The sequence below is a fragment of the Hufsiella arboris genome (genome assembly GCF_009834875.1).
Lineage (GTDB): Bacteria > Bacteroidota > Bacteroidia > Sphingobacteriales > Sphingobacteriaceae > Hufsiella_A > Hufsiella_A arboris.
In genome coordinates this window covers 173,015-230,685 of sequence record NZ_WVHT01000002.1, presented here as the reverse complement: position 1 = coordinate 230,685, position 57,671 = coordinate 173,015, and the positions used below count along the sequence as shown (strand labels likewise).

Below are 57,671 nucleotides of genomic sequence, written 5' to 3'. Positions count from 1 at the left end.
AACTAAGTATCACGGCCAGCCACAGCCGCACCTACCTTGCCAGAGCTAAAGCCCGCCTGCGTACACTTTATCATCAACAAACCAACTATTCAGCGGTATGGACGAAATAACAGATCATTTGAAAGAAGAGCTGGCTTCGCTTGATTTTGGATACAGGCCAGGTGCCTGGGAAGACTTCAAGAAAAGGGAGAAAAAACGCCGTCTTTTAATTTTATGGCGCAGAGTAAGTATAGCAGCTGCCATTCTGCTGGTAGGCATTGGAACCTACGTGCAAATAAATAACTCTCAGCAAACAGTCGAAAAACTAAGTCATAAAACCGAAGAACGACAAAACAAGCTTGTTATCGGTGAAGCGGAAGATATAACTCCACGTGTCATAGCAAGCATCACCCCGTTTAATTCATCAAAACACCTATCCTCATTGTCCGGAAACAGGCAATTGCTGCCGATGGCAGGCAGTGCCGGAATTGCTTTACCGCAGGTTAGACAAACATCATTCGTTATTGCCCGTCCTTTTACCACTTCCAATGCACCCGCTGATGCTACCAATATTGAAAAAACGCCGTTTTCAAGGCCGGTTGAAGAACCCCGAAACGCCACCGGCAAAAGTTCAAAACCCCGTGCCTGGTCCTTTGGGCTGGCTGTCGGCCAAGGGATCGACAGCCGTTCAAAAATGGACCTGAATATCGGCACCCAGTTAAGCTACAAGGTCAGCAAGAAGTTATCTCTCAGTACAGGACTTTATTACTCGGAACTGGGAGGAGCAAAAAAAATCACACCGGACTACGCCGCTTTGCGATCCGGCCGAATGTTGAGCAGCACCACGGCTACAATGAGGGGAATAGACATCCCGCTGGAAATTCAATATCATCTGACATCTAAAGTATATGCCCGTCTGGGTGTTTCGGCTTTCGCCGTAACCTCCCAGGAGCAGTCCCTTGAGTATACGAGCCAATCGACGGGCGTCAGCACATTCGTAGATGCGAGCGGAAATACCCAAACACAGGCAGTAACAACCAGTTCAGTCAGCTCCGAATCCGTTGCAAAGAACCAGCTTGAAGACTATCGTAATTTTGGTTTATACAACATTGCAATAGGTTTTGACCAAAAACTCACATCGAAAAACACCATTTCTATCGAGCCGTTCGTTAAAATACCATTCAGTAAATTTTCTGAACACCAGGTAAACCTGACACAAGGAGGACTTCGCCTGAAAGTCAGTTTTTGAGAACCAAAACCGTTAAAAAACACTCAACGCACCATTTTACCTAAGGCCGCCGCCCTCAGCTTCCTCACCCTTTCGGTTGAAACACCCAGCCCTAATGCAATCTCGGCGCAGGTAAGACATTACCCCCCGGTTAACCCGTAGCTTAACTCTACGACCGAACGTTCTCTCGGGGTCAGCCGCCTTAGCAAATTCTTCACCAGCTGAATTCTCGCGTCGTTCTCTATAAATTCAAAACTCACCATCCAACTCCATCAGACCGGCAAGCTCTTCCTCTGTACGAGTACGTTCCAGCTGCATTTCAAGCGCTGCGGACATCTTTCTCGCTTTGCTCAGCAGGCCTTGTCGGTGCATCAGTAAACGGATCGTCCGCTGATACCGGCAGAGCGCACTTAAAATCGCCTGGCGTATCCACCAAACCGCAAACGAAATAAACTTAAATCCACGCGTATTGTCAAACCTGCGCGCCGCCCGGATCAACCCCTCATTCCCTTCCTTGATCGGATCCATCAGCGACATACCCAGATTCTGGTAACGTTTGGCAACCAAAACCACAAATCGCAGGTTTCCCTGCCCCATCCGGTTTAACGCCGCCTCTCCCCGTCGAAAAAGAACACATTATTTCGCTATTTCATTTATCGAGGATGCTAAACCCACTGCTTCAAGAAGGTTCTGCATTTACAAACGGTATTATCGAATAGACTAGTTCAATAGAATTCGATCAAAAATCTATCCTTTTTTCCGTAATGACTAAAGACGATAGCCGCGACTTTTTTGTGAATTAAATCTATTTTATCTGACAGACTATTGTATGCTGAGGATTATTTCACAAGCTTTGAGATACAATGAGGTCCTTCTTCTTTCAACAGATGTGAATTAGACTAAACATATGGAAAACAACACGACCGCGCCATTTACCAGCTACCAAAAATTCGTCATACTTATTTTAGCGGTCACACAGTTTACCGTTATACTAGACTTTATGGTGATGTCTCCCTTGGGGGATATGCTCATGAAGTCGCTGAACCTAAAACCTTCCGCATTTGGATTTGCAGTTTCTGCCTATGCTTTTAGTGCCGGTATCTCGGGTCTGATCACCGCGGGCTTTGCTGATAAATTCGATCGCAAGAAACTTTTGCTGTTCTTTTATGTCGGATTTATAGCAGGTACATTTTTCTGCGGACTGGCTCACTCCTATTACGTTTTGCTAGCCGCCCGTATCATCACAGGGCTTTTTGGCGGCGTAATTGGCTCTATTTCGCTTGCTATTATCACTGATCTTTTTAGCTTGCAGCAAAGAGGCCGTGTAATGGGTTTTATACAAATGGGATTCGGCGCAAGCCAGGTTTTGGGTATACCTATCGGTTTGTACATCGCTAACGCCTGGGGCTGGGAGGCCCCGTTTCTGATGGTAGCATCTCTGGCCTGTATCGTTGCAATAGTTATATCCCTGAAGTTGAAACCAATTATACAACACCTGGCACTTCAACATAATGAATCGGTATTCATGCACTTAAAACAAACGGTTATTAAGCCAGATTACCGTGTGGGATTTCTAGCTACTGCGTTTCTTTCAATCGGCGGTTTTATGATGATGCCCTTCGGCAGCGCTTTTGCAATCAACAATTTACACGTTACTACCAGTCAATTACCTGTTTTATTTATGATCTCAGGGATCAGTTCACTAATCATCATGCCCCTGGTCGGCAGGTTAAGCGACAAGACCGATAAGTTTAAGATATTCGCCGCAGCTACGGTATGGTTAATGATTATTTGCCTTTTATATACTAACCTTTCCGTAACACCATTATGGCTTGTCATAGTGTTTAACATATTGATGATGATGGGAATTTTAAGCAGAATGATACCCTCGTCGGCTTTAACAAGTGCTGTACCCGACATGCAGGACCGCGGTGCATTTATGAGTATAAATTCCTCATTGCAGCAAATTGCAGGTGGCATCGCCGCCGCTATTGCAGGTGCGATCGTCGTTCAGCCAACTAAGTTCAGCCCACTGATCCATTACAATTGGGTTGGTTATGTAGTAGTAGGTGTTTGCGCATTGAGCATCTGGCTGATTTACCGTGTAAACAGAATTGTGAAAAGGAAAACTGCGATGGTTGCAGCGGCTAAAAACGAGCCGGCATTAAATACTGAAGGGATCTAATTTAATAATAGCTGACGTTCAAATTTTAAGGCTACCAACAAAACAACCTTCAAATTTTCCTTGTAAGGCAGTAATTCTGGCAAGTCTTCACCTCAATCACCGGGAATCCTTTTTCGGTCTTCAAGTCACGCAATAAAAAAGCAGGTTGCAGATATCCGTGAAGAATAATAAATTGTTATTATTAACCACTTATTTCAATGCTGTCACCAAAAGCCAGTAGGAATACTTCACGCGTTATTCCCTTCGCTTTAATGTGGCTGATATTCAGCATTATCTATATCCTGCTGGAAAAAGGCTTATTAGGCGATATGACGCATTACCCATCCACGGGCAACAGTTACATTTTTACAAGGAATATTATCATCATCCCGCTATGCGCATTAATAACCGGTATCCTGATCGGCATATTAGAGACTGTCTATTTCAGCAAATGGCTCATCAAAAACAGCTTCGCTGAAAAGATTCTATATAAATCTTTTATTTACCTGCTCATAATTCTATTATTTCTTGTCGCTACATTCATCGGAACTTCGAATGATATGCCTGCAGCGATCATCCGTCAGGATTTCTGGTCACGCGCATATGCCTTCTTTACTAATTATTCGCTGTTAAGTGTTATTCTATATATCGCGGCAATAATTTTGGTTATACAATTTTATACTGAGGTAAGTGAAAGCATCGGTCATGGCGCATTAAGTAATTTCTTTTTGGGTAAATATCACAGCCCGGCGGAAGAGGAGAGAATATTTATGTTCCTTGATATGAAATCATCTACAACGATCGCTGAAAATATAGGTCATGTCAGGTACTTTGAAATGTTAAAAGAATATTTTTCTGATCTGTCCGGACCGGTTATCGACTATGCAGGTGAGATTTATCAATATGCGGGAGATGAAATGATAGTCACATGGAAACTAAAGACTGGTATTAAAAACAACAATTGCATACGTTGCTTTTTTTGCTATGAAAGAGTCTTTAGCGTCACAAGCTGGGAAGTACGAAAAAAGATTTGGATTAGTACCGTCATTTAAAGCTGGATTTCATTGTGGAAAGGTTACTACCGGTGAAATTGGAGTACTCAAAAAAGAAATCATTTTTACAGGTGACGTCCTGAATACGACAGCCCGTATACAGGCACTATGCAACCAATTTAATTCCGAAATTATCATATCCGGCGATCTTCTAAAAACGCTTGGGCCCAATTCGTACAAGACAAAATCGCTCGGAGAAAGTCAGTTAAAAGGCAGAGAGGAAAAAATAGAGCTATTTTCGGTGAGCTAATAACGCTAGATACTATCTTCCCAAGTTTTAATTTAGAAACTCAATTACGGCAGGCGAAGGATATCTTATTAAAGTGTAAACTTAAACCGGAAACCTTGTCTGCCCTTGCAAACACAACCATCTGCATGAAAATTGACTCCAGGCTCAATTTTCGTCCGCAGTTAATCAAAAAAAGTTGCGAGCCTAACCATCATTTTTTTGTAGTTTTAATTGTCTTCAATTCTGAATTTTTCGCTCAGTATTCTCAGTACATTCAAAATCAGATTGCAATGGCAGCAAGATCAACCCATGTTTTTTTTCAAAACCGGACGCGCACAAATGTAGCACTCGAACTCGTGCAGCAAGATCTCGATCATGGGGTTTGGTCTATCCGACCTGGTGATCTGGTTGGATTTTCCGATGAATGGGAGTCAGAATCAAACGGTTTTCTGACCGGGACTGAAGGAACCGTCTCATTTATAATACCCGCTGCTGAATTCGGTACGCATACACCGCAGATGAAAGTAGTCATGCATTGGGATAACCCCTTTGTCGGCTCTAACTCGTACAGCTGTTCTGTCGAGCCTGCAGGCGACACCGAGGGCAACGGTTTTTCAGTTGGTTTTTTTGGAAACAAGAGAATGGAAAACGATGCCGAAGTGACCTTCGTACTGCTTTCAGGAAAATGTTCCATCAACCCGGATAATGGGGAAATCGCATGTACCCAGGCCGGCGGATTATCTTCGCCACCCGATGGCGGCCTTTATACCGGTATCTGGCAGCTGAAAGAAGGTGCTCCCTGGCAAGCCCGCCATGGGATGACTTCGACGCAATATCAGCAAATCTTCATTCAGATGCTGAATACAGGTTTCCGGTTAGTTCATGTTTCGGGCTATGATATTAACGGCATCGACCGGTATGCAGCAATCTGGGAACAGCGCGAAGGCCCCCCTTTCGAAGCCCGGCACGGATTAAGCGCTGCTGAATACCAACAAGCATTTGACCAGCTAATCAGTGAAGGCTACAAGCTGGTTAAAGTAAGCGGCTACCAGCTTAATAACTCAGATCACTATGCGGCGATCTGGGAACAGGTTGACAGTAATCCCTGGCAGGCAAGACACGCATTAACAGCTGACCAATACCAGAAGGTATTCGATGAATTGCTTAACCAAGGTTTCAGGCTCATTCACATCTCAGGTTATGCAGTCGGCGGGCAGGATTTCTATGCAGGAATATGGGAGCAGATACCGGGAGCCGAATGGCAGGCCCGCCACCGGCTGACAGCCGACCAATACCAGCAAACTTTCGATCAAATGCTGGCCGATGGATTCGGCCTGCGCCAGGTCTGCGGCTATAAGGTCGGAGATGTGGATTTTTATGCTGCCATCTGGGATAAACCCCTGGATATCCCATGGCAGGCACGCCACCGGCTTGACAGTACGAAGTACCAGCAAACTTTTAATGAACTGTTGCGCCAAGGGTTTCGGCTGGTTGACGTAAGTGGTTATCCGGAGAGGTGAATAACTGGTTATAAAGACTATCTGCAAAATGTATAAAAACAAACACACGCGAAATTCACCGTCTTCTGTGTTCTACGATCGCCAAATCATTTATACCTTTCGTTTCAAATTATCATCTATGAATTACTTAACAAAACTAGTCCAGATACACATACGTAATACCGTCGCCTCCGCGATCGAGATGTTCATCCTCTAATCGTGTTACCTGAGGATATTTTTTTAGATAGTCACGAATAAGCTTCCTTAAAATTCCGTCACCTTTCCCATGAATCACCTTCATACTCGGGAAGCCCATCATTAACGACTTATCCAGGTATTTTTCAATTTCATAAAGAGCTTCTTCTCCCCGCATCCCCCGGACATCCAGCTCCGGTTTAAACTGGGCAATCGAATCAGATATCTGCGATGAATAAGATGATTTCCTGATTTCCTTGGGAACCTCTCTTGACTCGATCTTTTGGACTCTTTTTCGTTTAACAACTGAGCGAAGCTCACCAATGGCCAAAATCACATTATCCTTAGTTATATCCATAACGATACCTACGGCGCCCGATTCAAGCACTTTAACCCAATCACCCTGATGAAGCTCTGATTCTACAGCTTTCTGCCTGGAAACTTCTTTTACCTCATTTTTTTTAAGTTCGTGCTGAAGGTTATTTCGTAATTCCTGCGTTTTTTCTTTGTCGGCTTTTGTATTTTTTATTTCCGCGATCGTATTTTCGATGAGCTTGTTGGCATCCCTGATAATATTTTGCGCCTGCAGCTTCGCATCTTTTAAAATCGTTTTCTTATTCTCTTCCAGGTAAGCTTTCAATTTTTCGTTCTCTTCGAGTAACGACTTATAACGGCGTTCTTTTTTGTCAACCTCTATTTTTGATTCAAGAAGTGCCTTTTTATCGCGCTCAAGATCAACCAGCAACGTGTCGACTTTCTTTTGCTGGACACCAATTTTATTTTTGGCAGCCTGAAGAACCTGCTGTGGCAGCCCGATTTTTTGTGCAATTTCGAAAGCATAAGAGCTTCCGGGTTTACCCATCTCCAAAATATACATCGGCTTCATTTCAACATTATTAAAAAGCATCGATGCATTTTCCAGGCCTTCGTTGGCGTTGGCAAAAACCTTCAAGTTGGAATAGTGAGTAGTTATCACTCCTCTTATTTTCTTTCTGTTCAGCGATTCGAGGACAGCCTCAGCAATGGGGCCGCCAAATTGCGGGTCGGTTCCTGTTCCGAACTCATCAATCAACACCAGTGTTTTCGCATCTGAATGTTCAACGAAATATTTCATTTTTGACAAATGCGCGCTGTAGGTACTTAAGTCGCTTTCTATCGATTGATCATCACCGATATCTGCGAATACCTGTCGGAAGATACCGACACTCGAATGCGAATCAGCCGGAATGAGCAAGCCTGCCTGAACCATTAGTTGCAGCAGTCCAACCGTTTTCATACAAACGGACTTTCCGCCCGCGTTGGGTCCTGACACTACGATTACCCGGTCAGTCTCATCAATTTTAACATTTAAGGGAACGACTGTTTGATTCTCTTTTTTAAAATTCAGCAGCAGCAGCGGATGTTTTGCGTTAACAAGATTGATAGTTGCTTCTTTTTTAAGTTCGGGCATTTCTGCCTCCAGGTCTATCGCCAGTAGCGCTTTTGCACGAACAAAGTCAAACTTAGTCAGCAAACCATGATAGGATACCAGCAGCGGCACAAACGGGCGAAGCAAATCAGTCAGTACGGTAAGTATCCTGATTATTTCACGGCGTTTCTCAAACTCCAGGTCGCGCACCTGGTTATTTAAGGCAAACACATCTTCCGGTTCCATATAAACCGTTTGCCCGGAGGCCGACTCGTCATGTATAAATCCTTTTATTTTGCGCTTATTTTCAGCAAGCAGCGGTATGCACAAACGTCCGTCTCTGATCGTAAGATTACCATCGGCCGTCCAGTTATTATCGCGGGCATTTTTAAAAATCTGATCGATCTTTTTTCTTGATTCACTTTCGGCTTTCGCTATTGAAAATGTGAGATCCTGCAGTTCGCGCGACGCATTCGGTTTGATCTTCCCTTTTTGATCGATAACATTTTCTATATGCTTTACAATTCCTTTCTCTACAGGAAGATGCTCAAAAAGCGCCTCGAGGTTTGGATAAAGTCCTCCGCGTTCGTTGAAATAATTGATGACAGCAAAAACTGTGTTTAATGACAGAAGAATGTGAAAAAATTCTTCTTCATTCAAGAATGCACCTTCTACCCGCGCCTTTTCGGCAAGTACCTTAATATTGTAGAGGTCGCGGATTGGCAGCGGTGAATCGTTTTTTAATATCTCCTTAAATTCGTGTGCCTGGCGGAGATATTTATAAATCTGGTCGAATTTGTTCATAGGCTGTATTTTCTGAACAAGTCCGGCGCCCATATCACTCAGGCAGTATGTTTGTAATAGTTCTTTAATTTCTGTGAAACCCAGTTTATCAGCTGCATTGGTAGGGTAAATCATTCTCGTTCTTCCGAATCTATTTGGGTTTAATAACGGGTATTTTCTTTTTGTTTTTCTTAAGTTCAGCTTTCGACTCCTTTGATTGCAAACTATCCAGGTCAGCCTTAACTTTTTTGTAAATGTCGTTAAGCACCAAAGGCTTTTTTACCGTATAATATTTCAGATTGACAACCCATCTAGCCGAATCAATGTGGTAAGTTGCGAAAACCTGCTGGTAGAATTGCCGGCCAACTTTCCTGACACTGTCTGATGGAAGCGTGGATAAGTAACCATCGACCAAGTGCATATCTCGTAAAACATCAGTCATCTGATCTTTACTTAATATACCATTGGGTAAATCGTCTGATTTACAGCCTGCAACAAAAATCAACAATAGTAACACAGTTAATAAGCGCTTCATTTAGTAATTTAGCCTCGTTTTCAGGCCTGTAAAAATACACATAATGAGCATAGCAGCCAACTTATCCGAATTACATGACGAACTCGACCGCATACAGGTTGAACTTGTCGCGGTATCAAAAACAAAATCAAACGAAGAAATAATGGAGGCCTACGAAACTGGTCAACGAGTGTTTGGTGAAAACCACGTGCAGGAGCTTGTTGACAAATACGAAGCACTTCCAAAAGATATAAAATGGCATCTCATCGGACATCTGCAATCCAACAAGGTTAAATATATCGCGCCATTTATTACGCTTATCCAATCGGTTGACAGCCTGAAACTCTTACAGGAAATAAATAAACAAGCACTTAAGAATAACCGGGTAATTGATTGCTTATTGCAGGTTTACATAGCAGACGAAGACACAAAATTTGGTTTAGGATTTGACGAGGTCATTGATATGTTGCGATCGCCGGAATTTGCTGAGCTTAAAAACGTTCGGGTCACTGGCGTAATGGGTATTGCAACCAACACGGACAATCCGAAACAAATCAGAGAAGAATTCTACGAGCTGGCGACATTTTTCAAGGGAATTAAACAGAGCTTTTTCCGAAAGGAGAAATCATTTAAGGAAATCTCTATGGGGATGTCTACCGACTATAAAATTGCCATTGAACAGGGAAGCACGATGGTGCGTATCGGAAGCACCGTTTTCGGTAAACGCGTTATCCCGCATTTTAAAATAAATAAGAACTAGCCTGATCCTTATATGAACATAATTATCCGAAAAGCGGCTAAGAACGACTGCTCAAGAATACTTGAGCTTGTTAAAGAGCTGGCGTTATATGAACGGGCTCCTGAAGAAGTTACCGTTACTTTACCGGAATTTGAAGATGCCGGATTTGGTGAAACCCCAGTGTGGACGGCTTTTGTTGCAGAAGTAAACGACCATGTTGAGGGCTTTGCCTTGTATTATACACGCTTTTCAACCTGGAAAGGCTGCAGGTTATACCTTGAAGATTTTTATGTCACCGAGCAAATGCGCGGTATGGGCTTAGGTAAGCTTCTGTTCGAGAAGATAATTTCAGAGGCCAGGGAACAGGGCTTTAGCGGCATGGTTTGGCAGGTTTTAGATTGGAACGAACCTGCACTGAACTTCTATAAAAAATACCGGTCGGCGATAGATAGCGGCTGGCTGAACGCCTCACTAAGTAAAGATCAGTTAAACGAATTCATTGGATGATACAAGTATATAAATTTGGCGGAGCGTCAGTTCAGAATTCAGCCGGCATAAAAAACGTATGCCAGATTATTTCCCAACGTAATCCTATGAATTTGTTGGTGGTTGTATCCGCTATCGGAAACACAACAAACCTGCTTGAAAAACTTACTTCAAATTATATGAAGGGTTTGGAAACAGGTTCAATTCTTAACGAAATCAGGCAAACGCATTATTCAATTTTGCATGAATTGTTTGATAATAATGATCCGGTTTTCGACGACGTGGAAAATACATTTGTTGAAATAGACTGGATGCTGGAAGATGAACCGCATGAAAACTACGACTTCGTTTACGACCAGATTGTATCAGTTGGTGAGTTGCTGTCGACAAAGATTATCTCAGCCTGGTTAACGAAATGCGGTGTAAAAAACAAATGGATCGATGCGAGAAGTTTAATTTATACAGATAATTCATATCGTGAGGCTCAGGTAGACTGGAATAAAACATCTCTTGAAATAAAAAAACAATTGCCCGGACTGATTGGGCAAGCCATAGGAATTACGCAGGGGTTTATTGGCAGCACTTCCGAAAACTTTACAACCACCTTGGGGCGCGAGGGCTCTGATTATTCAGCCGCGATCATCTCGTCATGCATCGGCGCTGAATCGCTGACCGTCTGGAAAGATGTGCCGGGTATTTTCAATGCTGATCCCAAGCTATTTCCGCAGGCTGTAAAATTTGATTCGCTAAGCTATCGCGAAGCTTTGGAGATGACTTATTATGGAGCGAACATTATTCACCCTAAAACGATAAAGCCTTTACAAAACGCAGGAATTCCCTTACACGTAAAGCCCTATGACTACCCGGATCAACCTGGAACGGTTATATCCCCTGGCACAAGCAGTGTCAATGTTCCCGCGATTATTATAAAAAAACGCCAGGTATTAATATCAATTTCAACCAGGGATCATTCGTTTATAACCGAAACTCATTTGAGCGACATCTTCGACAGCTTCGCCGGTTGTAAGATTAAGATCAACGCGATGCAAAATTCCGCAATTTCTTTTTCGGCATGTTTTGATTTGGTGGAGCATGCTTTTGAAAAACTCAAGGAGCGGCTCAGCATCAATTACCTCTTTCGTTATAATGAAGATGTACAACTTATCACTATCAGGCACTTTAAACAGGATCTGATCGACGAATTGAGTGCAGGGAAAACAATTATGCTCGAACAGTTAAGTCGTATTACAGCGCAGCTCGTAGTTAAATAACACTTGAACGGGGCAATTTTAAATAAAGAAGTTCAGGACTTCATCCGCGAAAAGCAGGACGAAAACCCATCCCTGATTGCACTTGCCAAGAGCCCCTTCCCCGATGTTACATCCCGGGAGCTTGCTGAACAGATCGACAGCCGAAAACGCTGCGAACGAAAACTTCCCCTTTGGTTCAACACACCAGAAATCTATTATCCGCCAAAACTTGGCCTTGAACAGGCGTCGTCCGAGCAAACAGCTCTCTTTAAAGCAAGTCTTGTAACCGGCAAAACGATGATAGATTTAACCGGCGGCTTCGGCGTTGATGATTATTATTTCTCGAAAAAATTTGAAAAGGTAATTCATTGCGAACGAAACGAAGAGCTTTCCGCTATTGCCAAACATAATGCTGTAGCACTTAAAGCCGATAACCTTGAATTTATTAATTCAGCTAACAGTCTCGAGCGTTTTTCGCAAATTAATGGACGTTTTGATGTTGTTTATATCGATCCGTCCCGGCGCGTTAAATCACAAAAAGTTTTTAAGCTGGCTGACTGTGAGCCGGATGTGCCATCAAATTTTGACTTGCTTTTAGATAAGTCGGAGAAAATTATCATAAAAACATCTCCTTTACTTGACATCCAAGCCGGACTCAAAGAGCTTAGGCATGTTTCACAAGTTTATGTTATCAGCATCAAAAACGATTGCAAAGAGCTGCTTTGGATTATTGACAAAACATTCAATAAAGAAGCAGAAATTATTGCTGTTGCTTTGGCAGATACACCCAATTCTTTTAGTTTTCATATCTCGAAGGAAAAGGCAGCTATTCTAAGCGGTTATACTAAACCTGGCGATTATTTATACGATCCGGATGTAGCGTTGTTAAAAGCAGGTGCTTTCAAATCTATTGCTATACATTATCAGCTTCAAAAGCTGGATCAGCACACTCATATTTACACCTCGAACAAACTGGATGAAACATTTATTGGACGAATCTTCAAAGTTGAGGAAGTGATTGATTATAAAAATTTCACAAAGTCTGTTACAAGGGCAAACGTCATTGCAAGAAACTTCCCGGCGAGTGTCGATGAATTAAAGAAAAAATTCCGTATAACCGATGGCGGCTCGGAATACCTCTACTTTACTACCGCGCAATCAAGGCATGTAATTATAAGAGCAAGCCGTATAAAATAAAAAAGCCCGTGTAATAAACACAGGCTTTTTGTTGCGGTTAAGTAGAGAAGATTAAACTTTTCTTACGTTAACAGCCTGAGGTCCTTTGCGGCCTTCTTCGATTTCAAACTCAACAGAATCATTATCGCGTACGCCGTTTACACCGCCTTGAATATCTTTGAAGTGAACAAAAATATCTTTGCCGTCTTCACCAATAATGAATCCAAAACCTTTTTGAGAATTAAACCATTTTACTTTTCCAGTTTTCATAAAAATTATAATATTAAGTACCTAAATAACCTGTTAGAGTGTAACTGAAAAAATGGTTTTAATTCAGAATTAACTATAAACAGTCTTTTAAACTATTTTCAAATATATATTTTTTCTTGTAAAAGAAAACGATATTATTTATTTGGCTGAGGAGTTAAACGAAGATATGGTTTAACTTCTCTGAATCCTTTCGGGAATTTAGCCGGTATATCTTCCGTTTTTATCGCCGGAACAACCACGACGTCCTCTCCTTCTTTCCAATCTGCGGGTGTCGCAACACTGTAATTCGCTGTAAGTTGAAGTGAATCAATCACGCGAAGTATTTCCTGGAAATTGCGTCCTGTAGATGCAGGATAAGTAATGGTCAATTTAATTGTCTTGTCGGGCGCGATGATAAACAACGATCTTACCGTAGCTGTAAGCGAAGCATTCGGATGGATCATATCGTATGCCTCGGCGATTTTACGGTCTTCGTCTGCAATTATCGGGAAATTAACTTCAACGTTTTGAGTTTCATTAATATCCTTGATCCATCCATGATGTTTGTCAATCGGATCTACGCTCAGGGCAAGAACTTTGACATTTCTTTTTTCAAATTCATCTTTTAACGATGCTGTTCGCCCTAATTCTGTTGTACAAACCGGTGTATAGTCGGCCGGATGGGAAAAAAGAACTACCCAGCTATCGCCGGCATAATCGTAGAAATCAATTTCTCCCTCAGACGTGAGCGCTTTAAAATTTGGTGCAATATCGCCTAATCGTAAGCTCATAGTTGTAAATTATTTTATTTCTCTACTAAGTTAGTAGATTTTATTTCACAACATAAAATTTTATTATAATCTCCCGGTCACAATAGAAACGCGATGCAGAGTTAAAATAAGGTTGAAGAATTGTTAAAAAATTCTGGAGTTGGGATTGCTGAACCTAAAGACTGATTGAGTTTCCTGATGGTATAATCGGCTAATACCGGTGTGTCTTTTTCGTCATGCTGATGCAGAAAGAAAAAGAGCGATTGCAGTCCCGAGTCGATCCATTTTTTTATCCGGTCAACCCATTCATCTATCCGTTCATAATCTGTTGGGTGCAAGCCATTGCCAACAAAGCGAATAAACGCTTCGTTAGCAGGCATTTCCATATGAACACAATCTCTTCTGCCTGCGGCGTCGGTGATTACGCTTCCTCTTTTAAGATCATGTAACATTGAAAAAAGTTCGGTTCTGGCGGTTTGATCGCTGAACCAGTCCTTATGCCTCACTTCCGTAAATACTTGAAAGTCATTAGGTAAGCCTTCCAAATAATCGCGCAGTGTATCAAAGTTTTTGGGCCCGAAGTTGTCACTTAGCTGCAGAAAACATGGGCCGAGATATTGAGCGAACTCGCTGATGCTCTCGAGATATTTTTCCGTTTCCGCTTCAGCATTTTTTAATCTCCGGATATGGCTGATACTTTGCGTAAACTTAGGGCAGAACTTAAAATCCCTTCCTTCTGCTTCCGCCTTGTTCTTCCAGGTGCGTATCTGCTCAGGCTTGGGCATACCATAAAAAACAGCGTTCAACTCAATGCTGTTGAAGTGTTTTACGTACTCATCCAGGAACTTTGCTTCCTTTGTTTTAGGGGGATAGATCATACCGACCCATTCCTTCCTGCCCCATTTTGCGCAGCCAACATACAATTGGGGTTTAGTTACCTTACTACCCGAAAGAACTTTATTGGTTAAAGCGCTGTCGGGAGGAAGTGACAAGTCAGTCTGAGCTAGTTCTTCAACCGGGATACGTCCGAAGTCCATAATTCATTAAACATTTTGTAAACCATACTGGGCGATAACATCAGCAGGAACACCTTCCCATTTGTTCGGCGCATTGCCAACATAACCGATGTCTTCCACGCCCATTTTACTTGAAAAAAAGCCAGAAGCCGTTAATGATCTCATGCGACTGAAAAAGGCGACGCCCTGTTGCATTTCAGGTTTTGCCTTGTTAGGATAGGCGATCTCATCTACAATTGTAAGCTGTTGTTTTTCCGCACAATCTTTGAAAGGTTTTTCAAACCTGTTCAACGCCTGAAGATCAAGCCATTTTAAGCCGCCACGAAGTGGTAACTGATGTTCAAGAATATCTTTGCTGATAAACTCGATAAAATCGGGAACTCCAGCGTCGGAAGCACTTCCCGACTTCGCATCTTTGGGAATAATGATATCACAAAGAACGGTAATTGTAGCCATTTCGTGATCGTTAAAAAACCGTTCTGCTTTAAGTTTTTTATCCCGCTCCACTTCATAGTCCTGCCGCCCGGCTTCATCAGCGGTTCCCGTAGTTTTATCTGTTTGCGGTTTTTTATCCGTTTTACATGATTCAACCAAAACACCGGTTGAAATGGTTGCTATACCAAGAGCTTTTAGCGATTCGCGTCTGTTCATTTTAAATTTTTTAAAACGTTACACATTTTGTCTTTTTCGTTGGCCGAGGATATATTCAGCTGTTCGCATAGATAAGGCCAAGATTGTCCAGGTGGCGTTTTTATCACCCTGCTGCACAAATGGAGCGGCGTCAACTACGAAAAGATTTTTGCAGTCATGCGCCTGGCACCATTTATTCAGCGCCGATTTTTTGGGATCATCTCCCATTCTTACGGTACCGACCTCGTGAATGATTTTTCCCGGTGCTTCCAGTCCATAATTCGTATCTGCGCCTTTAACACCAGATGTGACGATAGCACCCATTTCATGCAAAATAGACTGGAACGTTTCCTGCATATGCTTAGCTTGCTTAATTTCTGCATCGGCCCATTTATAATGAAAGCGTAAAACCGGAATACCGTATTTGTCAACTACGTTCGGATCAATCTCACAGTAATTATCTTCGCGGGCAATTGCGGTTCCACGACCAGCCATATAAACCTGTGTACCATAAAAGCGACGGTAATCATCTTTTAACGATGCTCCATAACCACCCGCTTCCTTAGTTTTGCCATCGCGGCCAGGTACCATTCCGTTAAGCGTGGGCACATCCCAGCCGAAACCGTATAAAGGCATGCCTAAACCGCCTCCATATTCAATGTGATAACCTCTCGGGAAATCAAGATTTTTATTGTCAAGCCACCAGGGTGAATAGATATGCACACTTCCTACGCCATCTTCATTATACCGTTTTCTATCAAGCAACTGCGGTAAAAACCCGCTTGCTGATGATCCGGTTGAATCGTGAAGATATTTGCCAACCACACCACTGCTGTTAGCCAGCCCATCAGGATGATTTGTTGACTTAGAATTAAGAAGAAGACGTGCTGATTCGCAGGCGCTGGCTCCAAGAATAACAGTTTTTGCACGAACCTGGTATTCCTGCATATCCCTCTTACTTACATAAGACACGCCGGTCGCAAGTCCATTACTTCCAGTAAGAACCTCGCGAACCATCGCGTTATCAATTACCTTAAGATTACCGGTTTTAATCGCGGGAATAACCAAACACGACGAAGAAGAAAAATCTCCATAAATTTTGCAGCTACGTCCGCACTGGCCGCAATAGAAACATGGACTCCTATCCTTATTACCAGGTAAAGCTTCCGTTAAAACCGATCCGCGGCCGGGAATAACCTTTACTCCAGCTTTAGTTGCAGCCTTCTTTATAAATAACTCGTTGAGACGAGGCTTGGGCGGCGCCATAAAAATACCGTCTGGCTCATTTGGCAAATTTTCAACTGAGCCATACACCCCAATTAAACGGTCAACTTTATCGTAGTAAGGTTTAACATCTTCATAAGTAATCGGCCAGTCGTCGGTTAAACCATCGAGCTGGTTACTTTTAAAATCAAGAGGCCCCATACGAAGCGAGATACGACCCCAGTGATTTGTACGGCCGCCAAGCATCCTTGACCGGAACCATTCAAACTCCGTTTTATCTTTTGTAGTATAGGGTTCACCTTCTATGTCCCATCCACCGTAGGCTGCGTCAAAATCTCCGAAGGGACGGGTTGTTGATGCTCCGCGCCTCGGTGATTCCCAGCCCCACTTTAATTGTAGTGAATCTTTCGCCGGATCAAAAAAGGGGCCTGCTTCAAGCATGAGAACTTTTACGCCTGCATTTGCCAGGACATAGCCAGCCATACCTCCGCCAGCGCCCGATCCGACAATGATAACGTCATATTCTTCCGATGATTTTTTTATCTGAAAATCGCTCATTGGTAAATTGATCTATAATTAATTAGTAAAGCTAATTATAGCAATTTAAATCGAGCGACGAGAAATATTAACGAAAATTTTGCAGTCAGGTAACGTTTTTCTAGAACATATCCTTTTTAAAATCGGGCTCATCACCTACTGGCAATGTACCAAAAATTCTGTCCCATAAGTTGGAACTTACACCAAATGCCTTGTCGGGACATTTATAATGATGTAAATGATGATTTCGCCATAACAGCTTTAAAAATTTTGGCGGAGCGTACGCATGTATTGCGTAGTGCATGCTCACGTATATCAGGTAGCCTGTTACAAAACCGGGGAAGAAAATAAAGGCATAGGCCATAGTTTCTGAAGTCAGGTAAGAAATGGCGGAAAAAATACTTAACGCAATCGCGGCAATTACCAAACTTGGAACCGGCGGCATAAACAGCCTGGTTTTGTCCCTTGGAAATTCATGGTGGTTTTCATGAAATAAATAAACAAGTCGTTTACCCAATACGCTTTTTGCTTCAAAATGAAAGAGAAAGCGATGTATCAGATACTCGACAAGGGTCCAGCTTAACATGGCAACCAGGAAAAGCGCCGCAATAAATGACGCCGAAAAATGGTATGACACATAACTTTTAAAAAGTAAATAACTGCAGAGAGGAATATAGATCGCGTAGATGATCCAGGGACGTGTTTTCGTTAATCTTTCTAAGAATCTGCTTTTAAATAGGCGGGCTTGTCCTTTGTTATTAATCTTCACTCGTTCCATTAGCAATGATTTTAATAAAGATACCTTTAAAATACCTGTTTTGGACTAAAGAGATTAAGTTACAGCCAATAGATTTTTATGGATAAAGTAGGACAAAAATAAAAGAGGGAACCAAAACTGATTCCCTCTTTATATAAAATTTATAAGAATGCTTATTTCACAGCATCGATAATTGCTTTAAAAGCTGCTGGCTCATTCATCGCTAAATCGGCAAGAACCTTACGGTTTAAACCAATATTTTTGGAAGCAAGCTTACCCATTAATTGAGAGTAAGAGATTCCATGATGACGGGCGCCTGCGTTAATACGCTGGATCCACAAAGCTCTGAATTCTCTCTTTTTGGTTTTACGGTCACGGTAAGCATATTGCAAACCTTTTTCTACCGTGTTTTTAGCAATGGTGTAAACCTTGCTTCTTGATCCCCAATAGCCTTTTGCTAAACCTAAGATCTTTTTTCTTCTTCTTCTTGACGCTACTGCGTTAACCGAACGTGGCATGTTGTTTTGTTTTTTGGCGGACGGTGTCGTGTGTTACAACGAACTTACTACCGATTGCCTGGTTAAAAATTAATTACTTTCCGATACAAAGCATACGTTTAACGTTACCCATATCAGCGTCAGCTACTAAGCTTGCCTGACCTAAGTTACGTTTACGTTTAGTCGACATCTTGGTTAAGATGTGGCTCATGTATGCGTTGTTTCTCTTGATTTTACCTGTTCCAGTAAGCTTAAAACGCTTTTTGGCACTGGAATTGGTTTTCATTTTTGGCATAACAGATATATTTACGTATTAGTATTTATTTCTTTCCTGTAGTTTTTGGGGCAACGGTTAAAAACATCCGTTTTCCTTCCAATTTTGGCAATTGCTCAACTTTACCCACTTCTTCAAGCGCCTGAGCAAATTTTAATAACAAAATCTCTCCGTGCTCTTTATAGACGATGGCCCGGCCTTTAAAATGCACGTAAGCTCTTACCTTTTCACCGTTTTCGAGAAAACTGATCGCGTGTTTCAGTTTAAACTGAAAATCGTGATCGTTTGTATTTGGCCCGAAACGAATTTCTTTAATAACCGTTTGTTTGGCGTTTGCTTTTATCTCCTTCAGCTTCTTTTTCTGCTCGTAGATAAACTTGTTATAATCAACAATTTTGCAAACTGGCGGAACGGCATTTGGTGAAATCTCTACCAAATCAAGTTCTTGTTCTTCTGCCAATGCCAATGCATCGCGTAATGAATAAATTCCTTGTTCAACATTATCACCAACGAGCCTTATTTCCGGCGCTTTGATAAATTGATTAATGTTGTGTTCTGCCTCTTTCTTTTTAAACGGAGGTCGAGGTCCTCGATTAAAACCCGGTCTTGTTAATGCCAAATTTGTTTTTCTTAAACTGTTATTTCTTTAATTAACTGATTTTTAAAATCTTCCACTGTCACACTTCCTACATCACCCTGGCCATGCCTCCTGACAGAAACAAGTCCTTCAGACATTTCCTTTTCGCCAATAATAAGCATGTAGGGCGTTTTCTTAACCTCAGCATCGCGGATTTTCCGGCCGATCTTTTCATCTCTAAGGTCAATCAAGCCGCGAATATCGGAATTATTAAGCGATTCTAAAACTTTTTTTGCATAATCTTCAAATTTCTCAGAGATCGGCAAAATGATAAATTGCTCGGGAGTTAGCCACAACGGGAAGTTTCCGGCACAATGCTCAATGAGTACGGCGACGAATCTTTCCAGTGATCCGAAAGGTGCCCGGTGAATCATTACCGGCCTGTGTTTCATATTGTCGCTTCCGGTGTATTCCAGTTCAAAACGTTCAGGTAAATTATAATCAACCTGGATAGTTCCCAACTGCCATTTACGGCCCAAAGCGTCTTTAACCATAAAATCAAGTTTCGGTCCGTAAAACGCCGCTTCGCCTAATTCAACTACTGTCGGCAGTCCTTTTTCATCAGCGGCCTCAATAATAGCCCTTTCAGCTAATTGCCAGTTTTCATCTGATCCGATATACTTCCCTTTGTTATTGGGATCTCTCAGAGAAATCTGTGCGACATAATCTTCAAATCCCAGGGATTTAAAAACGTATAAAACCAAGTCAATTACCTTTTTGAATTCTTCTTTTACCTGGTCCGGACGACAAAACAAGTGTGCATCATCCTGGGTAAACCCGCGAACACGAGTTAATCCATGCAATTCTCCGCTTTGCTCGTAACGATATACGGTTCCGAATTCAGCGTAACGAACCGGCAATTCCTTATATGAACGTGGTTTAGACTTATAAATTTCGCAGTGATGCGGACAGTTCATTGGCTTAAGGAAAAACTCCTCGCCTTCCTGCGGCGTTTTGATCGGCTGGAATGAATCGGCACCATACTTATCATAGTGACCTGAAGTAACATATAGATTTTTATGGCCAATATGCGGTGTAATAACAGGTTCATAACCTGATTTAACCTGTGCATTTTGAAGGAAACGAACTAATTTCTCGCGCAAAGCCGCTCCTTTTGGCAGCCATAACGGAAGCCCCATCCCCACTTTTTCAGAGAATGTAAAAAGTTCCAGTTCTTTCCCAAGCTTGCGGTGATCGCGTTTTTTTGCTTCCTCGATCATGTGAAGATATTCAGTCAGCTCGCTTTGCTTAGGAAATGTAACGCCATAGATACGAGTAAGCTGCTTACGGCTTTCGTCGCCGCGCCAGTATGCACCCGCAACATTGGTAAGTTTTATTGCCTTAACAAAACCGGTATTCGGAATATGCGGACCACGGCACAAATCGGTAAAATTCCCTTGGCTGTAAAAAGTGATGGAGCCGTCGGGAAGATCTTTAATCAGATCCAATTTGTACTCATCACCTTTTTCAGTAAAATATTTTTCAGCGTCGGCTTTGCTAACCGGAGTTCTAATGTATTCAGACTTCACCTTGGCGAGCTCCAGCATTTTATCTTCGATCTTTTTAAAATCGTCGGACGAAAATGGCTGATCGCCAAAATCTACATCGTAATAAAACCCGGTTTCAATTGCAGGCCCAATGCCGAACTTTGTGCCCGGATAAAGAGCTTCCAATGCTTCGGCCATCAAGTGAGCGGATGAATGCCAGAAGGTTGATTTACCGCCGGCATCATTCCAGGTTAGCAGTTTTAGACTGGCGTCTTCCTCGATCGGCCGGCTTGCGTCCCAGATTTCGCCGTTTACTTCAGCCGCCAATACGTTGCGTGCTAGTCCTTCAGAAATTGATAATGCTACCTGGTGTGCGCTTACACCTTTTTCATACTGGCGGACTGATCCGTCAGGGAGAGTAATGTTAATCATCTACAACTATGATTTAATTGTTAAAAATTTATTTCTGCGAAACGCTTACAAGGCGTTCTTCACTTTATAATGCAAAAATAGGATTTTGAATCAATTAATCATGAGGGACTGCGTTAATTTTGAGTCACAAGTTTTTGCATAATCTTCAAGCCGTCATTGATTAACTTAGAAAGTTCCTGATGGGATTTTGCCATATTTGACAGGTAGCAAGTGATCTTATCTTGGAGATCAGTGTTCAAATTTTCTTCGTGAAGAATTTCAGCGATCTGCATCAAACAAAGCCAGTCGTTTGGAAATTCAGCTACAAGCCTGTTGAATGCAGGTTCTAGCAAGTCGTAACCAGATTGGCTTACGCGGATATCTCGTACCAATTGATATAAATGATGTAAATCACTAGTTTTCGGATCGTAAACGTGCTTTAACGTTTCGTCTTTACTGATGTAAGTAATTTCCTCGAACGCATCTTTATCAGCCGCTCCATTGAAAACGGAAACGATTTTTTCACCCACAGCCATATCATAAATTCCCCATTCAGGTTTAAATAATATATCGTTGGCTGGCGACGTCACAGTGCAATTTTCCAAAGTTATCAACACTATTTTGTTCTGGTGGCTGGTGATTTTTTTAATGATTCCAGATACTTTAATTCCGCTTTCAAATACAAGTTCAACAGGTTGATATTCCCCGATCTCATTTTCCTGTAAATCAGCTTTGGTAAAATCCTCCAGCGGTTTTAAAATATTTTTCAGCTTACCAACCGGCGACGAAAATCCATCTTTATGATAGTCTTTTCCATGTCCGTTAACTTGCTTATTTTCAAGTGCCAAAGCAGAAGGACCTGCAGTTTTTAAAAATGTAATACCTCCGTATTTATTATCCTTGAAATCGGTAAATATTCCGGTTAACTGGAGCCCAGAACTATACACTGCAGTTGCCGTATTTTTTGACTCAACAGCTTTCCGCAATCCAGAACTGCCGCCGGTTCGAAACGCCATCGTTGACGCAAACTCTTCGAGCACATCGATCAGGTTTTGAAAAGTTGCAGTAACGAAAAGCTGATCTTGCGGCTTGGTGATATCATATGGATAATTAATGGCCTCTATGGAGTACCAAAGTTTTTGGACTTTCTCTTTCATGCAGCTTGCACTTTCGCCAATAGAAGAAAGAAGTCCTGCTCCGTAAATCTTTGGATCTTCAAGTGATCCAATTAGGCCGTACTCGACCGTCCACCAATGCAGGCGGCTTAGCAAAGCCATTTCTGAAGGTTCTCCCATGTTCTCGGAGATTGCTTGAAGATCAGCTTCTGCCTTCTCAATTTCTTCAACCGATGTATTGGGTGCCTCTTTCAATATGCTTAAATGCCGTATCGCTTCGTACAATTGAAAATCCTTCGCCGAAAACATTGCTTTAGCGCCTATAGAACCAAAATAGCTAAGGTAGTTATTGTAATCGCTGTCTGCTATGATTGGTGCATGGCCAGCGGACTCATGAATGATATCCGGCGCGGGCGTGTATTCAATATGGCTTAATTGCCTGATATCGGCAGCTATAACCAGCACGCGGTAAGCTTGGTATTCCATAAACGCTGATGGAGGAATGAAGCCGTCAACCGTTACGGCGCCCCAGCCTATTTTGCCAAGGTTATCGTTCATCGTCTGTAAATCAGGAATGCGTTCAATGCTCAATCCGGCACGTTCCAAGCCTTTAATGTATGGATAATAGGCTACGTTTTTGAGATAGCTATAGTTCTGCCTCATCACATAACGCCAAACGGCCTGGTCGACAGGAGTATATTTATCGTAATTCTGATCAACGATGTATTGTTTCAGATGCTTTGGCAGCCTGGCAACCTGCGGATTATTAAAGTCATTGAACGCTTCCATTACAAATTACCTCTTAATTCCTGTTCCCTCTCTATTGCCTCAAATAGTGCTTTGAAATTTCCGGCACCGAATGACTGCGCGCCCTTGCGCTGGATGATCTCGAAAAATAAAGTTGGTCGGTCTTCCACCGGTTTGGTGAAAATCTGAAGCAAGTAACCTTCATCATCGCGATCAACTAAGATGCCGAGCTTTTTCAGCGGTTCCAGATCCTCGTCGATGTGACCAACACGGTCGAGTAATTCGTCATAATAGGTTGTCGGTACAGTCAAAAATTCAACGCCACGTTTTTTTAGTTCGGTAACTGTTTTAACGATATCTGCAGTTGCTAGCGCCAGATGCTGTACGCCTTCCCCATCGTAAAATTCAAGATATTCTTCGATCTGGGATTTCTTCTTTCCTTCTGCCGGTTCATTGATCGGGAATTTTACGAAGCCGTTTCCGTTGCTCATCACCTTGCTCATTAATGACGAGTACTCTGTAGAAATTGCCTTATCATCGAACGATACGATGTTTTTAAAACCCATAATATCTTCATAGAAATTCACCCAGCTGTTCATTTTGTTCCATCCAACATTTGCCACGCAATGATCGACATACAGCAAACCGGTCTCGGAAGGATTATATTCGGAAGACCATGGTTGATAACCCGGCATAAAAACGCCGTGGTAGTTCTTCCGTTCCACGAAAATATGAACAGTATCTCCATACAATTTAATTCCGCTTGTGCGAACTTCACCATACTCATCTTTAAGAACTTCAGGCTGCTTATATGGTTCGGCGCCGCGAGACGTGGTTTGTTCAAAGGCATCGAAAGCATCGTCAACCCAAAGAGCCAATACCTTAACGCCGTCTCCATGTTTTTTTACATGTTCCGCGATCGGGCTATTGATTTCTAAGGCAGTTGTTAAAACCAGTCTGATTTTTCCCTGCTGTAGTACGTACGACGCTTTATCTCTTACCCCTGTTTCCGGTCCCGCATAAGCCAGGCTTTGAAAACCGAATGCTGATTTATAAAAATGAGCCGCCTGTTTCGCATTTCCGACATAAAATTCGACATAATCTGTTCCCAGCAATGGCAAGAAATCAGTTGTTTCTATAGTATTTTCTATTAATTGATTGTTCATTTGTGATTAGTGTTAAATAGAATTAAAAATTAAACCTGCTAGGTTTATCATTCCAAACTAGTTGGTTGTTCTGTCACCGTTGCTTTTTCAAAATTCGCCTGCCAGCTTTTGTGATAATCTTCATCTTCAATTGCCAGTGCGTCTTCCGTTAACATCAAGGGTCTGAAAGGATCGATCATTACCGCAAGCTCCTCAGTAGCTTCTTTACCGATTGACTTTTCGACCGTACCGGGATGAGGCCCGTGCGGAATGCCGCCGGGATGCAATGTAATCTGGCCTTTTACTACATTCTTACGGCTCATAAAATCCCCGTCAACATAATATAAAACCTCGTCACTGTCGACATTGCTGTGGTTATACGGCGCCGGAATAGACTGCGGGTGATAATCGAACTTACGGGGTACGAATGAGCAGATAACAAAATTATTCCCCTCAAATGTTTGATGAACGGGCGGCGGTTGATGTAAACGGCCTGTAATCGGCTCAAAATCATGAATGGAAAACGCCCACGGATAGTGAAAGCCGTCCCAGCCAACAAAATCGAAGGGGTGAGTAGCGTAGATGTAGGGATAAATAAGTCCCTGTTTTTTTATGAGAATTTTGAAATCTCCCTGCTCATCATGTGTTTCAAGATTCTGTGGAAATTTAATATCGCGTTCGCAATAAGGCGAATGCTCCATCAGTTGTCCATATTCGTTTCGATAACGTTTTGGCGGCCGGATCGGGCTGAAACTTTCTACGATAAACAGTCGGTTATTCTCGTCATCAAATTCCATTTGGTAGATGGTTCCCCTCGGTATAACCAGGTAATCGCCGTATTGAAATTCGATATCACCAAATCCGGTTTTTAACCTGCCGGAACCAATATGAACGAAGATCACTTCATCGGCCTGGCTGTTCTTGTAAAAGTAGTCGGTCATTGACCGTTTAGGTGCAGCCAATGATATATGAAGATCATTGTTAACTAAAACTGGTTTACGACTTTCGAGATAGTCGTCAACGGGCTTAACATTAAAACCAATAAGGCTGGTGTGCTTTAAATGTTTTTCACGCGCGATTTTCGGTTCCACAGAATATGGCTCGCCCAATGATTTTACAATGGTGGGCGGATAACAATGGTAAACTAATGAGTATAAGCTCGAAAACCCTTCTGTTGAAACGAGTTCTTCTGCATATAAATCGCCGTTTGGCTTTCGGAAAATGGTGTGCCGCTTATGCGGGATCTTTCCCAATGAGTGATATACTGGCATGTCAGAAAAAATGAAATGATCGAATTGATTAAAAATTCTGCGGATGTTGCATCCTGATCAAATCCATTTAGTACTGAGCGAATACCAGTTTGGCAAGCAGCGCCCGGCGAAATAATATCGCAATATCCGCTTGAAGGATATATTGGTGACGATATTTTCCATTTGCCGCTGACATATTATACCAGGTTATAATTAAATGAAGATAGCACAATCCACGCTTTCTCAGTTTCCTGTTTATGTAACAATTGTTGGGCGAATTTGTGAAGAAAAATTTCAGGATCGCCCTTTTTTAGTATCTGGCTTACTTGAAGTTCTATATCAGGATTGTTAACCAGGAAGTTTTGAATGTCATCCTTTCCGGGAATCGAACTTACGTTGGCCAGCTGGCCGAGATTGTTACCGGTAAGAACAGATGAATTTCGTATACCTTCAGGTAACTGATCAATACCTATACCAATATTTCTGTTAGGTTTAGGAACGATGAATAAGTTATCCGGTGTAACGCGGCAATACCAATCGCCGCCTAACCGGGCCACTAAATCCATCTTTAACTGGTCTATTGTTCCTTCGTGATTTAAAACATTTTCGTTGATATGGATCCGCTTTATTGCGGCAAGAACCAGGTTTCCTGCGCCGGCGTTCTCACCCAGCGCTATAATATCCGTAACGGTGCATTCAAATTGCACCGGCGATTCAGCCACTCGCGGCGGCTTAACAAAATCAGATCTTAATGGAGTTAAACCGGACTTTACAAATTCGTCTACTCCCTTTTGGTACTCTACACTCGAAAGCGAAACCTGCTGAACGATATCATAAGTCACGACATTAATCACACATTCCGGAACTTCTTTTAAATTTTCAAGGGTATGCTTGGTAGTATTGTCGCGGACCCTCCTTGCCGGCGAAAAAATGCAAACCGGCGGATTCGTGCTGAACATATTGAAAAAACTGAAGGGACTCAGGTTTACATTTCCTGCTTTATCAATGGTAGATGCAAGACAAATCGGCCGAGGCGCTATCGCGTACTGCAGATAATTTTGCAATTCCAATGATGAAAGATCCGCAGTATTCAGCGTTTTCATTAAACTGTTTCTGCTTCCTTTTTTAAGTTTAAAATTGACCAGTCGGTATCAGCGCTGGTAATAACGTTGCTTAGCCGCCCTAAACCTGTAACTTCCATTTCAACCACATCACCGGACTGCAGCCATTGCGTTTGATAGTTCGGATCGTTTGCTAAACCTGTGCCATTCAGTTCAAGAAAACATCCCGTTCCAACAGTTCCTGAGCCAATTACATCTCCGGGTAAAACATCGCAACCATAAGAACAACGCTCAATAATTTCAGCGAAAGTCCAGTCCATATCGGCCATATTGCCCTGAGAAACCTGTTTGCCGTTTACACGACATTTCATAGCAAGATTATAAGCGTTACCTACATGCCCCTCTTTAGCTGGTACCTTATATTTCTCAAGTTCATCAACCGTAACCAGCCAGGGGCCAATTACTGTAGAAAAATCTTTGCCCTTAGCAGGGCCGAGATTTAATAACATTTCTTCCATCTGCAAGGTACGTGCGCTAATGTCGTTCATGATCATAAAACCTGCAATGTAATTATCCGCCTCTTCTGCCCGGATGTTTCGCCCTTTCCTGTTTAGAACAACGGCAACTTCCAGTTCAAAATCCAGCTTTTCAAAATGATCGGGCATACACTCTATTTCTCCCGGACCCTGTATCGCGTTATGATTAGTGAAGTAAAAAACGGGATACTGATCAAATTCAGGAATCATCGGAATTTTGCGGTTACGCCTGGCTGCCTCAACATGCTGGCGGAATGCATAGGCATCACGGCAAGATGATGGCTGAGGAACCGGCGCCTGCAACTCATAAAAAACCTCTTCGCGAGGGGTCAACTGCCCCGATTCAACTTCTAATAAAACCTGTCTCGCGCGATCCATAAGGTCTTCCCCACCCTCCAAAAATTTTTTCATTGAGTCGGGAATTGCATGATTGCAGGAATTCAGGTTGTAGATGTGCCCGTTATACCAAAAGCCCAAATGTTCCTGATTGTCGGTTTTATAGGAAACTAATTTCATTTCAATTATCTTATAAAGTGAATCGTTCTTTATTTAGCAACGCCGAAAATACCTAATTTAATCCAGCTCAATTTCTAAAACGTTATCCGGAATAATTAATTTTCCTTCCGTTGCATTTTTAACATCCTCAACGGTATGACCTGGCGCTATTTCCAGCAACTTAAAACCGCCTTCCGGCAAAACGTCCAGGACGGCTAACTCGGTAACAATTCTTTGAATGCATTTAATTCCCGTTAAGGGAAGTGTGCACTCTTCCAATAATTTAGACTTGCCATCTTTGCTAACGTGCTGCATGGCCACAATAATATGTTTTGCCGAGGCAACCAAGTCCATCGCCCCACCCATCCCCTTCACTTTCTTACCGGGAATTTTCCAGTTGGCGATATCGCCGTTCTCGGAAACTTCCATAGCACCTAAAATTGTCAGATCAATATGGCCTCCGCGGATCATGGCAAAGCTATCCGCCGAACTGAACAAAGAGGCTCCGACCGACATTGTGATGGTTTGCTTGCCTGCGTTGATCAGGTCGGGATCTACTTCATTTTCTGTGGGAAACGGCCCCATTCCCAACAAGCCATTTTCGGATTGCAACGTTACGTTCCAGCTCTGAGGTATATAATTCGCTACTAATGTCGGAATGCCGATTCCCAGGTTTACATATGAACCGGGTTTAATTTCTTTGGCAATGCGCTGAGCGATCTGATATTTATCCAGCATGTGATTCGGTTTGAATGGTTCGGTGCTCTATTCGTTTTTCGTTCTTATCGGCGATAAAAATTCGTTGTACAAAAACACCAGGAGTATGTATTTCATTTGGATCTAGTGTTCCGGCGGGAACCAGTTCTTCTACTTCGGCAATGGTAATTTTCCCGGCAGTGGCCATCATCGGGTTAAAATTACGGGCCGTGCCCTTATAGATCAGGTTGCCCATAGTATCACCCTTCCAGGCTTTGACAAATGCAAAATCGGCCGTCAGGCCATATTCTAAAAGGTACAATTTCCCGTTAAACTCACGGATTTCTTTTCCTTTGGCAACCTCTGTTCCCACGCCTGCCGGGGTATAAAAAGCCGGAATTCCGGCTCCCCCAGCCCGTATCCTCTCCGCCAATGTTCCCTGTGGTATCAAATCGACTTCCAGTTCGCCGGAAAGAAGCTGGCGCTCGAACTCGGCATTTTCGCCAACATAAGAGGAGATCATTTTCTTAACCTGCCTGGCTTTTAATAATATGCCGATACCGAAATCATCGATACCAGCATTGTTTGAAATACATGTCAGCTGCGAGACACCGTGACGTGCTAAGGCAGCTATACAACTTTCTGGTATGCCGCATAAACCAAAGCCGCCAAGCATAATACTTGCCGACTCAAAAACATCCGCAATGGCGAGGTCGGAGTTTTGAAAAACTTTGCTCATTCTTAAAAATTTGCGTTAAGGCAACGACTATAATTGGTTTCTGAAATCCGGCTTTCGAAAAACAGAGCTCAAATCTATCAGATATTTCAGTGAATACAAATAGCGATCAAAGATATCTGATCCACCATTTTTCACTGTTCTTTTGCTTATAACCAGCGAACCAAACACATGGTTTATAAAGAATTAAAACCACACCCATCCATATCAGGTAAACTATCCAGATATTAAAACCAAATTCGTCCGGGCGAAACAAAAATGGATTATTCTTAGGGACGATGTCCTTTGCCGCATAGCCGTTTAAAAAGAAAAATATTACCACCAAACCGTGTATAATGAAAAAATGCGGCACGTAATAAAAGAAAGGCACCTTGCCATACACTGATAAAAAATTGCCAAACCGGCTCTTTACTCCTTCTGTCAATGAAAGAATAATGAGTGCCGTACCGATCGTTAGGGTCGTATAATCCAAAGAAGGCGGGTATTTGCTAACGTTTACAAATGACAAGACTGTTCGCAATGAATCTTTTTGAATGCTCCATGGAGAAGGATCGCCGTATTGGTTAATTCCGCGAATAATTATAAACAAAAGCAATACCGCAGACCCGGTGTATAAAAGATAACGTCTTCGTTTTTCGAAATCAAGCGTTGAATACCAGTCTGACAAAGAAAAACCGACCAGCATAATTCCTGTCCATGGCAGCACTGCGTAAAGGAACAACAATCCTCTTGTGGCTGTAAGTGGAACAAAATATCCCTTCGCAGTAAAAAATATCTTTAGCAATGCGTCGCCAATACCTTCCGATGGCGTCGTCAAAAAATTTAACAGGTCATGCCCAAAAATCAGCAGCAGTCCAAACGGCAGAATCAACTTCGTGGAAATTCGCAGCAGCAAGCTCAATATGATCATGCTTAATCCGATTGCCCAGATTACCTGGAAGATGAGGATATTATATAAGGGATTGAAGGTAAGACCAAAAGTAATCACAACCAATTCAACAGCAATTAACCATAAGCCTCTTTTCACTAAAAATCGCGCAGTGTCCTGCCGTGTTTTCTTTTTTGAAACCAAACCAGCCGACAAGCCGGAAAGAAATACAAAGATTGGCGCACAAAAATGAGTTATCCAGCGGGTAAAAAACAACAGCGGTGTAGACGTTTGTAAGTTCAGCGGATCCTGTGTCATAGCGGTTACGTGAAAGAACTCACGGACATGATCAAGCGCCATGATGATCATTACCGCTCCACGTAAGATGTCGACAGAATTTATTCGTTTGGTTATAGGTTCCATTTGTGATCGTAAAAATACAATGTAACAAAAAAAGGGGCGCCTCGCGCGCCCCTTTTACCTAAACCTTATCACATTCTGAATGTGTCCGGTAAAAATAAAAGACCTGTTCCAAAGTTTCTATCACATTATATTTCACACTTTCGGTCTGTCAGCTGCCGGTATTTGCTTTCAGAACCCTGAGGAAATTTTGGTTAGCTATTTTTTTTATGTCAGATTTTGAGTAGCCTCTTTTTCTCAGCTCTTTGAAGATTTTAGGGTAATCCGATACGTCGTCAAGCTCTTTAGGATACGACTCAGCCCCCTCAAAATCGGCTCCTATTCCAACATGATCCACGCCGATCAGTTTCGCGATATAATCAATATGATCAACCAACAGCGATAACGGCGGACGCATGTTTTCATATTCGGCCGGATGCTTTTTAAGCAATACGCCTTCAGCCTGGGATTGCGGATATAGCTTCGATAATGAATCTCTTTCCGCCTGGTGTTCCTTAAAAAATGCCTGCAGTTTCCTGTTGTACGTACTGTCGATAAAGCCGCTATAAAAATTAACGAAGACGACGCCGCCTTTAGCGGCTATGGCTTTGAGCTGATCATCTTTCAAATTTCGCTGGTGCGGACAAAGCTTAAAAACACTGCTGTGCGAAGCAATTACAGGCTTGGTTGAAGCGCTGATCGCGTCATAAAAAGTTTGTTCGCCTACGTGAGAAATATCAACCATCACTCCCAATATATTTAAACGGGTTATGACTTGCTTACCGAAGTCGGATAGACCTTTATGCGGCAGATCTTTTTTATTCACTTCGTCAGCCGCGGATGTCGCCCATGAAGTGCTGTTGTTCCAGGTTAAGGTAAGGTAACACATTCCGCGTTTTTGCAGACTGTCTATAAAATCCAGATTGTCGTCTATCATGTGGCCGCCTTCCACCCCGATCAACGCAGCCATCTTTTTATCAGATATAATGGATTCTACTTCTGAAGAATTTCTTGCAAGCTTAATTTTAGAAGGATTCCGGTTAATAAGTGCGTACAGGGAATCGATTTCCCGGTTGGCATATTTAAAATTACCTGTTTCGTCACTCCAGATAGAAAATACCTGGCCAGTTAATTTGCCTTTTCCTGCCTTCACGAGATCGAATTGCTCACCTTCATTTTTAGCGAGATCTTTACCAGATGTTAGCTGATTGGATATAACATCATTATGGGTGTCAATAACTTTCAATTTGTTTTTTTGCGCTTGTGCTGAGATAGAAAATAGGAAAAGCAATGCTGCTATTAACTTGATTTTGATTTTCATAACGGGTAAATTGTAAAATAATAAGCCAAACTAAAAATGAAATTCGGAAAATTTAAGTGGGTTGATCTGACAGTTGAAAACGCTGAAGAAGTCAAAGAATTTTACTGCCAGGTTATAGGCTGGAAATCAAACGAGATGGACATGGGCGGCTATGCCGATTATCTGATTTCTAATGAGAGATCAGCAGAACCGGTAACTGGAATCTGCCATAAAAAAGGCACAAATGAAAAACTGCCGTCTCAATGGTTAAATTATGTAACGGTTGAAGACCTGCAAACCGCATTAAAAAAGTGCACGGATCTTGGCGAAAAGCAATTAACAGAAATAAAAGGCTGTGGACCCGGAATGGCTTTTTCTGTAATTCAGGATCCGGGTGGTGCCTATTTAGCGTTAATGGAAGAAAAAGAATCACAAGCATGAAAGCCAGCCTTAAAGACTCGCTGGAACTGCTTGATAAGCTTCCGGATCGCTTGTTTCATCGTGTTATGAGACATGGAACTATGTCCGTTGAAATTTACAAGCCCAATGAAAAGGATTTGCAAACCGCCCACAGGCAGGATGAAATTTATATCGTTATCAGCGGAAGCGGTAATTTTATAAATGATGGCAAACTAACTAGTTTTCTGCCCGGTGATGTGTTATTTGTTCCTGCTGGCATTGATCACCGCTTTGTGGATTTCAGTTCGGATTTTGCCACCTGGGTGATATTTTACGGGCCAATTGATGGCGAACAAGTTTAGGTGAGGTTCCGGTCTCGGAACCATACATCGTCAGGCGTTGCAACAAACCCGGACATTTTAGCGACCAGTGTTTCCGGATCAGTTTCATTGATAACAAGTTCCCTGTTATTTCTTTTGAGAAAACGATTTTCAACCATCACATCCATCTGTTTCAATAAAAAATCATAATACCCGTTCAAATTAAGTATTCCTACAGGGTTGTTATGCAAACCCAATTGCAGCCACGTTAACACTTCAAAAAACTCTTCAAGCGTACCGAATCCTCCGGGAAGCATTATGAAGCCGTCTGAAAGGTCCGCCATTGTTTTTTTGCGTTCGTGCATGTTCTGGGTAATGACCAATTGAGATAAACCGGTGTGTGCAACTTCTTTATCTACCAGAAACTGCGGAATTACACCAACAACTTTTCCGTTTCGCTTTAACACTGCATCGGCCAGCAAGCCCATCACTCCCACGTTCCCGCCGCCATAGATTAAGGTAATTTGGTTATCTGCCAGGCAGCCAGCCAGTTTTTCAACGGCATTGGCAAGAGCCGGATCATTATTGAAATTCGCTCCGCAAAAAATACAAACTGAATTCATTCAACAAATATGAAGAATTCAGGACATAAAAAACAAAAAAGGAGGCACAAGGCCTCCGATTCACCACCTAATAAATTATTATCTGTTCAACAGGCCGTCGAACGTTATTGCTACATAATATAAACCTCCCAACGTCGGGCCTCCGGCATACTGTATATATCGTCTGTTCAGCAAATTAGTTCCGCCAGCCTTTATGAATGCTTTATATTTTGGCAAACGAAACGTTGCCTGCGCATCAAACGTGTGGATTGCAGGAACGCTTCCTGTAACCAAAGGGCTTTCCCATAAAAAGGATTCCTGCCATTTATAAACCACGCTAAAACCAAGATTTTTTACGATTTCGCGATTTCCGAATGATAAATTTGTCGACCATTCCGGCGTATTGAATCCTGTTACAAATATATCGCTGCTCTCATTTTCCTTCATTTTGTTGAAGCTGACGTTACCGGCGACAGTGAATTTCTTATAGAAATTATAAGTAACTCCTAATGCCGATCCGTAGTTGTTATAATCGTTTTTAGCATTTGTATAAACACGATAACGATCCTGTCCATTGCTTGCAGCATTTCCGCCGCTCGCAACTGTAGCATCCCGGTTACGGTCAACCATCGCAATAACAGCCGCATCCGATCCTACCGTTTCACCTTTCGGCACAAACACCTGAACTTGTCCAAGGAAACCGCTGTAACGATTGCTATATGCGTCTAAATCAATTACGAGTTTATTGTTCAAAACAATGGCCTTGTAACCAGCCTCGAATGAATTGATTTTTTCAGGACGTGCGTCAGGCAAATTAGCAACCTGAAGTAAGCCTTTGTTTGCAAGTGCGGCTGCATCTGTGTTTCCGGCGGCTTTAACCGCAGCGTTAAAATTTACAACCGATGATTGTGTGTAACTATTGTCGAGATAACCCAGGCCTTCATTAATGTAAGGCAAGCTTCCAACTCGTTTTACCCGACCGTTATTCACATAAGATAACGCTTCAAATAAGGCTGGAAAACGATAGCCCTGCTGGAAAGTAACACGGAAATTATGGTTTTCAACCGGCGAGAAGACTGCAGCTAAACGCGGAGTAAATTTCGGATCGAATTCAGGATTATAATCAAAACGCAGCGAGCCAAAAAGCTTCAATTTTTCGTCAAAAAGGGTTTTTGTGGCCTGCGCGAATGCTCCGAACTTCTTGTAAGTTACATCGTCACCAAAGCTGCCGTCTGCCAGGGGCTTGTTACGCTGATCTATTGGCCGGGAGAAATCAACGAAATTATTGCCGTCGGGAATAACATCATAAACCCGCGCATCGCCACCGATTAATAAATCAAAAATCTTTACTTTTTTAGACAAATCCCACTGCGCTTCCGCGTTGAACATGCGACTTTTTTGAATTAAAGCAGCTCCACCAGTCTCCGGCGCATCGGGAATTGTACTTGATTTGATATCCCAGTTATTGATATTTCTGATGGTATTTTTAAGATCGTTAAAAGCCTGCGTTCCCGGAACAACTCTACTGGCATCAGCAATCTGGCGTGCGTACTGGGTTGCTGCAGCAAGATTAGCTGATGTTAATGCGCCTCCGTTTTCTGTGGCGTAAGCGTTCAAGGCGTTTTTGTACTTTGTAGACCATGCGCTGCCACTTCCTCCGCTGTAAAGATCCATGTTATCCGCCATTGGCTTTACGTTGAACGAATCACCGGTATTTTCAAGCGACAGGTAAGTGCGCACAAGAAAGTTATCTCCTTTTAATTCCAGTTTATGATTTTGTACGATCACATTATCGAGCTGGACCTTGTTTCCACGCTGGAAAACACCATCCATTTTGCCAATCCGGTATGAATAAGATAATTCGGCATGGTCGCTAACACGATAATGCAATGCAGCGTCAAACTTCAGATTGTCGACTTTCGGATTTACAATATCACGTTCCCAGTAACCGGTACGTCCAACTGTTAATGTCTGGTTGGCTTTACCGTCAATTGTTAAACCTGTTAGTGAAACTGTATTACTCCCTGCCAGGGCATCATCGCCATATTTATTCCAGCCATCGAAAACAATGTTATTTGGACCGTCTAATGCAGGATAAGCAGGATTTGCAGACTTCAGATTATTTGGATTTTGATCCAGGCGAGTGTCCGATATCCAATCAATTCCCTGCATATAGCTTCCATTAATTTTAAACGCCCATTTGTTGTTGAAAGCTTTAGCATAACGAAAAGCGGTTTCGGTTAAAACGCCGGGATCATGGTCTTTTCCATCAACGTGATTTACACCAGTCTTTTGGTAAAAACTTAATCCCTGGTAAAGAAAAGGACTTTTCGTTAACAGGTTTGCCATACCATTGATGGCATTCATTCCGTAAAGAGCGGAAGCAGCACCGGGAGTAATTTCAACACTAGCTATGTCGAGTTCCGTTGGACCGATCGCGTTTCCAAGAGGAACCCCCAGAGTTGCGGCTTGCATATCAACCCCGTCAACCAATTGCATAAAGCGAAAGTTGTTCGGAATGTTGAATCCGCGTGTATTAGGAACTTTAAAAGTAAGACTTGAGGTGGTCATCTGCACTCCCTTCACATTTTCAAGTGCATCGTAGAAACTTGGCGCCGGGGACTCACGGATGGCGCGGATATCCAGTTTTTCAATGGCAACAGGTGATCGAAGGATGTTTTCCTCAACACGCGAAGCAGTTACAACCACTTCTTTCCCGAGCTGCGTTTGTGTAACTAATTCGAAATTCAATTTTGATTCCGGACTTTTCACTTCAAATTCCTGGCGCTGGTAGCCAATACTGGAAATAACCAATGTAAATGGGTATTGAGCCCTGGTCTTTAAAACAAAAACGCCTTTATCGTTTGTTGAAGTGCCGGCTACAGTTCCTTTAATAGTTACGGTTGAGCCCGCCAGTGGCTCTTTTGTTGTTTGATCTATGATCGTTCCGGAAATTTGGATTAGATTATTACCCTGGCTGAAAGCAGCGAGATTGATAAGGCTAAAAGTGATCAGTAGTATAATTTTCAGATCATACTTAGTTTTTTTCATTAGTTTGTTAGTGGTTAAGTTGTGAATGAGTGAGTTAATTGTGCATCGTTATCGGCAGCAACAACACTCATTTTGAACGTTTAGATTTTTATATTCAGACATACCCTATAGATTTGGTAGGCAAATATAAAAAGTGAAATTGGAATGGCAAATAAAAATTGAAAGAGCTCTTTTTCATGTCACTTGTAATTACAATCTAACTGTCTATTGCCTCGATAACGTTATTTTTGCACATTCAATCAGAAACATGATTAATAATATCAACGTTATCGCCTTCGATGCTGACGATACCCTTTGGGTAAATGAACCTTATTTCCGTGAGACAGAAGAACAATTTTGCTTGTTGCTGGAAGATTTTCTTCCGGGACACAGCACTGCAAAAGAGCTTTATCGGACCGAAATCGCTAATCTTCCTTTATATGGTTACGGTATTAAAGGTTTTATGCTGAGCATGATCGAGACTATTTTAACCGTTACTGAACACAAAGCAAGTCCGGAAGTAATTAGTAAGGCGATTGAACTTGGAAAGGCTATGCTCAACAAACCCATCGAGTTGTTAGAGGGCGTGGAAGATGCACTAAAAGCGCTGCACGGAAAATACAAGCTGGTCGTTGCTACAAAAGGCGATTTACTCGACCAAGAAAGAAAGCTTGAGAAATCTGGGTTGGCCCATTATTTCCACCATATCGAAATCATGAGCGATAAACGCGAAAAGGATTACGCCAAATTGATCAGGCACCTGGATTGCAAACCCGAAGAGTTTGTTATGGTAGGTAATTCGTTAAAATCGGATATACTTCCTGTCCTTGCTATAGGCGGTCACGGGGTACATATTCCCTATCACACTACCTGGCTTCACGAAGCTGTTGAACATACTATTGAACATCCGCAGTTTTACCCATTGGAAACCATCTCCGAATTCACTGTCAAGTTAAACGCATGAAAACAAAACTAGACCTTCAAACCTGGAACAGGAAAGACCACTTCCAATTCTTCAACACATTTGAAGAACCATTTTTTGGCGTCTGTGTTGAAATGGACTGCACCAGAACTTACCAACTTTCAAAGGAGTCAGGTGAATCCTTTTTTATTTTATATCTGCACAAAGCACTCGCCGCTGCAAATGCAATTGAGTCTTTTCGTTACCGAATCATCGACGACGAAGTCTGGAAATATGATGAGGTTCATGCTTCGGCTACAATTAACCGGCCCAATGGTACGTTTGGCTTTTCATTTATCGATTTCCACCCTGATTTTACCGATTTCAAGAAATTGGCAACAGATGAAATAATACGGGTTCAGAATAGTGAGGGATTAAAACGATCGGGCGCCGGCGAAAATGTTATCCACTTTTCCGCGTTGCCCTGGATTAAATTTACTTCCTTATCACATGCCCGGAACTTTCAGTACAAGGACAGTTGTCCTAAAATATCCTTTAGCAAAACGACTAAAACAAATGGAAAAGTCATGATGAACATTTCAATACATGTTCATCATGCGTTGATGGACGGGTATGAGGTCGGACTTTTTATAGATGAGTACCAGAGGTTGTTGAATTTGTAGGCTTTAGACATCACTGGAAATCCCTTTAAATTGATTAGTAGATTATGATCTTTTGATTGTAAGACATGTCGAAATCAGAACTTAAGTCATTAAGTTTACGTTCATTGAAATTCTCTTTTTCATAAATATACAAGCCCGAAAATTTCAGATCTGTTGAATTATAAGTAAATGCGTCAAAAAAATTAGAAAAGTCAGGAAGTTTGTATTTAAAATATTTTGCTGTTGACGGTGATAAGATGTTCAGTGAAAAACTTTGATTATTAAAAAAGGCTGAATAGTAGCTGTAAGTTCCTTTTATACTTATATCAATATCGCTTAGGTAGCTTCCGCCAATTTTCGCAGATGCATTAATTGGAATAAAGCTCGAAGGTATTTCTGGCTTATTGTAAGTGTTGATATAAGTTAGGCTATTTTTTATGCAGCTCATAAACACTGCGTACGTTTCGAATTTCTCCTTTGGAATAAATATATCGATCCGATCTCCCATGGTATTTCCTTCATAGACTCTGTAACCATCATTATATAATTTGTTTGGTCGTGCATAAATTGAAACGCCACACTCCGTTCCTCCCATCATAATAGTTTTCTGAACTGGAGTTTTAGAACATTTGTCTGGATTTATAATGATATTTTTTGAACCTTTTTGGATGTCGAAAAAATCATACTGAGTTATATTATTCTTTTTAACCTGCAGATATAATTTACTATCAGAACTATAGGAATAATTCTGTATTTTAAGAGAAGTTGAATCCGGTATAAAATCGAAATTTTGAGAATTCTTATTTGTAGAGATGATTAATTTTTCAAAAACAGATTGTTTTGCCATACTAACTTTAAATTGCCCTCCGCTTGGAGCCATTTTCAAAAAGTATGATTTACCCATTTCAAGTATACTCCCTTTTTTTATCTGTATAAATCCGGTTACTATAGGTTTTAAGCTTTCCTTTGAAAAAGCTATTTTAAAAATATTTAAACGGTCCTTTGAAAAATCGCCGTTAGAGTACAGTTTTACTATTTGTGACTTTGTTGTAAATTCCGCTGAACTTAAAATCGATCCATTCTCATCCGCCGCCACAAAAATTGCTTTCTTAAAATTTGTCAACACATACGGACCACCGTCTATAGTTACAAGAAGCTTTTTTGCCTGATCATGATATTCAAATGGCCCAAAACAAACTTCGATTGAAGTTGCATCCTTTTTATTAACAATCAGGTTGTAGTGATTATTTTTTTTCACCGAAACTGCTTTTTTATAGCCTTGATCTATTGCTGTTGATCTAAAAGACAACGCCCCTTTTGTTCCGCCCTTTACGTAGAGAAAATAGAACCCACTACTTAAGCCTAGCCTAAAATTTTTAGAGCCGCCTTCTTCTTTAAAGGTTGGAATAGTTCCATCTTTGACGTAATCCTTATCTATTGTAATTAGTCCGTCGTTGGTTGTTACCGTAAGGGAAATTGCCTCCTTTTTTGTAACAGACAACCCTTTTAAAGTCGCTTCGAACCTGAGAAAAGTATCTGCCAGTCCATAACATTTAGGTTTCAATGTAATATCGTATTTACCACTTTTAAGATTTCTTTTATAAGCATTTATATCTTTAATCTCCAGACTATCCTGTATATTATTAATTGTAGAGTCGTTTTCTATTTTATATTCAAATTCAATTAAACCTTTACCCCCGAGTACATTTCTCCATGAACTTTTTATAAAAGAGGGAAAAGTAACTGAAGATATTTCTATACCTGCGGGGTCTGATTTATCGTTAGAAAAATATTCCTTTTTACAAGCGGCTATTAAAAAAACAGAACAAAAAAATAACAATCGTTTCATTTAGATTAAAATTATTTTAAGAAAATATGTTTTATTAAAAAATTCTAAAATTTGTTAATCTAATTTAAATAGTTGTTTTAAAAATTTGCTACACAAAAAAAGCCACAAATAAGTGGCTTTGATCTTAGAAAAACTTAACTGCTTACCTCGAATAATTCGGTGCTTCCTTAGTAATCGTAATATCGTGCGGATGACTTTCGCGCATTCCGGCTGCGGTGATCTTCACAAATTTTGCACGCTGCAGTTCGTCAATTTTAGCGGCTCCGCAATAGTGCATTCCGGCTCTTAATCCGCCCAGGTACTGGAATATAACTTCAGCGAGTGTTCCTTTGTATGGTACACGACCGACAATTCCCTCGGGAACCAGTTTAGTTACTACATCTGTTTCGTCCTGGAAATAACGGTCTTTTGAGCCCTGCTGCATGGCTTCAATAGATCCCATGCCACGGTATGACTTAAATTTACGGCCTTCATAAATAATCGTTTCGCCCGGCGACTCCTCCACTCCAGCAAACAGGGAACCTGCCATAATCGTGCTGGCACCGGCCGCGATTGCTTTTACAATATCGCCTGTTTGTTTGATACCACCGTCGGCAATAACCGGAACTCCACGGTCCTTTAATGCTTTGGCGCATTCGTAAACGGCAAATAACTGGGGAACCCCTACTCCTGCCACGATACGCGTTGTACAAATTGAACCTGGCCCGATTCCGACTTTTACAGCGTCAGCACCCGCGTCAGCCAACGCAATCGCTGCCTCTGCAGTTGCTATGTTACCTGCTATAACCTGCAGATCAGGGAAAAGTTGCTTAACAGCTTTAACCATATCTACAACGCCCTTCGAATGCCCATGAGCTGTATCTACCGTAATCACATCAACTCCGGCTTTTACCAGCGCTTTAACGCGTTCCAGGTTGTCTGAAGCTACCCCAACAGCGGCTCCAATACGTAAACGGCCATGCTCATCCTTACAGGCGTTAGGAAAATTTTTGACTTTTTGGATATCCTTATAAGTGATAAGTCCGATCAGGATATTGTTTTGATCAACGACTGGCAACTTTTCAATCTTGGTGTCCAGCAGAATTTCCTCTGCCTGAGTAAGAGTAGTTCCTTTTGGCGCGGTGATCAGGTTATCTTTCGTCATCACTTCACGGATTGAACGCGTCATATCCTTTTGGAAGCGAAGATCGCGGTTTGTTAATATTCCCGTTAGTTTATTCGCGTCGTCAACTACCGGAATGCCACCGATGTTAAAATCACGCATGATTTTGAAAGCGTCGCCAACAGTTGAGTTTTCATGCAATGTTACCGGATCCTGGATCATGCCGCTTTCAGAACGCTTAACTTTGCGAACTTCCTCCGCCTGTTGCTGGATGGTCATGTTTTTATGCAAAATACCAATACCACCGGCTTGCGCGATCGCGATCCCGAGTTTTGCTTCAGTCACGGTGTCCATTGCAGCCGAGATAATCGGAATGTTCAGACGAATCTTTCTAGTGAGATACGTACTGGTATCAACATCACGTGGTAAAACTTCAGAATAAGCCGGGACTAATAAAACATCGTCGTATGTAAGACCTTCAGCGACGAATTTTTCGGGATCAAGTTGCATGGCAAATACGTTTTAGGAACTATTATTTGCCGGGCAAAGATAAGAAAGTTATTTAAAAGTTGAAAATGATGATTGCAGAATTACATAATACATGGTATAATTTAACATCGATGTGATATAGGTAACGAAAAGATTTTTAGTTACCAATTTGTAAACAGTAGAATTTGAAGCGCAAAGTCATATCACCTATTATTGTTTGTTCCCGCTCTGCGCTTTTACTCCTCACACATCCGCGCAAATCCATGCTTCGTTGTGGGTAACCGCTGCGATCGGGACTAAAATTCAAATTTCCAACAATCATTAAAGTTAGTCGACCAACATAGCAGCATTATAAAACCATTTTAAACCTGGGCGAAGCGGATACCGGCCAGGTGGTTAAGGCATTGCGTAGTATGAGCAAAGCACAGGGCCGACTTTAATTGAAATGCTGCACTTGCTTTTCCAAATGTTAGAATGAGTTAATTTTCGCCTAAGAGATTAGCAAATAACTAAGATAAAATTGAACTATACATGCGTTAATAACTTACCAATTAACATGATATCCTCCTAGTTCTTCCCAACTATAACCTTCACAAACTCATCAAAATTCAAATACTCATTCGCCAATTCCATCAGTTTCTCCGGCGTAATTGTTTTGATGGTCTGAATATAACGGTCATAATATCCGTAATCAAGGCCGTAGAAGTAAATATTCTTAAACTTATCGGCGTGAGAAAAAGCATTTTCCAGCGAGCCGAGCAGCGATCCGAGCATAAAATTTCGAACCAGCCCAAGCTCATCATCCGAAATTTTTTCGGCTTTCAGCAAATTAACTTCTTTCTCGATTTCTGTTAATGCAGCCTGACAAACGTCAGTTCCGACTTCACTGGCGATGAAAAAGTAACCGCTTTGTTCAAGGGAAACCAATGCCGAGCCGATTCCATAAGTAAAGCCTTTATCTTCACGAATGTTCGCCATTAGGCGCGAGCCGAAATATCCTCCCAGAACGGTGTTCAGAACTTGTAAACCAGCAAAATCGGTGTGCGACCGGTTAATGCACGCTTTCCCGATCCGGATAGCTGACTGGATCGAATCAGGACGTTCTATATAGATTTCCTTGCGGGTAACCAATGGAAAATGGCTGCTAATTTTTGTTTCAGACATTTCGCTGCTATTATCCTTACCGAAAAATTGTTCAAGTAAACGGATTGCATCATCTTCCACTTTTCCTGAAACCAGCAATGTGCAATTAGCCGGTTTGTATGAATTTGAGAAATAATCGACCAAACTTTCACGGCTTAACTCGTCATATTCAAATGCTTCCGTTTGGTGCCCGTATTGTGTATCTCCAAAAATCGCTTTACTGAAAGTGCGCCTTCCAACTATATCATTCTTTTCAAGCATTACGCTTAATTTTTGGCGTTGATTGCGTTTAAAAATCTGCAATTCTTTTTCCGGAAAAACCGAATCAGTCACAATGCTTTTGATTACCGGCAGGATATTTTCAAGGTGCTTATTTAATGTATAAACGATAACTGAGGAAAAATCGTAATTATTCTCAGTCTGTAAAAAAGCGCCGTAATAATCGACGTGATTGGCAATTTGCGAAGCCGTAAGCGTGGAAGTTCCTTCGGTAAGCATGGAATTAACAGCGGATGCCCGCAAAGGCTTGCTGTAATCCCAGTTTACATTTTTGAAGATAAATTCGAGTTTCAAAATATCCTGTTCACCGCCGCTAACGACAAAGGTTTTCAGGCCATTTGAAAACTCAATCGGCTTTGCTTCTATAAATTCTATATGTTCAACCTGCCTGAATGCAGGAGCTTCGGTTCTGTTAATCATTTTCGGCTAGATAATAAAGTGTCGAGGAATTTTCCTTGCTGAATACTTGTTTAGCGCGGTCTTGAATAGCGGTTGCGTCGACTTTTAGATATTTGGCAGTTTCGTGATTGTATCCGTCGGCGTTTCCTAACAGCTCAAAATAGGCGAGGTTCATGGCTTTGTCAAGCAAATTCATCTCAGAAAAAACCATGGTCGATTCCATTTTATTTTTCACTTTGGTAAGTTCATCTTCCGGAACCAGTTCATTTTTTAATTTCTCCAACTCGTTCCAAACAGCTTTCTCTGCATCATGGATATCAATTCCCGACAATGGCTTCCCCTCGACAATGAACAATCCTTCATCCAGGCTTCCGGTTTGATAGGCATGAACTTCACTGAATATTTTTTGCTCCTTTACCAATGATGTATGTAAGCGGGAAGAATTTCCTCTCGACAAAATATCCGAAATCAAATCACACTCATAGTGCCCTTGATCGATTCGCGCCGGCACATGAAACGCGATATAAAGATCGTCAATCGGCACTTTTGCTTTTATCGTTTCATATCTTGGCTCGGTTTGCCGGTCTTCCTTAAGCAAATCACGCTGATACTTCTCTCCTGCCGGGATACCGCCAAACCACTTTTCAGCCAGTGTTTTCACCTCTTCAGTGTTCACATCTCCGCCTACAACCATAATCGCGTTTTGCGGATTGTAATGCTTTTTGAAGAATGCCTTTACATCTTCAATTTTGGCATTTTCGATATGTGATATTTCTTTGCCGATAGTAGCCCAACGGTAAGAATGTTTTTTATAAGCCAGCGGGCGAAGCTTTAACCACACATCGCCATACGGCTGATTCAGATAGCGCTGCTTGAACTCCTCAACAACTACGTTTCGCTGAACTTCCAGGCTTTTTTCGCTGAACGCGAGATTTAGCATACGGTCGCTTTCGAGCCAAAAAGCTGTTTCAAGGTTCACTGCAGGAAGTGTTACATAATAATTTGTTATATCATTGCTGGTAAAGGCGTTATTTTCGCCGCCAACGCGTTGAAGAGGCTCGTCGTAGCTTGGAATATTTATAGATCCGCCGAACATTAAATGCTCAAATAAATGGGCAAAACCGGTTTGTTCCGGATCTTCATCCCTCGCGCCGACATCATAAAGTATATTGACAACGGCCATTGGCGTGGTTTTATCCTCGTGTACTAAAACGCGCAAGCCGTTAGCAAGTGTAAATCTGTTAAACTTAACCATGGAATATGTTGGTTATAAATTTTTTGAGCAGCAAAGTTATATATTTTGATGAAAGTGGAAATTGATAGGCAACTTGCGGAAATTTAATTTTAAGTAATTTTATCGCCTCAAATTAACATATGGACTTTTCAATTTCCGGAAACCTGGTCGACATCGCGCAAAAACGAATTTACCAGGCAACCATCATCGTTAAAAACCAACGGATCGAACGCATTGAAAAACTAAGCGATGATATCGATGATAGCCACCCTTTTATCTTACCTGGTTTCGTAGACGCTCACGTCCATATTGAAAGTTCGATGCTGGTTCCTTCGGAATTCGCCAGACTGGCAGTGGTGCATGGCACTGTCGGAACAGTAAGTGATCCACACGAAATTGCCAATGTTTGCGGAATGGAAGGTGTGGAATTTATGATTGATAACGGCAAAACCGTTCCTTTTAAATTTAATTTTGGCGCTCCCAGCTGTGTACCGGCAACTGTCTTTGAAACGGCTGGTGCCGAGCTTAATCCCGATGATGTAGAGTCTTTACTAAAGCGCGACGAGATTAAATACCTGTCTGAGATGATGAATTATCCCGGCGTTTTATTTGGCGATGCCGAAGTTTTAAAGAAAATCGCCGCGGCAAAAAAATACAATAAGCCAGTCGACGGCCACGCACCGGGATTAAAAGGTGATGAGGTCAGAAAATACATTGAAGCCGGAATAAGTACAGACCATGAATGCTTTACGGAAGTTGAAGCTTTAGAAAAACTACAGCTTGGAATGAAGATTCTGATCCGTGAAGGAAGCGCTGCTAAAAATTTCGAGGCACTGATCAATTTGCTGAACGATTTTCCGGACAGCATAATGTTTTGCAGCGATGACAAACATCCTGATAGTTTGGTTGAAGGTCATATAAATAAGCTCTGTGAACGTGCAGTTGAAAAAGGAGTTGACGTTTTCAAAATCTTGCAAGCGGCCTGCATAAATCCCGTAAAGCATTACAAATTGAACATCGGCTTATTACAGCCAAAGGATCCGGCAGATTTTGTTTTAGTAAAAGATCTTACTCATTTCCAAACACTTGAGACCTATATTGACGGCTTGCTGGTAGCAAAAAACGGCGAAAGCCTGATTAATACAACTGAAGCTGAACCAATCAACTTTTTCGATTGCAAAACCAAAAAGCCATTTGATTTTGGCGTTGCGTCCGATCTCGACAGTAAGAAAACATTAGTCATCGAAGCACTTGACGGACAATTAATCACTAATAGGCTTGAGTTCGAATTAACTGCGAAAAGCGGTTATGTACAAACTGACTTGGAGAATGATATCTTAAAGATCGCGGTGGTCAACAGGTATCATGATGCCCCGGCTGCTATCTCGTTTATCAAAAACTTCGGCTTAAAAACCGGCGCTCTGGCATCTTCCGTGGCACATGACAGTCACAACATCGTTGTTGTAGGCGTTGACGATGAAAGTATTGCTGAAGCTGTAAATCTGATTATTGAAGCCAAAGGAGGTGTAAGCTGCGTAACCGGCATAAAGAATTCCATTTTACCGTTACCCGTGGCCGGCCTTATGAGTACCGCTGATGGTTATGAGGTTGCAAAAAAATACACCGAGATCGATTTGATGGCAAAGGAATGCGGCTCGACGCTCTCATCTCCATTTATGACATTGTCGTTCATGGCTTTACTTGTGATACCTAGTTTAAAACTAAGCGACAAGGGCCTTTTTGACGGCGACAAGTTTAAACTTTTAGATGACGCTTTTGCTTCTTAAATAACAATTACACTAAGTATCTTTGTGCTGATGAATATTTCCGAGCTGCTTAACCGCGCCTTGAACTTTGATTTCCTTTCGCAGGAAGAAGGCGTTTACCTGTTTAAAAACGCTGCGACCGCCGAACTGATGTACGTAGCCAACGAGCTTCGAAAAAAACAGGTTCCTCATGGCAAAGTTACCTGGCAAATTGATCGCAATGTTAATACCACCAACGTTTGTATCGCGAATTGCAAATTTTGCAACTTCTTTCGGCGCCCTGGTCATGAAGACAGCTATATAACTGATATTGAAACATATAAGCAAAAAATAGAGGAAACATTCCGATATGGCGGAGATCAGCTTTTACTTCAGGGTGGCCACCATCCCGATCTCGGTCTTAGCTTTTATACCGATCTTTTCAGCAAACTAAAAGAACTTTATCCTACACTAAAACTGCATTCTCTAGGCCCTCCCGAAATAGCCCACGTTTCTAAACTTGAAGGCATGTCGCATTACGATGTGTTGAAAGCTATGAAAGAAGCGGGTCTTGATTCTCTTCCGGGAGCCGGAGCTGAAATATTGAACGATCGTGTTCGCAGGCTTATTTCAAAAGGAAAATGCGGAGGGCAAGAATGGCTCGACGTAATGCGTGCCGCTCACAAACTGGATTTACCTTCTTCAGCTACCATGATGTTCGGACATGTGGAAACTATTGAAGAACGGTTTGAACATTTAGTTTGGATACGCCAGGTTCAATCAGAAAAACCCGAAAGTTCAAAAGGATTCGTGGCATTTATCCCTTGGCCATTCCAGGATGATGGAACTTTATTAAGAAGGCTTCGCGGAATTACAAATAACGTAAGCGGCGACGAATATATCCGGATGATTGCTTTAAGCAGAATCATGCTACCAAACATTAAAAACATCCAGGCATCATGGTTAACTGTGGGAAAACAGGTTGCCCAACTCTGCCTCCATGGTGGCGCCAATGATTTTGGTTCAATTATGATTGAAGAAAATGTTGTTTCAGCAGCAGGAGCGCCACATCGTTTCACAGCAAAAGGAATACAGGAATCGATTAAAGAGGCCGGCTTTGAACCACAACTTCGCGATCAGCAATACCGATGGAGAGATGTTCCTATCGAGATCGAAGAACAGGTAATCAGTTATTAATAAATAGAAAGAGCGGGAATTCCGCTCTTTCAACCACCAACTATTTACTAAACTATAAAAAGTCCGGCGATGGCGAGCACCGCATCTTTTGTAAGCGGCTCATCAAATGCCTCAGCCGCGGCGCTTTGCGAAATATTCCCGCTCGCTCCCATAAATCCTGTAACATTGACGTTTGCTTGTGTTGTATTTTGTTCACCCGCGTAAACTGGATTTACAGCGGCTATTCCGGTGTCATTTCCATTAGCGGTATAAGCAATCCATGGCTTAAGCGCCGAAGCTCCGCTCACATTCGCTGCAACCATTTGCCTCAAGTGTGATGCATGGCGCGCTTCAACCGAATGGATATTTAAAGCAGCCGTTAAAACAACCTTATTTCCTTTTAAATTACCAGCCTGGCCCTTATATGCACGCACGCCGGTATCTTCGAATGCCAAAGCAACTTTCAAAAACGTTTGATAATTGCTGAACACGTCAGGAAAAGTATTTTTTGCTGTAAAATCAAATGTCGGTTTCGATACTGCGGCCGAACCAAGTACCGATTTCAGAAAGGCAACATGGTTAGCTTCATCCTTCGCAATCTGAGCCAAAGCAGTCGCGCCTGCACCGGCAGGAATTAATCCGGCAGTTGAGACACCGGTAGCATAATACTCGGCTTCAAGGTATTCCAGCGTTAGCGCAAAGTTTAACACATCGTTTACTGCGGTTCCGCTGGTTTGCCCGTAAGCTTTTTTAAATAAGGTTGAAAAGGCAAACGGCAAAGCGGCAACGGCTACTTTTGAGCCAAAAGATGTAATATTTTTTATCGCTGCCCTTCGTGGACTGATTCTGTCCTGGAATTCCGGGTCAACATTTTCGATTTCGTCGATTATATTAAATAAGTTCATGTCTTGTTAGTTTAAGATGGAAGATCGTTAGCATTTATTTTTGTCTTGATGTAAGCACCGGCTATACCCAGAACTTCCTGAGGTGAGCGCGAAGTGTCTAAACCGGTTGTCGGATTAACCACATCTGCACCGGCAAATGACCCGTTGCTGATTAGGTCGCGGATGTAAGCCGCGTGTCGCGCTTCAACCGATACTATTTTTCCGGCCAACGTGAGGTAATCTCCGTTTTCGATCAGGTACCCTGCGCCGTTGTAAGCGGAAACGCCCAGGTCTTCAAACGCTTTGGCTGTAGCAAGTACATTAGCCTTGCTATTGAAATTGATCGAATCAAAATTTACTTCTAATGAACCGATAGCATTGGTTCCGAGAGCCGTCTTGAAAAATTCGCGGTGAGCTATTTCATGATCACGGATATCCGTGATCAATGCCTTTTCGGCCACTGTCCATGAACTATCACCACCAAACGAAGCTACTGCCTGAGTGTAAAACGCCGCTTCCAACTGCTCTAAAGCATAGGCGTAATTTAAAATGCCGGTATCGCCCCGGCCAAGGTAAGCCTCTGCACCGTTATTGCCATCGTGTGATTTTTTACAGCCAGCAGCTATTAAAGCAACGGCTGCAGTTGCAGCTCCCGCGTATTTAATAAATGAGCGTCGCTGAACGTTAGCGGTAAGAAAGTCACTATTATCATGACTAACGATTTCTTCCGCTTTAGTTAAGTTTTCCATAATTAATTATTTAGTTGATTTAATTGATATGGATTACTTACGACAAAAAAATTCCTACGGATTTCTTTAATTAATATTTTGAAGCCTGCTAAGAATTAAAATACATTTGGGATCAAAATTCAACAACATTGAATAACCTACAGTTAGAAATCGAAGCGGTAATTTTTGCTTCGGATCAAAGCATCAGTATCGAAGAAATACAGCAGATACTAGCCAGCTATACGGAAAGTACCATCGAATACGATATTGTCCAGGAAGCGATTAATACGATTGAAAAGAAATATGCCGACAATAGTATGCCTGTTGAGCTTACTAAACTGAACAAGGGCTACCAATTTCTCACAAAGAATAAATTCCATTCGGTCATTAATCAGCTTCAGGCGCATCGCGCGAAGAAAAAGTTAAGCCAGGCCGCTTTGGAAACTTTAGCGATCATTGCGTACCGCCAGCCAATCACAAAACTTGAAATCGAACAAATACGAGGCGTCAACTGCGATTATACAATTCAAAAACTTCTTGAAAAAGAATTGATTAGTATCAGTGGAAAAGCAGACTCGGTCGGAAAACCTCTGTTATATAGTAGCAGCCCACTTTTTATGGATTATTTCGGAATTAATTCAATCGCTGAGCTGCCACAATTAAAGGACATAGACAAGCCAGAAAACGAAATCGGCGATATTTCTGAATAATTTTAATTTCGATTTTTACGGCGTCTGATTTCTTATAAATTTGCTGACATAACGCTCGAAAAATCAAACTTTTATTTTTTTTTAAAAAACGGAAATTTTTAAAATCTTAGTATTTTTATATAGATGAAATAACTTGAAAAATTGATTTCATGAAAACACCAAAAAAGACCGACAAAAAGATTACAACAAAAAAATCGCTGCCAATTGATAAAGGTGCAGAAAAGACAGCTGATAAGCCGACTAAGCGTTTCCAGAACGATGATGACGATGATATGGATATGGAAATGGACGAAATTGGAGGTGGTGGCTTTGATCATTATAACGATTATGACGACGACGACGATTATTAACTAAAGAATTGCATAAAAAAAGCACCCTCCTATCCGGGTGCTTTTTTTATTTTAGCCGTTCCAATTTGCAAAGCATGACAATCGTTGAAGTTTCAGATAAAAAAACAAGAAAGCAGTTTCTTCAAACTCCTCAAAAAATATATAAAAACGATCCGGTATGGGTGTCGCCGCTTGAAAATGATGTTGAAGCAGTTTTTGATCCTTCAAAAAACAACTTTCATCAGCACGGTAAAATCACCAGGTGGATTTTAAAAAACGATAAAAACGAACTGATAGGCAGGATCGCCGCCTTCATAAATAACGAAAAGGCTTATTCAAACCCGGTGCCAACTGGCGGAATTGGCTTTTTTGAATGTATCGATAATAAGGAAGCAGCATTCTTGTTATTCGATACGGCAAAAGAGTGGTTGATAAAAAATGGCATGCAAGCCATGGACGGCCCGATTAACTTCGGAGAGAATGATACTTTCTGGGGTCTGTTGGTTGAAGGATTCACACACCCGTCTTTTGGGATGAATTACAATCCTCCATACTATTATCAATTCTTCAAAGACTATGGTTTTGAAACCTTATATGAGCAGATAACCAATCATTTGGATGTCAATAAGCCATTTCCGGAACGTTTCACCAAAATAGCCGAATGGGTTGCAAAGAAACCTGGCTACGAATTCAAGCACCTTGACGTAAAGCAAATAGACAAATTTGCAGATGATTTCATGGAGATCTATAACGATGCATGGAAGGACTTTCAAAGCTTTGTTCCCATTAATAAAAAAACGATAAGGGAGAGCTTTGAGAAAATGAAAATCATCATGGACGAAAAGCTTATATGGTTTGCCTATGTAAACGGGCAGCCCGCTTCGTTCGTAATCATTCTTCCTGATGCTAACCAGATTATTAAACCTCTAAAAGGAAAACTGGGAATAATTGAGAAATTGAAATTTCTTTACTACCGCTGGAAAGGCGTATCTCGGATGCGTGCGATCGTGATGGGAACAAAACAAGATTTTCAGAAACATGGTTTGGAATCTGCCATGTTTATAAAATTGAAAGAATATGTTTTGCCGTTAAAGCAGTACGAAGAGCTTGAATTATCGTGGGTAGGCAATTTTAATGACAAAATGCTAGCCATACATGAAGCCACCGGCGCCACGTTCGGAAAAAAACATTTAACATTACGTAAGCAGTTTTAATAAAAAACTCCGCTCAACACGGAGTTCTTTATTTAAGCAAGTACTTTGGTATGTCTCAGTTCTTCATACAAATCGATGATTTTTTTCTGTAATGAAATTACTTCTGTTTCTCGATCTTGTAATTTGGTGGTTAACGTTTCTAACTCCGACTGATACTTCTCTTGCTCTTCGGTATCATTAAAAGTTAGCAGCTGTACAACATTCATTTCGAATAATGTTGCAATTTGCTCTAAACGAGACAAGTTTACATCAGTGATACCTGTTTCGATTTTTGAAAATGCAGGAATGGATATGTCTAACCGTTTCGCCACATCCTCCTGACTCCATCCTTTTTGATGCCTCAAAAGCCTGATTTTTTTTCCTAGCGTTTTCATTCTATTAATATTAAGTGTGTGTGTGTTTTAAAAGATTATCGGCCAATATGTTAAGATTTATACCGCCGAAATTGCCTGAGCTCATCAGAAGCAAGTTTTTACCCTTCAAATTAATATAACTCAAAAACTCCTCCAATATTTTAGCATCGTTGAAATATTTTAACTTATTGTTACCAAATGACTTTCGGACGACATTTTCGTCATATGGCTCAAGATTTTTGTGCCTGAAAGTCGACTGATCAATGAAAACGATAGCCTCATCTGCCAAATCGAGTGAACCATAATATTCACTTATAAAACTTTTATTTAAGCTGCTAAACGTGTGTAGTTCAATTATAGCAATAAGGTTTCGGTTAGGGAACTGTTGTTTTACTGCGTTAACCGTAGCCTTCAATTTTGAAGGAGAATGTGCGAAGTCTTTAAATATTATTGAGTCATCGTTTTTACCGATTACTTCGAGTCTCTTTGACGCGCCCTTGAACGTTTTTATCGCGGTAATAAAATCAATGTCACCGATACCCAACAATTTACATACGTTCCAGGCGGCATTTAAATTTAACAGGTTATGTTGTCCGAATACGGTCAATGGAACTTGTTCGTTATTCCACGTTAATTTAGTTACACCATCCTTAATTTCGTGAGCAGGAACGCTATATGGAATTTTTTGAACACCTGACTTATTCGATTTTACCAGTTCACTCAACACCTCGTCATCCTTACAGAATATCAGTGCACCATTTTCAGCGATGGTATCTATAAAAATATCAAACTGTTCTTTGTAGTTATCGAAGGTTGGAAATACGTTCACATGATCCCACGCGATTCCGCTGATTACACCAACGTCAGCGTGGTATAAATGAAATTTTGGTCGCCTGTCAATCGGAGATGAGAGATATTCATCGCCCTCAATCACAATTACTGGAGCATCCGTCAATTGGATCATCGTGTCAAAACCCTCTAATTGTGCTCCTACCAGGTAGTCGAATTCTTTATTGCAATTCTTCAAAACATGGATAATCATCGACGTTATCGTTGTTTTACCATGACTGCCACCAATTACTACGCGCTTCTTATGTTTTGATTGCTCATATACATACTCCGGATAGGAATAAATTTTAATACCGAGTTCTTGAGCTTTAAGAAGTTCCGGGTTGTCAGGCCGGGCATGCATACCTAAAATCACCGCATCAATCTCAGAGGTTATATTATTTTCAAACCAACCCATTTCCTTAGGCAACAATCCGTAATTCGAAAGTCTGGATGCCGAAGGTTCATAGATCGCATCGTCAGAGCCTGTTATCACAAAGCCCTTTTTCTTTAATGCAATAGCTAAATTATGCATCGCACTTCCACCGATAGCAATAAAGTGTAAATTCATATAAAATGGAAAATTAATGAAAATTATCTAAAGGTTAATAAAGTTTAGATAAATATCACAGACTAGTTACAAATAAATCTCGCCGCGGTCCAATTATCAAACGTTTTATGAGAAGTAAAATGATAACCAATTTGTTCGGCAGCGTGTTTTATAATCTCTAAATCAGGAGATTCATAAAAACCGCTCATTAGCAATACCGTTCCAGAATCAGACACGGCACGGTATGCAGGAAGCTGGTCGAGGAGAATATTTCTGTTTATGTTGGCAAGAATCAAATCAAATTTCCGTTCAGGAATCACTTCTTTTGAACCACATAGTGCCCGGATATAAGAAGAATGATTTAACGAGCAATTTTCTAACGTGCTATCATAACATACCGGATCGTAATCAATAGCAAGCAGATCATTGGCCTGAAGCTTTTCAGCCAAAATTGCCAAAATACCTGTTCCACAGCCCATGTCAAGTACAGATTTATTGACAACATCTTCTTCCAGCAAAAACTGCATCATCAACGATGTGGTTTGATGATGCCCAGTACCAAAAGCCATTTTCGGGTCAATGATGATTTCGTAAGGAAATTCAGGCCTTGGTTCGTGAAATGTCGCTCTTACATAGCATTTGTCTCCAATGATGAGCGGTTGAAAATTGCTTTCCCATATCTCATTCCAGTTTTTATGCGGCACTTTATTGACCTCAAAGCTGGCATCAATAACGCCTTGAAATGAACCAAGAATATCATCTATATCTTCCTTACTAAAGTCGCTTTCGGGCACATAAGCGTTAAATCCCGATTCTGTTTCTTCGAAGGTATCAAAGCCTCGTTCTCCGAGTGAGTTAATGAGTAAATCCTTCTGATAGTCTTCACCATTATGCAGCGTAAAAACCAGCTCTATATAATTCATCTGTTAATTAAGTATTTGTGATATAGTTTAAAAAGTACAGCTCCCCGCAACACCAGAGATTTTGCAAACCTTGTTAAAACAACGATGGAACACACAGAGATGTTATATTCTCCGAATGTTCCATCGCAAATAAATCAAACCGGCGTTAAGCGGGTATGGAAATTAATTCAAAGCCTTGATAATGTCCGTAAAATCGCGCGACTTTAATGAAGCTCCTCCAATTAAACCACCATCGATATCGGCCTGTGAAAATAAATCGTTCGCGTTTTTCGGATTGCAGCTACCTCCGTAAAGTATCGTTGTATCGTCGGCAACTTGCTGTCCGTATTTCTCCGCGATGATCTTTCTGATAAACGCGTGAATTTCCTGGGCTTGTTCAGGCGTAGCAGTCAAACCCGTTCCGATAGCCCAAACCGGCTCGTAAGCTAGAATTATGCTGGAAAATTCTTCAGCGCTTAAATGAAAAAGGCCTTTCTCCAACTGTGCTTTTACTACATCAAAATGAATTGATGCATTACGCTCTGTTAAAGTTTCGCCGATACAAAAAATTGGCTTTAACCCGTTTTTCAAAGCGGTATTTACTTTTTTCGATAATAGCTCATCAGATTCTTCGAAATATTGGCGACGCTCTGAATGACCTAATATTACGTATTCAACGCCTGCAGATTTTAGCATTTGCGCGGAAATTTCTCCGGTATAGGCGCCGGATTCTTCCTGATGGCAGTTTTGAGCACCAATAAAAACGTTAACACCTGCTTTTTTCAACTGAACAAGACTGTTTAAATGAATAAACGGGGAACAAACTATTACCAGCTGATCGCCCGTAATTTCATCAGATACCATATTTACCACTTCCGAAAACAAACTTAAACCTGATTGATAATCCTGGTTCATTTTCCAGTTTCCTGCTACAATTTTTTTTCTCATTATTTATTATTTAAAATTTCTGTATGACTCAGTTAATTCAAAAACATTTGTTAATAGTTGCTTTTCAGCTTCATCGAAAGGCTTGTTTCGTCTTTCAAAGACTTTCTCAGTTGTTTCAAACATTTTTTTCAATGTGTAAACTTCGAAACCTTGAGCGCCACCCCAGGCAAAATCCGGAATAAAATTTCTCGGAAAGCCCGCACCAAAAACGTTTGCTCCCACTCCAACTACCGTCCCCGTGTTGAACATGGTGTTGATGCCACATTTTGCGTGGTCGGCCATGATAAGCCCGCAAAACTGCAGTCCAGTTCTTCGAAAACTTTGTCTGTTGTAATCCCAAAGGCGTACTTCAGCGTAATTGTTTTTAAGATTGGAATTATTACTGTCGGCGCCGATATTACACCATTCACCCATTACCGAATTTCCAAGGTATCCTTCATGCCCTTTTGAAGAGTATCCGAAGACTACGGAATTATTTATTTCTCCTCCGACGCGGCTGAAAGGACCGATCGTTGTAGCTCCGTAAATTTTCGCGCCCATTTTAACCTGCGAATCGTTACAAAGTGCAAATGCGCCACGAATATGAGTCCCCTCCCAAACCTGTGAATTCCGGCCCAAATAAATCGGGCCATTTTTAGTATTAAAGGTTGCACATTCAGCTTCAAAGCCATCTTCTATAAAGATGTCTTCGCCAATTATGGTATTTGTCGAACTTATTGAAGCAGACTTGCGGCTATGGGTTAACAGTTTAAAATCCTTTCGAAGTTCACTGTCATTCAAACGGAAAATATCCTCCGGAAAACTAATTTTAGTAAAGACCTGTTCGTAAGTTATTGGATGGTAAGATGAAAAATCGTTGGCATCGAACGTTCCTTCTGCTTTCGCCGCAAGTAAAATTTGGCCGCTGATCAGCACGTCGCCGTCAGCCAATTGATCAATTGCTTCCAGCAAATTTTCGTCAGGACAAATTGAACCGTTGATAAAGAGATTAGAGTCATCACTGGTCTTTTCAGGAAATTTTAGCTGGAGATATTCTGCAGACCGAAAGGAAACGTCAGCTTTTAAATATTTTCGCCATTTATCGGCAATGGTTAGAATTCCTACACGTATTTCGGCTACCGGTCGTAAAAAAGTTAAAGGGAACAGGCTTTCTCTGGACGAATCATCAAAAAGGATTACGGTCATGCGCAAAAATAAAAAAAGTCCCGTCTGTGAAAACGGGACTTCAGATTATATTTTAAAAATGATTATTTTTTGTTGTAACGGCTGCGGAACTTGTCAATACGTCCGGCAGTGTCAACCAATTTCATTTTACCAGTATAAAAAGGGTGAGATGTATGTGAGATCTCCAGCTTTATAAGCGGATATTCGTTACCATCTTCCCATTTGATTGATTCTTTCGATTCAATGCATGATTTGGTTAAAAAAGCATAGTCGTTAGACATGTCTTTAAATACAACTAATCTATAATTTTTTGGATGTAAGTCAGCCTTCATGATATTCCTTCTTTTTAAGAGGCGCAAATATAGCTTTTTAAAATAAAATTAAAAAATAATTTTCAAGTTCTTGTGGAGTCAAAACTGATACATATTCAACCTCTGCTATTTACGGGCTGGCTGATTTCCTGGCAAAGCTCAATTAATACACCCGAAGTGTCCTTGGGATGAATGAAACAAACCAATTTATTGTCCGCACCTTTTTTCGGCTCGTCCGACAGAAGAATGAAACCTTCCTGTTTTAACCGGCTCATTTCAGAATATATATCGTCAACGGCAAATGCTATATGATGAATTCCCTCCCCTCTCTTTTCAAGGAATTTAGCTACCGGCCCATCGGAAGTGATTGACTCGAGCAGCTCTACTTTACTGTCTCCTATTTGAAAGAACGAGGTCAGCACATTTTCCGATAAAATTTCTTCCCGTTTATACGATGATGATCCTAGAATTTTTTTGTAGATAAGTTCTGCCGCATCAATACTTTTAACGGCGATACCAATATGCTCGATGTGCTTCATAGCTCTTATATGGCATAAAGATGACCATTAAAACCGACATTACAATGGCATTCGTTTGACTAATACCGTTTAAGTTTTCGTATATTTGTGCATAGTTTTAAAACTTAATTTTGATATGAATCTTCCGATATATCTTGATAATAACGCAACAACGCCAATGGACCCTCGTGTTCTGGAAGCAATGTTGCCGTACTTTAATCAAAAGTTTGGCAATGCGGCCAGCCGTAACCATGCTTTTGGATGGGCTGCTGAAGAAGGCGTAGACTATTCGCGTGAGCAGGTTGCTAAATTAATTGGTGCCAATGAGAAGGAAATTATCTTCACTTCAGGCGCAACTGAATCAGATAACCTTGCAATTAAAGGTGTTTTTGAAATGTATAAAGACAAAGGTAATCACATCATTACCTGCGTTACAGAACATAAAGCAATATTAGATGCCTGCAAACACGTTGAAAAATTAGGCGGAACTGTTACCTATCTTCCTGTTAAAGAAGATGGACTGGTTGATCTTGATCTGCTTGAAAGCTCTATTACCGATAAGACGATCCTTGTTACTATAATGTATGGAAATAACGAGATCGGAGTTATCCAACCTGTAAAGGAGATTGCTGCGATCGCACATAAACATGGTGCTCTATTTTTCACTGACGCGACACAAGCGGTTGGAAAGATCCCTGTAAATGTTTTGGAAGACGGGATAGACTTATTGGCATTTTCAGCACATAAGATGTATGGCCCGAAAGGTGTTGGAGCTCTTTACGTGCGCCGTAAAAACCCAAGGGTAAAAGTTACCGCACAAATGGATGGCGGAGGCCACGAACGTGGTATGCGTTCCGGAACATTAAATGTTCCCGGAATTGTAGGTTTCGGCAAAGCATGTGAGTTATGCCGTTTAGAAATGGCGGACGAAGCTAAAAGACTTTCAGCATTGCGAGACAAACTTCAGGCATCATTAACACAAATGGAGGAAAGTTACGTAAATGGTAACGTTGAGCACCGTTTGCCGCATGTTGCAAATATTTCTTTCAAGTATGTGGAAGGTGAAGGCTTAATGATGGCGATGAAAGACCTTGCGGTATCCTCAGGATCTGCTTGTACTTCAGCCTCACTGGAACCTTCTTACGTATTGAAAAGCTTAGGGCTGTCAGATGATTTGGCACATTCTTCTATCCGTTTTGGATTAGGCAGATTTACTACCGAAGAAGAAGTTGACTATGCTATTGAGCAAACAAAAAAAGCTGTAAACCACTTGCGTGATCTTTCACCTCTTTGGGAAATGTTCAAAGAAGGTATCGATCTTGACAAGGTTGAATGGGTTGAACATTAATTTAAAAAATTGTAA

At 41.4% G+C, this 57,671-nt stretch carries 57 protein-coding genes (1 of these 57 cut by a window edge); 20 read left to right on the top strand and 37 right to left on the bottom strand.

Annotated elements, in window-relative coordinates:
• Positions 1 to 110 carry the end of an RNA polymerase sigma factor gene (locus tag GS399_RS04760; RefSeq protein ID WP_202409377.1) on the top strand. 520 nt of this gene lie to the left of the window's left edge, so the window shows 110 of its 630 coding nt (coding positions 521-630); its start codon lies beyond the left edge, outside the window; it ends in the stop codon at positions 108 to 110.
• Positions 98 to 1,228 (top strand): outer membrane beta-barrel protein, encoded by a 1,131-nt coding sequence (locus tag GS399_RS04755; RefSeq protein ID WP_160843453.1) that lies wholly within the window; start codon positions 98 to 100, stop codon positions 1,226 to 1,228. Before GS399_RS04760 ends, GS399_RS04755 begins: the two co-directional genes overlap by 13 nt.
• A gap of 228 nt (positions 1,229 to 1,456) precedes the next feature.
• On the opposite strand, the gene GS399_RS04750 is transcribed toward GS399_RS04755, so the two are convergent.
• Entirely contained in the window at positions 1,457 to 1,804 is a 348-nt protein-coding gene (locus GS399_RS04750) for a sigma-70 family RNA polymerase sigma factor (protein ID WP_160843452.1), read from the bottom strand.
• A 310-nt stretch (positions 1,805 to 2,114) separates the two neighbouring features.
• Between GS399_RS04750 and GS399_RS04745 the strand changes: the two genes are divergently transcribed.
• The 4 genes from GS399_RS04745 (at position 2,115) to GS399_RS04730 (ending at position 6,172) form a co-directional block, all read left to right on the top strand.
• Positions 2,115 to 3,392: an MFS transporter gene (locus GS399_RS04745; RefSeq protein WP_160843451.1), complete on the top strand. Its 1,278-nt coding sequence runs from the start codon at positions 2,115 to 2,117 to the stop codon at positions 3,390 to 3,392.
• Positions 3,393 to 3,589: 197 nt separating this feature from the next.
• Positions 3,590 to 4,423 (top strand): hypothetical protein, encoded by an 834-nt coding sequence (locus GS399_RS04740; RefSeq protein ID WP_160843450.1) that lies wholly within the window; start codon positions 3,590 to 3,592, stop codon positions 4,421 to 4,423.
• Positions 4,356 to 4,673 carry an adenylate/guanylate cyclase domain-containing protein gene (locus tag GS399_RS21065; protein WP_160843449.1) on the top strand — a complete coding sequence of 106 codons (318 nt, stop codon included), beginning with the start codon at positions 4,356 to 4,358 and terminating at the stop codon, positions 4,671 to 4,673. The genes GS399_RS04740 and GS399_RS21065 overlap by 68 nt, the downstream gene beginning before the upstream one ends.
• A 269-nt stretch (positions 4,674 to 4,942) precedes the next feature.
• On the top strand, positions 4,943 to 6,172 hold the full coding sequence (locus GS399_RS04730; protein ID WP_160843448.1) for a hypothetical protein: 1,230 nt from the start codon (positions 4,943 to 4,945) through the stop codon (positions 6,170 to 6,172).
• A 136-nt stretch (positions 6,173 to 6,308) separates the two neighbouring features.
• Here the strand turns inward: GS399_RS04730 and GS399_RS04725 are convergent, their stop codons facing one another.
• Positions 6,309 to 8,672 (bottom strand): endonuclease MutS2, encoded by a 2,364-nt coding sequence (locus tag GS399_RS04725; protein ID WP_160843447.1) that lies wholly within the window; start codon positions 8,670 to 8,672, stop codon positions 6,309 to 6,311.
• Between the two features lie 16 nt (positions 8,673 to 8,688).
• The gene (locus tag GS399_RS04720; RefSeq protein ID WP_160843446.1) at positions 8,689 to 9,072 is read right to left on the bottom strand and encodes a DUF4296 domain-containing protein; all 384 of its coding nucleotides are present in this window, start codon (positions 9,070 to 9,072) and stop codon (positions 8,689 to 8,691) included.
• Between the two features lie 43 nt (positions 9,073 to 9,115).
• Between GS399_RS04720 and GS399_RS04715 the strand changes: the two genes are divergently transcribed.
• The 4 genes from GS399_RS04715 to GS399_RS04700 are packed head-to-tail and all read left to right on the top strand — an operon-like array spanning position 9,116 to position 12,723.
• Positions 9,116 to 9,811 carry a YggS family pyridoxal phosphate-dependent enzyme gene (locus GS399_RS04715; RefSeq protein WP_160843445.1) on the top strand — a complete coding sequence of 232 codons (696 nt, stop codon included), beginning with the start codon at positions 9,116 to 9,118 and terminating at the stop codon, positions 9,809 to 9,811.
• Between the two features lie 12 nt (positions 9,812 to 9,823).
• Positions 9,824 to 10,297 carry a GNAT family N-acetyltransferase gene (locus GS399_RS04710; protein WP_160843444.1) on the top strand — a complete coding sequence of 158 codons (474 nt, stop codon included), beginning with the start codon at positions 9,824 to 9,826 and terminating at the stop codon, positions 10,295 to 10,297.
• Positions 10,294 to 11,547 carry an aspartate kinase gene (locus tag GS399_RS04705; RefSeq protein WP_202409376.1) on the top strand — a complete coding sequence of 418 codons (1,254 nt, stop codon included), beginning with the start codon at positions 10,294 to 10,296 and terminating at the stop codon, positions 11,545 to 11,547. The genes GS399_RS04710 and GS399_RS04705 overlap by 4 nt, the downstream gene beginning before the upstream one ends.
• 3 nt (positions 11,548 to 11,550) lie before the next feature.
• Positions 11,551 to 12,723: a THUMP-like domain-containing protein gene (locus GS399_RS04700; protein WP_160843443.1), complete on the top strand. Its 1,173-nt coding sequence runs from the start codon at positions 11,551 to 11,553 to the stop codon at positions 12,721 to 12,723.
• Positions 12,724 to 12,774: 51 nt separating this feature from the next.
• Here the strand turns inward: GS399_RS04700 and GS399_RS04695 are convergent, their stop codons facing one another.
• From GS399_RS04695 to GS399_RS04605, 19 genes are all read right to left on the bottom strand, one after another.
• Positions 12,775 to 12,972: a cold-shock protein gene (locus tag GS399_RS04695; protein WP_160843442.1), complete on the bottom strand. Its 198-nt coding sequence runs from the start codon at positions 12,970 to 12,972 to the stop codon at positions 12,775 to 12,777.
• Positions 12,973 to 13,106: 134 nt separating this feature from the next.
• On the bottom strand, positions 13,107 to 13,742 hold the full coding sequence (locus GS399_RS04690) for a peroxiredoxin (protein ID WP_160843441.1): 636 nt from the start codon (positions 13,740 to 13,742) through the stop codon (positions 13,107 to 13,109).
• Positions 13,743 to 13,843: 101 nt separating this feature from the next.
• Positions 13,844 to 14,758, bottom strand: a complete 915-nt coding sequence (locus tag GS399_RS04685; RefSeq protein WP_160843440.1) for a DUF72 domain-containing protein — start codon at positions 14,756 to 14,758, stop codon at positions 13,844 to 13,846.
• 6 nt (positions 14,759 to 14,764) lie between these two features.
• Entirely contained in the window at positions 14,765 to 15,388 is a 624-nt protein-coding gene (locus tag GS399_RS04680) for a gluconate 2-dehydrogenase subunit 3 family protein (RefSeq protein ID WP_160843439.1), read from the bottom strand.
• Positions 15,389 to 15,406: 18 nt separating this feature from the next.
• Positions 15,407 to 17,149 (bottom strand): GMC family oxidoreductase, encoded by a 1,743-nt coding sequence (locus GS399_RS04675; RefSeq protein WP_160843438.1) that lies wholly within the window; start codon positions 17,147 to 17,149, stop codon positions 15,407 to 15,409.
• Positions 17,150 to 17,249: 100 nt separating this feature from the next.
• The gene (locus tag GS399_RS04670; RefSeq protein ID WP_160843437.1) at positions 17,250 to 17,906 is read right to left on the bottom strand and encodes a sterol desaturase family protein; all 657 of its coding nucleotides are present in this window, start codon (positions 17,904 to 17,906) and stop codon (positions 17,250 to 17,252) included.
• 152 nt (positions 17,907 to 18,058) lie between these two features.
• Complete coding sequence (gene rplT, locus GS399_RS04665) at positions 18,059 to 18,403, bottom strand: 50S ribosomal protein L20 (RefSeq protein ID WP_160843436.1); 345 nt, start codon at positions 18,401 to 18,403, stop codon at positions 18,059 to 18,061.
• A 73-nt stretch (positions 18,404 to 18,476) separates the two neighbouring features.
• Positions 18,477 to 18,677: a 50S ribosomal protein L35 gene (gene rpmI / locus GS399_RS04660; protein WP_160843435.1), complete on the bottom strand. Its 201-nt coding sequence runs from the start codon at positions 18,675 to 18,677 to the stop codon at positions 18,477 to 18,479.
• A 25-nt stretch (positions 18,678 to 18,702) separates the two neighbouring features.
• Positions 18,703 to 19,275 (bottom strand): translation initiation factor IF-3, encoded by a 573-nt coding sequence (infC, locus tag GS399_RS04655; protein ID WP_160843434.1) that lies wholly within the window; start codon positions 19,273 to 19,275, stop codon positions 18,703 to 18,705.
• 11 nt (positions 19,276 to 19,286) lie between these two features.
• Complete coding sequence (gene thrS / locus GS399_RS04650) at positions 19,287 to 21,212, bottom strand: threonine--tRNA ligase (RefSeq protein ID WP_160843433.1); 1,926 nt, start codon at positions 21,210 to 21,212, stop codon at positions 19,287 to 19,289.
• A gap of 113 nt (positions 21,213 to 21,325) precedes the next feature.
• Positions 21,326 to 23,095, bottom strand: coding sequence for an aromatic amino acid hydroxylase (locus GS399_RS04645; RefSeq protein WP_160843432.1), 1,770 nt, complete (start codon positions 23,093 to 23,095; stop codon positions 21,326 to 21,328).
• Positions 23,095 to 24,219: a 4-hydroxyphenylpyruvate dioxygenase gene (hppD, locus tag GS399_RS04640; protein ID WP_160843431.1), complete on the bottom strand. Its 1,125-nt coding sequence runs from the start codon at positions 24,217 to 24,219 to the stop codon at positions 23,095 to 23,097. The genes GS399_RS04645 and hppD overlap by 1 nt, the downstream gene beginning before the upstream one ends.
• 47 nt (positions 24,220 to 24,266) lie before the next feature.
• Positions 24,267 to 25,469: a homogentisate 1,2-dioxygenase gene (locus tag GS399_RS04635; protein ID WP_160843430.1), complete on the bottom strand. Its 1,203-nt coding sequence runs from the start codon at positions 25,467 to 25,469 to the stop codon at positions 24,267 to 24,269.
• A gap of 176 nt (positions 25,470 to 25,645) precedes the next feature.
• On the bottom strand, positions 25,646 to 26,551 hold the full coding sequence (locus GS399_RS04630) for a flavin reductase family protein (protein ID WP_160843429.1): 906 nt from the start codon (positions 26,549 to 26,551) through the stop codon (positions 25,646 to 25,648).
• Entirely contained in the window at positions 26,551 to 27,561 is a 1,011-nt protein-coding gene (locus GS399_RS04625; protein ID WP_160843428.1) for a fumarylacetoacetate hydrolase family protein, read from the bottom strand. Before GS399_RS04625 ends, GS399_RS04630 begins: the two co-directional genes overlap by 1 nt.
• Positions 27,562 to 27,618: 57 nt before the next feature.
• Positions 27,619 to 28,278, bottom strand: coding sequence for a CoA transferase subunit B (locus GS399_RS04620; RefSeq protein ID WP_160843427.1), 660 nt, complete (start codon positions 28,276 to 28,278; stop codon positions 27,619 to 27,621).
• Positions 28,268 to 28,975: a CoA transferase subunit A gene (locus GS399_RS04615; protein ID WP_160843426.1), complete on the bottom strand. Its 708-nt coding sequence runs from the start codon at positions 28,973 to 28,975 to the stop codon at positions 28,268 to 28,270. Before GS399_RS04615 ends, GS399_RS04620 begins: the two co-directional genes overlap by 11 nt.
• Before the next feature lie 106 nt (positions 28,976 to 29,081).
• Positions 29,082 to 30,263 (bottom strand): acetyltransferase domain-containing protein, encoded by a 1,182-nt coding sequence (locus tag GS399_RS04610; protein WP_160843425.1) that lies wholly within the window; start codon positions 30,261 to 30,263, stop codon positions 29,082 to 29,084.
• A gap of 148 nt (positions 30,264 to 30,411) precedes the next feature.
• Positions 30,412 to 31,560, bottom strand: a complete 1,149-nt coding sequence (locus GS399_RS04605; RefSeq protein ID WP_160843424.1) for a dipeptidase — start codon at positions 31,558 to 31,560, stop codon at positions 30,412 to 30,414.
• A gap of 36 nt (positions 31,561 to 31,596) precedes the next feature.
• On the opposite strand from GS399_RS04605, the gene GS399_RS04600 reads away from it, so the two are divergent.
• Positions 31,597 to 31,980 carry a VOC family protein gene (locus tag GS399_RS04600; RefSeq protein WP_160843423.1) on the top strand — a complete coding sequence of 128 codons (384 nt, stop codon included), beginning with the start codon at positions 31,597 to 31,599 and terminating at the stop codon, positions 31,978 to 31,980.
• The gene (locus GS399_RS04595; protein ID WP_160843422.1) at positions 31,977 to 32,300 is read left to right on the top strand and encodes a cupin domain-containing protein; all 324 of its coding nucleotides are present in this window, start codon (positions 31,977 to 31,979) and stop codon (positions 32,298 to 32,300) included. Before GS399_RS04600 ends, GS399_RS04595 begins: the two co-directional genes overlap by 4 nt.
• On the opposite strand, the gene GS399_RS04590 is transcribed toward GS399_RS04595, so the two are convergent.
• Positions 32,297 to 32,881 (bottom strand): LOG family protein, encoded by a 585-nt coding sequence (locus tag GS399_RS04590; protein ID WP_160843421.1) that lies wholly within the window; start codon positions 32,879 to 32,881, stop codon positions 32,297 to 32,299. The two genes, GS399_RS04595 and GS399_RS04590, sit on opposite strands and share 4 nt — an antisense overlap.
• Before the next feature lie 78 nt (positions 32,882 to 32,959).
• Positions 32,960 to 35,911, bottom strand: coding sequence for a TonB-dependent receptor (locus tag GS399_RS04585; RefSeq protein WP_160843420.1), 2,952 nt, complete (start codon positions 35,909 to 35,911; stop codon positions 32,960 to 32,962).
• Positions 35,912 to 36,158: 247 nt separating this feature from the next.
• Between GS399_RS04585 and GS399_RS04580 the strand changes: the two genes are divergently transcribed.
• Together GS399_RS04580 and GS399_RS04575 are read left to right on the top strand one after the other, a co-directional pair.
• Positions 36,159 to 36,854 carry an HAD family hydrolase gene (locus GS399_RS04580; protein ID WP_160843419.1) on the top strand — a complete coding sequence of 232 codons (696 nt, stop codon included), beginning with the start codon at positions 36,159 to 36,161 and terminating at the stop codon, positions 36,852 to 36,854.
• The gene (locus GS399_RS04575) at positions 36,851 to 37,474 is read left to right on the top strand and encodes a chloramphenicol acetyltransferase (protein WP_160843418.1); all 624 of its coding nucleotides are present in this window, start codon (positions 36,851 to 36,853) and stop codon (positions 37,472 to 37,474) included. Before GS399_RS04580 ends, GS399_RS04575 begins: the two co-directional genes overlap by 4 nt.
• A gap of 34 nt (positions 37,475 to 37,508) precedes the next feature.
• Here GS399_RS04575 and GS399_RS04570 read toward each other — a convergent pair whose 3' ends face one another.
• From GS399_RS04570 to GS399_RS04555, 4 genes are all read right to left on the bottom strand, one after another.
• Positions 37,509 to 39,302 carry a hypothetical protein gene (locus GS399_RS04570; protein ID WP_160843417.1) on the bottom strand — a complete coding sequence of 598 codons (1,794 nt, stop codon included), beginning with the start codon at positions 39,300 to 39,302 and terminating at the stop codon, positions 37,509 to 37,511.
• Between the two features lie 142 nt (positions 39,303 to 39,444).
• Positions 39,445 to 40,914, bottom strand: a complete 1,470-nt coding sequence (gene guaB, locus GS399_RS04565; RefSeq protein WP_160843416.1) for an IMP dehydrogenase — start codon at positions 40,912 to 40,914, stop codon at positions 39,445 to 39,447.
• Between the two features lie 546 nt (positions 40,915 to 41,460).
• A complete protein-coding gene (locus GS399_RS04560) occupies positions 41,461 to 42,735 on the bottom strand; it encodes a M16 family metallopeptidase (protein ID WP_160843415.1) in 1,275 nt (424 codons plus the stop codon).
• Positions 42,728 to 43,969, bottom strand: a complete 1,242-nt coding sequence (locus GS399_RS04555) for a M16 family metallopeptidase (protein ID WP_160843414.1) — start codon at positions 43,967 to 43,969, stop codon at positions 42,728 to 42,730. Before GS399_RS04555 ends, GS399_RS04560 begins: the two co-directional genes overlap by 8 nt.
• A gap of 119 nt (positions 43,970 to 44,088) precedes the next feature.
• On the opposite strand from GS399_RS04555, the gene ade reads away from it, so the two are divergent.
• A complete protein-coding gene (gene ade / locus GS399_RS04550) occupies positions 44,089 to 45,735 on the top strand; it encodes an adenine deaminase (protein WP_160843413.1) in 1,647 nt (548 codons plus the stop codon).
• Between the two features lie 30 nt (positions 45,736 to 45,765).
• Positions 45,766 to 46,890, top strand: a complete 1,125-nt coding sequence (mqnC, locus tag GS399_RS04545) for a cyclic dehypoxanthinyl futalosine synthase (RefSeq protein ID WP_160843412.1) — start codon at positions 45,766 to 45,768, stop codon at positions 46,888 to 46,890.
• A 47-nt stretch (positions 46,891 to 46,937) separates the two neighbouring features.
• Here mqnC and GS399_RS04540 read toward each other — a convergent pair whose 3' ends face one another.
• Together GS399_RS04540 and GS399_RS04535 are read right to left on the bottom strand one after the other, a co-directional pair.
• Positions 46,938 to 47,774, bottom strand: coding sequence for a ferritin-like domain-containing protein (locus GS399_RS04540; protein WP_160843411.1), 837 nt, complete (start codon positions 47,772 to 47,774; stop codon positions 46,938 to 46,940).
• A gap of 11 nt (positions 47,775 to 47,785) precedes the next feature.
• The gene (locus GS399_RS04535) at positions 47,786 to 48,502 is read right to left on the bottom strand and encodes a ferritin-like domain-containing protein (RefSeq protein ID WP_160843410.1); all 717 of its coding nucleotides are present in this window, start codon (positions 48,500 to 48,502) and stop codon (positions 47,786 to 47,788) included.
• Between the two features lie 128 nt (positions 48,503 to 48,630).
• Between GS399_RS04535 and scpB the strand changes: the two genes are divergently transcribed.
• The 3 genes from scpB to GS399_RS04520 all read left to right on the top strand — a co-directional run bounded on the left by scpB (position 48,631) and on the right by GS399_RS04520 (position 50,734).
• Positions 48,631 to 49,191 (top strand): SMC-Scp complex subunit ScpB, encoded by a 561-nt coding sequence (gene scpB / locus GS399_RS04530; protein WP_160843409.1) that lies wholly within the window; start codon positions 48,631 to 48,633, stop codon positions 49,189 to 49,191.
• Between the two features lie 149 nt (positions 49,192 to 49,340).
• Positions 49,341 to 49,541: a hypothetical protein gene (locus GS399_RS04525; protein WP_160843408.1), complete on the top strand. Its 201-nt coding sequence runs from the start codon at positions 49,341 to 49,343 to the stop codon at positions 49,539 to 49,541.
• Between the two features lie 74 nt (positions 49,542 to 49,615).
• Positions 49,616 to 50,734 carry a GNAT family N-acetyltransferase gene (locus GS399_RS04520; RefSeq protein ID WP_160843407.1) on the top strand — a complete coding sequence of 373 codons (1,119 nt, stop codon included), beginning with the start codon at positions 49,616 to 49,618 and terminating at the stop codon, positions 50,732 to 50,734.
• A 32-nt stretch (positions 50,735 to 50,766) separates the two neighbouring features.
• Here GS399_RS04520 and GS399_RS04515 read toward each other — a convergent pair whose 3' ends face one another.
• The 7 genes from GS399_RS04515 to mce all read right to left on the bottom strand — a co-directional run bounded on the left by GS399_RS04515 (position 50,767) and on the right by mce (position 56,329).
• Positions 50,767 to 51,108, bottom strand: coding sequence for a helix-turn-helix domain-containing protein (locus GS399_RS04515; protein WP_160843406.1), 342 nt, complete (start codon positions 51,106 to 51,108; stop codon positions 50,767 to 50,769).
• Between the two features lie 10 nt (positions 51,109 to 51,118).
• Complete coding sequence (locus GS399_RS04510; protein ID WP_160843405.1) at positions 51,119 to 52,486, bottom strand: UDP-N-acetylmuramate--L-alanine ligase; 1,368 nt, start codon at positions 52,484 to 52,486, stop codon at positions 51,119 to 51,121.
• A gap of 62 nt (positions 52,487 to 52,548) precedes the next feature.
• Complete coding sequence (gene prmA / locus GS399_RS04505; protein WP_160843404.1) at positions 52,549 to 53,388, bottom strand: 50S ribosomal protein L11 methyltransferase; 840 nt, start codon at positions 53,386 to 53,388, stop codon at positions 52,549 to 52,551.
• A gap of 162 nt (positions 53,389 to 53,550) precedes the next feature.
• A complete protein-coding gene (gene tpiA / locus GS399_RS04500) occupies positions 53,551 to 54,315 on the bottom strand; it encodes a triose-phosphate isomerase (protein WP_160843403.1) in 765 nt (254 codons plus the stop codon).
• Between the two features lie 6 nt (positions 54,316 to 54,321).
• Positions 54,322 to 55,500 carry a GlmU family protein gene (locus GS399_RS04495; RefSeq protein WP_160843402.1) on the bottom strand — a complete coding sequence of 393 codons (1,179 nt, stop codon included), beginning with the start codon at positions 55,498 to 55,500 and terminating at the stop codon, positions 54,322 to 54,324.
• A 62-nt stretch (positions 55,501 to 55,562) separates the two neighbouring features.
• Positions 55,563 to 55,811 (bottom strand): type B 50S ribosomal protein L31, encoded by a 249-nt coding sequence (locus GS399_RS04490; protein ID WP_160843401.1) that lies wholly within the window; start codon positions 55,809 to 55,811, stop codon positions 55,563 to 55,565.
• Positions 55,812 to 55,906: 95 nt separating this feature from the next.
• Positions 55,907 to 56,329, bottom strand: a complete 423-nt coding sequence (mce, locus tag GS399_RS04485; RefSeq protein WP_160843400.1) for a methylmalonyl-CoA epimerase — start codon at positions 56,327 to 56,329, stop codon at positions 55,907 to 55,909.
• A gap of 115 nt (positions 56,330 to 56,444) precedes the next feature.
• Here mce and GS399_RS04480 point away from each other — a divergent pair, with 115 nt between their 5' ends.
• Positions 56,445 to 57,656 (top strand): IscS subfamily cysteine desulfurase, encoded by a 1,212-nt coding sequence (locus tag GS399_RS04480; protein WP_160843399.1) that lies wholly within the window; start codon positions 56,445 to 56,447, stop codon positions 57,654 to 57,656.
• The last annotated feature ends 15 nt before the right edge of the window (positions 57,657 to 57,671 follow it).

Bases quoted from the DNA above. Each gene is read 5' to 3' on its own strand.
- GS399_RS04755 (WP_160843453.1), top strand. From the start codon at position 98: ATGGACGAAATAACAGATCATTTGAAAGAAGAGCTGGCTTCGCTTGAT.
- GS399_RS04750 (WP_160843452.1), bottom strand. From the start codon at position 1,804: ATGGGGCAGGGAAACCTGCGATTTGTGGTTTTGGTTGCCAAACGTTAC.
- GS399_RS04745 (WP_160843451.1), top strand. From the start codon at position 2,115: ATGGAAAACAACACGACCGCGCCATTTACCAGCTACCAAAAATTCGTC.
- GS399_RS04740 (WP_160843450.1), top strand. From the start codon at position 3,590: ATGCTGTCACCAAAAGCCAGTAGGAATACTTCACGCGTTATTCCCTTC.
- GS399_RS21065 (WP_160843449.1), top strand. From the start codon at position 4,356: ATGAAAGAGTCTTTAGCGTCACAAGCTGGGAAGTACGAAAAAAGATTT.
- GS399_RS04730 (WP_160843448.1), top strand. From the start codon at position 4,943: ATGGCAGCAAGATCAACCCATGTTTTTTTTCAAAACCGGACGCGCACA.
- GS399_RS04725 (WP_160843447.1), bottom strand. From the start codon at position 8,672: ATGATTTACCCTACCAATGCAGCTGATAAACTGGGTTTCACAGAAATT.
- GS399_RS04720 (WP_160843446.1), bottom strand. From the start codon at position 9,072: ATGAAGCGCTTATTAACTGTGTTACTATTGTTGATTTTTGTTGCAGGC.
- GS399_RS04715 (WP_160843445.1), top strand. From the start codon at position 9,116: ATGAGCATAGCAGCCAACTTATCCGAATTACATGACGAACTCGACCGC.
- GS399_RS04710 (WP_160843444.1), top strand. From the start codon at position 9,824: ATGAACATAATTATCCGAAAAGCGGCTAAGAACGACTGCTCAAGAATA.
- GS399_RS04705 (WP_202409376.1), top strand. From the start codon at position 10,294: ATGATACAAGTATATAAATTTGGCGGAGCGTCAGTTCAGAATTCAGCC.
- GS399_RS04695 (WP_160843442.1), bottom strand. From the start codon at position 12,972: ATGAAAACTGGAAAAGTAAAATGGTTTAATTCTCAAAAAGGTTTTGGA.
- GS399_RS04690 (WP_160843441.1), bottom strand. From the start codon at position 13,742: ATGAGCTTACGATTAGGCGATATTGCACCAAATTTTAAAGCGCTCACG.
- GS399_RS04685 (WP_160843440.1), bottom strand. From the start codon at position 14,758: ATGGACTTCGGACGTATCCCGGTTGAAGAACTAGCTCAGACTGACTTG.
- GS399_RS04680 (WP_160843439.1), bottom strand. From the start codon at position 15,388: ATGAACAGACGCGAATCGCTAAAAGCTCTTGGTATAGCAACCATTTCA.
- GS399_RS04675 (WP_160843438.1), bottom strand. From the start codon at position 17,149: ATGAGCGATTTTCAGATAAAAAAATCATCGGAAGAATATGACGTTATC.
- GS399_RS04670 (WP_160843437.1), bottom strand. From the start codon at position 17,906: ATGGAACGAGTGAAGATTAATAACAAAGGACAAGCCCGCCTATTTAAA.
- rplT (WP_160843436.1), bottom strand. From the start codon at position 18,403: ATGCCACGTTCGGTTAACGCAGTAGCGTCAAGAAGAAGAAGAAAAAAG.
- rpmI (WP_160843435.1), bottom strand. From the start codon at position 18,677: ATGCCAAAAATGAAAACCAATTCCAGTGCCAAAAAGCGTTTTAAGCTT.
- thrS (WP_160843433.1), bottom strand. From the start codon at position 21,212: ATGATTAACATTACTCTCCCTGACGGATCAGTCCGCCAGTATGAAAAA.
- GS399_RS04645 (WP_160843432.1), bottom strand. From the start codon at position 23,095: ATGGAAGCGTTCAATGACTTTAATAATCCGCAGGTTGCCAGGCTGCCA.
- hppD (WP_160843431.1), bottom strand. From the start codon at position 24,219: ATGAACAATCAATTAATAGAAAATACTATAGAAACAACTGATTTCTTG.
- GS399_RS04635 (WP_160843430.1), bottom strand. From the start codon at position 25,469: ATGCCAGTATATCACTCATTGGGAAAGATCCCGCATAAGCGGCACACC.
- GS399_RS04630 (WP_160843429.1), bottom strand. From the start codon at position 26,551: ATGAAAACGCTGAATACTGCGGATCTTTCATCATTGGAATTGCAAAAT.
- GS399_RS04625 (WP_160843428.1), bottom strand. From the start codon at position 27,561: ATGAAATTAGTTTCCTATAAAACCGACAATCAGGAACATTTGGGCTTT.
- GS399_RS04620 (WP_160843427.1), bottom strand. From the start codon at position 28,278: ATGCTGGATAAATATCAGATCGCTCAGCGCATTGCCAAAGAAATTAAA.
- GS399_RS04615 (WP_160843426.1), bottom strand. From the start codon at position 28,975: ATGAGCAAAGTTTTTCAAAACTCCGACCTCGCCATTGCGGATGTTTTT.
- GS399_RS04610 (WP_160843425.1), bottom strand. From the start codon at position 30,263: ATGGAACCTATAACCAAACGAATAAATTCTGTCGACATCTTACGTGGA.
- GS399_RS04605 (WP_160843424.1), bottom strand. From the start codon at position 31,560: ATGAAAATCAAAATCAAGTTAATAGCAGCATTGCTTTTCCTATTTTCT.
- GS399_RS04600 (WP_160843423.1), top strand. From the start codon at position 31,597: ATGAAATTCGGAAAATTTAAGTGGGTTGATCTGACAGTTGAAAACGCT.
- GS399_RS04595 (WP_160843422.1), top strand. From the start codon at position 31,977: ATGAAAGCCAGCCTTAAAGACTCGCTGGAACTGCTTGATAAGCTTCCG.
- GS399_RS04590 (WP_160843421.1), bottom strand. From the start codon at position 32,881: ATGAATTCAGTTTGTATTTTTTGCGGAGCGAATTTCAATAATGATCCG.
- GS399_RS04585 (WP_160843420.1), bottom strand. From the start codon at position 35,911: ATGAAAAAAACTAAGTATGATCTGAAAATTATACTACTGATCACTTTT.
- GS399_RS04580 (WP_160843419.1), top strand. From the start codon at position 36,159: ATGATTAATAATATCAACGTTATCGCCTTCGATGCTGACGATACCCTT.
- GS399_RS04575 (WP_160843418.1), top strand. From the start codon at position 36,851: ATGAAAACAAAACTAGACCTTCAAACCTGGAACAGGAAAGACCACTTC.
- GS399_RS04570 (WP_160843417.1), bottom strand. From the start codon at position 39,302: ATGAAACGATTGTTATTTTTTTGTTCTGTTTTTTTAATAGCCGCTTGT.
- guaB (WP_160843416.1), bottom strand. From the start codon at position 40,914: ATGCAACTTGATCCCGAAAAATTCGTCGCTGAAGGTCTTACATACGAC.
- GS399_RS04560 (WP_160843415.1), bottom strand. From the start codon at position 42,735: ATGATTAACAGAACCGAAGCTCCTGCATTCAGGCAGGTTGAACATATA.
- GS399_RS04555 (WP_160843414.1), bottom strand. From the start codon at position 43,969: ATGGTTAAGTTTAACAGATTTACACTTGCTAACGGCTTGCGCGTTTTA.
- ade (WP_160843413.1), top strand. From the start codon at position 44,089: ATGGACTTTTCAATTTCCGGAAACCTGGTCGACATCGCGCAAAAACGA.
- mqnC (WP_160843412.1), top strand. From the start codon at position 45,766: ATGAATATTTCCGAGCTGCTTAACCGCGCCTTGAACTTTGATTTCCTT.
- GS399_RS04540 (WP_160843411.1), bottom strand. From the start codon at position 47,774: ATGAACTTATTTAATATAATCGACGAAATCGAAAATGTTGACCCGGAA.
- GS399_RS04535 (WP_160843410.1), bottom strand. From the start codon at position 48,502: ATGGAAAACTTAACTAAAGCGGAAGAAATCGTTAGTCATGATAATAGT.
- GS399_RS04525 (WP_160843408.1), top strand. From the start codon at position 49,341: ATGAAAACACCAAAAAAGACCGACAAAAAGATTACAACAAAAAAATCG.
- GS399_RS04520 (WP_160843407.1), top strand. From the start codon at position 49,616: ATGACAATCGTTGAAGTTTCAGATAAAAAAACAAGAAAGCAGTTTCTT.
- GS399_RS04515 (WP_160843406.1), bottom strand. From the start codon at position 51,108: ATGAAAACGCTAGGAAAAAAAATCAGGCTTTTGAGGCATCAAAAAGGA.
- GS399_RS04510 (WP_160843405.1), bottom strand. From the start codon at position 52,486: ATGAATTTACACTTTATTGCTATCGGTGGAAGTGCGATGCATAATTTA.
- prmA (WP_160843404.1), bottom strand. From the start codon at position 53,388: ATGAATTATATAGAGCTGGTTTTTACGCTGCATAATGGTGAAGACTAT.
- tpiA (WP_160843403.1), bottom strand. From the start codon at position 54,315: ATGAGAAAAAAAATTGTAGCAGGAAACTGGAAAATGAACCAGGATTAT.
- GS399_RS04495 (WP_160843402.1), bottom strand. From the start codon at position 55,500: ATGACCGTAATCCTTTTTGATGATTCGTCCAGAGAAAGCCTGTTCCCT.
- GS399_RS04490 (WP_160843401.1), bottom strand. From the start codon at position 55,811: ATGAAGGCTGACTTACATCCAAAAAATTATAGATTAGTTGTATTTAAA.
- mce (WP_160843400.1), bottom strand. From the start codon at position 56,329: ATGAAGCACATCGAGCATATTGGTATCGCCGTTAAAAGTATTGATGCG.
- GS399_RS04480 (WP_160843399.1), top strand. From the start codon at position 56,445: ATGAATCTTCCGATATATCTTGATAATAACGCAACAACGCCAATGGAC.